Source organism: Aeromonas sp. YN13HZO-058, from assembly GCF_001921245.1.
GTDB classification, from domain to species: domain Bacteria; phylum Pseudomonadota; class Gammaproteobacteria; order Enterobacterales; family Aeromonadaceae; genus Aeromonas; species Aeromonas allosaccharophila.
This window is the reverse complement of sequence record NZ_MQSY01000045.1, coordinates 112,122-166,438: the sequence shown is the minus strand read 5'-3', so window position 1 is coordinate 166,438 and position 54,317 is coordinate 112,122. Positions and strand designations below refer to the sequence as shown.

Sequence of the window (54,317 nt, the reverse complement as noted above, 5' to 3'; positions counted from 1 at the left end):
TTAAGTCTTGGTTTTATCATCTTGGGCCAAAAAGCCCTCACTCCTTGCTGTTTTGTCTATAAATCCCGCCCTTTTCTGGTCACTCCTCAACCAGTTTGAACTGGTTTACTTTTGGCCAAACTCGGCTGATGGAGCGTGATTAGGGTTGTATCTCGCTTATAACTCGGTAGAGTAAGGGCATCTTGAGTTTGCCTGTCCCGCGCCGCGTTTGCCCGGTTCCAGGTGTAACTTGGCCAGTTTTTATCAACCTTAAGTCAGTGGTATCGATATGGAACAAGTAAACAAGTCCACCTTCAGCGATGTACTGGAATATGTGCGTATGTCCCGTCGCCAGAACAAACTCAAGCGTGAAATTGCGGATAACGAGAAGAAGATCCGTGACAACCAGAAGCGCGTACTGCTGCTCGACAACCTGAGCGACTACATCAAGCCGGGCATGAGCATTGATGATGTACAGGCGATCATTGCCAACATGCGTACCGACTATGAAGAGCGCGTGGATGATCACATCATCAAGAACGCCGAGCTCTCCAAAGAGCGTAAAGAGCTGAGCACCAAACTGAAGGGCATGAGCTCTCACAAGTAAGCGTTCCGCTTTCGCTCAAGAGACACCGGCCACTGGCCGGTGTTTTGTTATCAGCTCGGATCTCTGCCACTCCTGCAACAATCGGCTCCCCTTTTTAGAATTGCCCTGTTACCATCACTACAAAGCGGTCAATAGTTTCAAGCCATTGACTTGAAAAGACTAAGCTTGAGTGAAACACAATAAATTGCGCAACCATGGTGGGGCTGATATGGGCGCATCAGAACAGACGGATTTGACACAAGTGGCATCTCAAGATTCATCTGTCCAGACCACGGACGGGAACCCAAAGCGCAAGCGTCGTCCCTGGTGGCGTTGGCTGTTCTGTTTTCTCTTTTTATTGTGCCTGGGGGCAGTGATCGCTCTGGTTGGCTATGAGATGAAAACCTCGAAGCTGCAGTCTCAGGAGATCTCCCGCTATGCCGCCAAGCTCACCTATCAGGTAGAGCCTGGCCAGAGCAAGCAGATTGCCTTCCCTGAGGATGGCCCGTTCGACAAGCGGCTTGGTTATGTGCAACTGCCGATGATGCAGGAGCGTCTGCTGCAACGGGGTTATGAAGTCAGCAAGCAGGTGCATTTCTCCGACGCACTCTATGACTACGCCAGTCGTGGCTTCTTCGTGCCCTACACCGAGAAGGTGCAGGCCGGACTGACGCTGCACGACTGCCGCGCCGAGCCCTTCTATCAGTTCAAGTATCCGACTCATCACTATCCGGATTTTGATTCCATTCCGCCGCTCGTCATCCAGTCGCTGCTCTTTATCGAGAACCGCGACCTGCTGAGTAACGAAGAGCCGCTGGCCAACCCGGCGGTCGACTGGCCCCGTTTTGCCAAGGCTGCACTCTCTCAGGTGGGCAAGGCGCTCGATATGCAGGATCAATCTGCCGGTGGCAGTACCCTGGCGACCCAGGTGGAGAAGTATCGCCACTCGCCGGATGGTCTGACCCTGTCGCCGACCGAGAAGATCCGCCAGATGGCCTCTGCCAGTGTGCGGGCCTATCGTCTCGGGCCGGAAACCCTCGAAGCGCGCAAGCTGGTCGCTTGGGCTTACCTCAACTCGGTGCCGCTCTCGGCTGCGCCGGGATATGGTGAGGTGCATGGTCTGGGGGATGGTCTCTGGGTCTGGTTTGGTGCCAACGTCGATGACGTGAACCGTCTGCTGGATCCCGCCCGCAACCAGAATGCACCGCTGGCCGAGCAGGGGCTCGCCCTGCGTCAGGTGGTCTCGCTGATGATTGCGCACCGCCGTCCCTCCTACTATCTGGCTCAGGGTCGTGAGTCGCTCGCAGATCTGACCGACAGCTACCTGCGCCTGTTTGTGCAGGAGGGGATGATCACGCCACCGCTGATGGAGGCGGCGCTCAAGGCCAAGATCTCGTTCCGTGACTTCCTGCAGTCCCCGGCCATCACTCGGGTGAACAATAACAAGGGGTTGCAGGTTGCCCGTACTCGCCTGAGCCGTCAGCTCGGGGTGCAGCTCTATGACCTCGACCGGATGGATCTGACGGCCGATACCAGCCTCAACATGCCGCTGCAGAACGAAATCTCCCGTTATCTGCAACAGCTGGCCGACCCGACGTTTGCCGCTCAGGTCGGGCTGTTTGGTGAACGCCTGCTCTCGCCGGAGAAGACGGGCGATGTGCGCTACAGCTTCACCCTGTTCGAGAAGTCGCCGGAAGGGTTCAAGGTGCGGGTGCAGACTGACAACACCGATCAACCGTTCGATATCAACGAAGGCTCCAAGCTGGAGTTGGGCTCAACCGCCAAGTTGCGGGTGCTGACCACCTATCTGGAGATCGTCTCGGAGCTGCACGACAACTATGCCGGAATGCCGGTCGAGAATCTGCGCAAGCTGGCGGCCGTCTCTCAGGACAATCTCAGCCGCTGGGCCATCTCCTATCTGATGACGGCTCAGGACAAGAGCCTGCCGGTGATGCTGGAAGCTGCGCTGGATCGCAAATACTCCGCCAGCCCCAACGAGGGGTTCTTTACCGGTGGCGGCATGCACACTTTCAACAACTTCCGTAGAGAGGATAACGGGCGTATTCCCCCCATCCGCGACGCGCTGCGCGAGTCCATCAACCTGCCGTTTGTGCGGCTGATGCGCGATATCGTGCGCTACAGCCTCTACAAGGAGGGGAATCGTGCCCAGTTGCTCAAGGATGACAAGGATCCCCGTCGTCAGGAGTATCTGGCCAAATTTGCCGACAAAGAGGGGCAGACCTATCTGCTGCGCTTCTGGCGCAAATATCGCGGCAAGACCCCCGAGGAGCAGCTCGATACCTTCCTCGACGGCCTCAAGCCAAGCGCGGTGCGTCTGGCTGCGGTTCACCGCTACCTGATGCCGGAAGCAGATGAGGCGACCTTTGCCGCCTTCCTGGCGGAACGGTTGCCACGGGAGAAGCTGAGCGCGAAGCGGATCAATCAGCTCTATGTCAGCTATGGCCCAGGCAAGTATTCACTGCCGGATCAGGGCTATATCGCCCGGGTGCACCCCTTGGAGCTGTGGCTGTTGGCCTATCTCAAGGAGTTTGACAAGGCGACCTTTGCCGATGCGGTGGCGGCCAGCCGTGACGAGCGGCAGGAGGTCTACAGCTGGCTGTTCAAGACCCGTCATCGCAGCGCCCGCGACAGCCGGATCCGCACCATGCTGGAGGTTGAGGCATTCCTCGATATCCATCAGCGCTGGGCCAAGCTCGGTTATCCGTTCGACCATCTGGTGCCCTCGCTGGCGACGGCTCTGGGCAGCTCAGGCGATCGCCCGGCTGCGCTGGCCGAGCTGATGGGGATTATCCAGAATGGCGGAGTCCGTTCGCCGACCCTGCGTATCGAGCACCTCTCGTTCGCCAAGGGGACGCCCTTCGAGACCGAGTTCGAACCGACCCATGCCGAAGGCACCAGGGTTCTGCCTGTTGAGGTCGCGACCGCCCTGCGTAATGCGCTCTCCAAGGTGGTGGAAGGGGGGACGGCAAGACGTATCGCCGGGGCATTTACCCTGCCTGATGGCACTGTGCTGCAAATGGGTGGCAAGACCGGGACCGGGGATAACCGGATTGAGACCGTGGGCCGTTATGGCAACGTGACCAGCTCGCTGGCGCGCAACCGTACCGCGACCTTCGTCTTCTATCTGGGTGAGGATCACTTCGGTACCCTGACCGCCTATGTGCCGGGCAGCCAGTCCGACAAGTTCCGCTTCACCTCGGCGCTGCCGGTGCAGGTGCTCAAGGGGATGGCTCCGCTGCTGATACCTTATCTGCAGCCGGGATCCCATACCCAGTGCTTGGCGAACCAGTGATACGGGTTGATTGCAGCTAATCACATCGATAACTAACCAGATAAAAAACGGGGAGGCTGACAGCCTCCCCGTTTTCTTTTCCTCAGCGGGCGCAGCAGCGGCGCCCAAGCGATCAGACGTTCAGCACGAACTGCTCGATCACCCGGGCCACGCCATCTTCATCGTTGCGTGCTGTGGTGTGCTGGGCGAGAGCTTTGATCTCGTCGGTGGCATTGCCCATCGCAACCCCAAGGCCTGCGTACTCGATCATGTGGTGGTCGTTGCCGGCATCTCCGACGCAGATCACCTGCCCGGCGGTCAGGCCAAGGTGCTCGGCCAGCGCGGCAACGCCGGTTCCCTTGTTGCTGTGCTTGTGCATGAACTCGAGAAAGAAGGGAGCACTCTGTACCACGGTATAGCGCTCATAGAGCTCCGCCGGCAGCTGCTCGATGGCGCGGGAGAGCTGGGGCGGCTCGTCGATCATCATCACCTTCATGATCTGCTCATCGGCAGGCAGGGTAGCGAAGTCGATCAGATTGATCGGCATGCCGATCAGGCGGGATTCGTGCTCGGTGTAGGTGCTGACACGGGGACTGATGAGGCCTTTGGTGACCGAGAAACCGTGAACGTTCACCTCCAGCTCGTCAGCCAGTCTGGCGACGGCGCTGGCGTCACTGCCGGTCAGCAGCTGGCTGCGGATGATGCGCTGATCGGCCACCTGTTGCACCAGGGCGCCGTTGTAGCAGATGACGTAATCATCTTCGGTGGTGAGGCCGAGCTCGGCCAGATAGCGGCTCATCCCTTCCAGCGGGCGGCCGGAGGCCAGCACCACGGTAACCCCTTTGGCGCGCGCGGCGCTGATGGCGGCGTGGGTGCGGGGAGTAATCTGGCCCTGCGGGTTGAGCAGGGTGCCATCCATATCCAATGCGATCAGCTTGTACATCTCTCACTACCTGAGTCTGGGTGGCCCGCCCGGTGGGGCCAAGGAAGTGGCGAGTGTAGCGAAAATCGGCGGCGGGATCACGGGCGACGGACTGGTCTTGCTTTAGCTGTGCCCCTCGTACGGGGTCATCTCCAGTGCTTCGTCGTGGATGGCTAGGCGAGTGGGTCCCCGGGTGATGGTGACCCTGCGCTTGAAGCTGGCCATCTCGACCTCGATACCGGAGAAGAGGTGTTGGGTGGCAATAACCTCCATTTGTGCCATCAAGTTTTGCAGCTCTTCAGAATTTGCTGTGAGCTGCTCGTGGATCAGGGTCAGCTCGGCAAGATGGTGATCCCGGATCGGTTTGATTTTGCGCAGGGTTTCCGGATTGCGCTTGTCGCCGGGCAGTTGCAGCAGTTTCATCACCAGCGCTTTGATCTTGTCGAGCTGGGCCTGACACTCCAGCTGGCGCAACTTGAGCTGGTGCTCCTGCTCCTTGTGGGTGAAGTAGCCGCCGAGGATCTGCAGCCGGGTATGGTTGGCGGCCTCGGCACCCAGACTCGGCGCCATGATCAGGCGATTGGCAATGCAGGTACCCCCCAGCAGATTGCCTTTGCGCATGTTGCTATCGCCCACCTTGATATCTTGTCCGCTGCGGCTGTAGCAGTGGCTGAGTTGGCTCTGGATCTGGATATCGCCCCCCGCTTCCAGTTGGGCATACTGGGCGTAGCTGGCGTGGATCTCCCCCTGGGCATTGAGCTGGCAGAGGTACTCCCCCTGTTCGTTGCGGCGGCCAATGATGCCGTGGCGTACCGTGATGCTGCCACCAGCCTCGATCAGGCCCCCTTCGATAAAGCCGCCGATGACGATATCGCCGCTGACCCGCACTTTCATGCCGGGGTTGACGTCACCGCTGACGATTAATCCCCCTTCAAACGCAATGTGACCGTGACGGGCATCCACCTGCTTGACGCTGAGTACCTCGTCCACCTTCATGCCCGCCTTCTCCTGACAGGGCAGTCCCGCGCGACTGGCGATCAGCAGGTCGGGATCGTCGGGAGAGATATAAGTGCCTTCGCCTGCGCTCATCGGGCTGTCCTTGCCATCTTTGGCGGGCAGATCCTGACCGGTCACGGTAAAGCCGGGCACCCCGACGGTGGCCGGATGACGGCGCATCAGCGGGGCGCCGGCCTTGACGGTGACAAGGGAGCCGAGATCCCGCAGGTCGACCTTGCCATGATCCAGCTCCTGCGGTTTGAGGATCCGCTCGGCCGGGGTCTCCACCAGCCGCTCGTAGCGGGTGTCTTGACCATTGACGGCAGGCTGGCCACGGGCAATGACCAGCTTGAGCAGAGTACCGGGGGCTGCCTCCTTGGCCGATTGGGTGGCAGCGGTGAGTAGCTGCTCGCTGACCCCCTGTTTGATCTCGCTGAGGGCGATCGCCTCTTGCAGCTGTTCCAGAGTCACATACTTGCCCCCCCAGTCGGCGGTGATCTGGGCGATTGCACTCATGCGATCCTTCTCTATCATCACGGCGAGTCGGGCATCCTGACGTTTACCTACAGGGATCGGGCTGGCGGGCACGGGGGCGGCAGGGTTGGTGAGCAGGGTATTGAGCAGGCTGATGGCCTGTTTGATCCCCTCATTCAGCGGCTGATAGCGGCGACAGTTGGAAGCGAGCAGCAGAGCTTGCACATCCTGTTCCGTGACCGGTTTGGTGAGACCGGCGGCAATCCGCAGGCAGACCAGTTCCATGTCGTTTGATAGCAGCAGCCACTCTTTACTTAACACCATATCTCCTTGCCAGGTGGGGAGAGGGGCCCTCGGTTTACCCCTCTACTGTCATTAAATCTCTCAATGCCAAAGAAAGCGAATCACCGACCGAGAGAGCGGGCAGTATTCAGATATTTCTTCTGAATGGTCAATGGATTGAGATCAAATCGGTGATGATGGCCGGATAAATTCGGGCGCTGTTCGGCAATGGCGCAGGGTGGCTCGCCGGATCGCGGCAGGTGATCCCTGCTAGCGACATAGGGAGCGCTGGCGGGGGTAGGCTATCAGCTGCGCTGCGCCGTTCTGGCCAGGGTGAGGTAATCGCCGAGCACCGGCTCACCCAACAGATGGCGGCGCAGCATGTCGAGCGCGGCGAAGGCGAGGATCTTGCGGCGGCTCTCCGGGTCGGGGTGGCTGACCTTGAGCGTCTGGCCAATTTGCTGGCCATCGGCGCAGAGCAGCAGTGGCACACCCTCTGCCCCCTCTCGCCCTATGGTCAGTTGCAGGCCCGTATCGGCAGTCGGCAGCCGGGCCAGATCGTCGGCCAGTTGCGTGCTGAAGAGGGCGTCCAGCCGGTGATGGCCGTGACAAAGCGTCAGTAGTGCGCCGCCACTCTCTCCCTCCAGCAGCGTCAGTGGCCGACCTTGCAGCAGCGCGAGGATCTGCTGCGCCGGTTCCGTATCTCCGCTGCCAACCAGCCAGGGGCGAATCCTGTTCAGCAGTCTGCTCTCGGCGCTCTCCATGTCAGCGGCGCTGGCGCCGTGGCCGATCAGCTTCAGCTCGATAAGGGGCATGGAGGAGCGATAACCCAGCTCGATGCCGGTGGGCCAGGGGGCGGCATCCAGCATATCGCTGAGGGCCGATTCCGAGACACCGAAGGTATAGAAGCGGCGCAGCTCGGTATCGGTTTGGGCCCCAGCCAGCTGTTTGAGGCGCGGCAGAATCTGCTCGCGCACCATCTGCTTGAACTCGAACGGCACGCCCGGGGTGAAGAAGAGCTGGCTCTGGCCACTTCGCACCACAAAGCCGCAGGCGGTGCCGACCGGGTTGTCGAGGATCTCGCACCCCTGCGGCAACCAAGCCTGTTTGGCATTGCTTTGTGCCATGGGGCGGCCACGGCTGGCGTAGCGCGCTTCGATGGTGGCGAGCCAGTCGGGGAAGAGGGTGAGCGGCTGGTCGAAGGCCTCGGCGGCGGCCTGAGCGGTCAGGTCGTCGGCAGTGGGCCCGAGCCCGCCGCACACCAGCACCACCTCGGCACGGTTGGCACTCTCTTGCAGCACCGTTTTCAGGTCGGCGAGGTTATCCCCCACCGTCAGGCGACGGCGCACCTGCCACCCCTGTTCCAGCAGCAGGGCGCTGAGCCAGGCTGCGTTGGTATCCACCACCAGACCCGTCACTATCTCGTCTCCGGTACTGATGATCTCGATACGCATGGCGGGCTCCTTGGGTTAAACGGGTGACAACGGTTGGCCTGGGGCCAGGGCAATCAGGCTTTGTTGTGTTCGAAGTAGTAGCTGATCCGGGTGCGCGGATTGAGATACTCGAACACGGCGGGCGGCAGCCGTTTGGGGTGGATCACCTTGGCGATTGACAGTTCGGCCTGCTGCAGGTCGATGATAGCGGCTTCCTGACGGGGAATGCGCGGATCATAGACCAGCACCGAGGGGTAGAGCAGACGCGAGGCGTTGACCGACATCACCAGTCCCACCTGACCGTTGGAAAGTTGCACCACGCTGCCGGGGGGGTAGATCCCCATCAACCGGATCAGCATGCTGAGGTACTCCGGATTGAACTGTGCCTTGCGCTGCTTGTAGAGGCCGCTCAGGGCCGAGTAGGGCACCTTGGCCTGCATGTGGCAGAGGTTATCGTACTCGTTGATCAGCGACACCATCTGGGTCAGCGGATCGAGCTGGCCACCCTTGAGCCCTTCCGGCCCGCTGCCATCGAGATATTCGTGGTGATGGAGCACGATCCCCTTCGCTTCGGCCGGGAAATCCTTGGCCAGATTGAGCAGATCCAGCCCGTAGCGCGGGTGCTGGGCCATCAGGTTCTGCTCCGGCTTGGTCAGCGGCTCGGTCTTGCGCAGGATCTGGCTCGGGATCTTCAGTTTGCCGATATCGTGGAACAGCGCCCCCATGCCGACCTGACGGATCTGGTCGGCTGACATGCAGCACTCCTTGGCCAGCAGCATGCTGAGCACGCTGACGTTGAGGGAGTGGAAGTAGAGGTTGTTGCCATCCTCGCCGTCGGAGACCAGATGGAGCACCATCTCGTCCACCGAGAGCAGCTGCTCGGTCATGGCGTTGACCAGCTCCTGCGCCTCGCCGATGGCATTGAGGGGGCGGGACTGGATCTTGCTCATCACGCTGCGCACCTGCGCCAGCGACTGCTGGAACTGCTTCTCGCACTGCTGCAGATCGCGGCGGTACTGTTGCAACTGCTCGATGCGGCGATCCTTCTCCTGCTGCATCTGGGCCTGGCGCTGGGCGGCGTCTGAGCTTTCTTGTGGTTGAGGCTGTACCTGACTGAGGGGTTTGGGCGGGACGTCGCTCTTGTCGGGAATGATGGTGACCAGTTTCAGGCCGAGTCGGCGGATCAGCTCGATCTCCTCTTCACTTTTGATCTTGAAGCTGGAAAAGAGGAACGGGTGTTCGCGCCACCCCAGTGGCAGGGAGACATAGTTGCCGACTTGCAGTCGATCTACGGAAATCTTGATACCGGTCATTATCTTGGAAGCAGGAGAGACACTGAGCCGTATGCTAGTCAAAGGCGGGGGTGAATACAAAAGGTATCTGATGACAGGGCGGGAGCTTTATTATAGGCTTCTGGATGTCCAGACATATTTACCGATGCAGTACAGGGAGTAAGCATGCCGATCAAGATCCCGGATCAGTTACCCGCCGCCGAAGTGCTGGGGCAGGAGAACATCTTCGTGATGACGGAATCCCGGGCCGTCACCCAGAACATCCGCCCGCTGCGGGTGTTGATCCTCAACCTGATGCCCAAGAAGATTGAGACCGAGATCCAGCTGATGCGGATGCTCTCCAACTCGCCGCTGCAGGTGGATGTGGATCTGCTGCGCATCGATGACAGGGAGTCGAAGAACACGCCGCAGGCCCACCTCGAGAACTTCTATCACGACTTCGAGCAGGTGCGTGGCAACAACTACGACGGCATGATCATCACCGGGGCGCCGCTCGGTCTGGTGGAGTTCGAGGAGGTGGTCTACTGGCCGCGCATCGTCGAGATCATCGAGTGGTCCCATCAGCATGTCACCTCCACCCTGTTCCTCTGCTGGGCGGTACAGGCGGCGCTGAAAGCCTTGTATGGTATGGAGAAACAGACCCACGGCGAGAAGCTCTCCGGGGTTTACCGTCACCATCGCCTCGATGAGCATGAGCCACTGCTGCGCGGTTTCGATGACGAGTTTGTCGCCCCGCACTCCCGCTACGCGGCGTTCGATGGCGATTTGATACGCGCTCATACCGACTTGCAGATTTTTGCCGAATCCCAAGAGGCGGGGGTCTATCTGGCGGCGACCAAGGATTGTCGTCAGGTGTTTGTCACCGGGCACCCGGAGTACGATGCACTGACGTTGGACGGGGAGTATCAGCGGGATCTGGCGGCGGGGCTCGACCCGGCCATTCCGGTCAACTACTACCCGAATAACGATCCGGGCCAGACCCCGCGCGCCAGCTGGCGCAGCCATGGTCATCTGCTGTTTGCCAACTGGCTCAACTACTACGTCTATCAGCTCACCAGCTATCGGGTGGAGGATATCGGCAAGGTCTTCACCTACGACCAGGGTGGCAAGTAGTCAGTCGCCCTGCTCCAACCGCTCGGTCAGCCGGTCGAGCCATTGGCGGTGGCAGGCTAACGCGAATGCCTTGGGTCTGTGGGCCTTGATGGCGGCCATCGCCTCTTGCTGCGGCTGGCCGAGGGTCATCAGCAGCGCGGCGGCAACCAGACCGGTACGACCGCTGCCCCCTTTGCAGTGGATGACCAGATGCTTGCCATCCCCCAGCAGCTCGCGCAGCTGCGGCAGTGCCTGTTGCCAGGCGGCCTCGAAGGCGGCGTCGGGGGCCAGATCATCCTCGATGGGCAGATGGAACCAGCGCATCCCTTCGTGCTCGACCTGCTGGCCGAGCTGCGCCAGTTCGAGTCGGATCAACTCGGCGCTCGTCATCAGGGTCACCACCCCGTAGGCACCGGCCAACCGCAGTTGATCGAGCGCCAGGGTCAATGGCACCTGCTGGGTGCCGGGGCAGGGAGTCAGCAGCAGCTGGCCGTCGACACGGGGAACCTCAAGGCTCCAGAAGGGGTGAAACGGGTGCATGGCGGATCCTCGCGTAGTGGCCGCAGGGCCGCGGCCGGTGAATGGCGCCAAGGATAGGCGGGGCAGGGGGGATGTCAATGGCCGTTGTGTTTGCCCCGGTTTACGGGCAGAGTCTAAAAAATTGAGCGGTTCAAGGAGTTAAGATGAGAAACCTGGATCAACTGGATTTGGATATCCTGGCCCATCTGTTTCGGGATGCGGGCATGACCAACAAGGATCTGGCCGCGCTGGTGGGCGTTGCCCCCTCCACCTGTCTGGAGCGGGTGCGCAAGTTGCAGCAGGATGGCGTGCTCAAGGGCGCACACTGCGAAGTGGATTATCAGGCCCTGGGTGGTCACATTCAGGCCATGGTCTCCCTGCAGCTGGCCCGTCACAGCCGTCAGATCATCGATGCCTTCCGCGATGCCATTCTGGCGCTGCCCGAAGTGATCAGTCTGTTCCACATGGGCGGCAAGGATGATTTTCTGGTGCACCTGTGTGTCTCCGACACCGAGCACCTGCGCAACTTCGTCTTTGACCACTTCACCTCCCGCGAAGAGGTGGTGCACCTCGAAACTTCGCTGGTGTTCGAGCACAAGTTCAGCCGCTCCCTGCCCTGCTTTCCCCAGCCATAATGGCCAGTGGGCCGACAGTATGGTTAGATGGAAAAAACCGCCAGCTGGCGGTTTTTTATATTTTGCTATTGGTTGAATCAGCAAGAGTGGCTTAATTGGCGGCGGTGCGTTCATCCTTGGCCGTCTGATAGAGACTCTTTTGATAAGCCATGCTGCCCCACAGGGCAAGACCCAGTGCATCCTCCTTCAAGGCGTCCGGTTGCGCTGCCGGGGTCAGCTTCTCGCTGGCATCATCGTAGACATAGCCTTCCGCCGCGCGTTCCGGTTGCAGGATCACTACATCCTTGCCGCGCATCAGGGCGAAGTTCTTGTCGTATTGCATTATGGCGCGCCCCGGCCAGTCGGCAGGCATGCGGGTCAGATCCTTGCCCAGCATGGGGTAGTCGGCACTGATCCCCATCAGGGAGAGCAGGGTCGGCGCCATGTCGATCTGGCTGACGATGCGGGGATCCTTCTTCGGTGCAATGCCGTCACCCACAATGACGCCGGGAATATGGAAGCGGGGGATGGGCACCAGACTGGCGCCACCGACCCGGCTGTCGTGGTCGGCGATGACCAGGAACAGGGTGTCCTTCCAGTATTCGGACTGTTTCGCCTTCTTGAAGAACTCACCGATGGCGTAATCCGCATACTTGGCCGCGTTGTTGCGGGTCTGCTTGGGCTGCTCGAACAGTTCGATGCGGTTGTCCGGGAATTCGAATGGATCGTGGTTGCTGGAGCTGAATACCAGACTGAAGAAGGGTTTGCCCTCCTTGTGCAGCGCCTTGAAGGTCTCGTCGGCCTTGGCCATCAGATCCTCATCTGAGGCGCCCCAGGAGCCCTTGAACACCGGATTGTCGAAATCCTTCTGCTCGACGATGGTGGTGAAGCCGTTGCCGAGGAAGAAGCTGCGCATGTTGTCGAAGTGGCTCTCGCCGCCATAAATAAAGCTGGTGTCGTAACCCCGCTGTTTGAGCAGATCCGCGATGGTGAAGAAGTTGGTCTGGCTCTTGCCGAGTTTGACCACCGCCTGTGCCGGGGTCGGCGTGAAGCCGGTCAGTACCGCCTCGATACCGCGTACCGAGCGGGTGCCGGTGGCGTAGAGCTGCTCGAACGCCCAGCCCTGCTGCGACAGCGCATCAATGTTGGGGGTGAGCGGCAGGCCACCGAGGGAGCCGACAAACTGGGCGCCCAGGCTCTCCTGCAGCAGGATCACCAGATTCTTCGGTTTGCCCTGGACGCTCGCCTCGTTGAAGGTCTGGCTGGGCAGCAGATCGGAGTTGAAATCACTGGCCGGACGGCCACTCTCCTTGCGCATGATGTCGAGCACCTTCTGCTCGGACATCTCGCCGTAAAACTGGCCTGCATCCTCCTCGGCGCCCATCTGCTTGATGGCAAAGAAGAGGGAGTAGGCGGAGTTGACGGTGAGCGAGTTGACCAACGGGTCCTCGGCAAAGGCGACCATGGCCGGGTTCAGGGCGCGGTGGCCGAGACTGGAGCGGGCACCGAGAAAACCGATGGCCAGGATCAGCAGGGCGAAGGCCGGACGCAGATACCAGCGCGGGAAGCTGAGGCCACGCACCAGACGGCCGCTCAGCCACCAGCCACCGGCCAGCACGGCGCCACTGAAGAGCACCGCCAGCAGCAGCTCGGCTTTGCGGCCCGCCCACAACATGGAGAGCACCTCTTTCGGATAGATGAGGTACTCCACATAGAGGCGGTTGGGGCGCACGCCATATTCTGTGACGAAAGAGGGGGTAGAGATCTCGAGGAACAGCATCAGCCAGAGTCCGACGGTCAGCCACACGCGCATCAGTTGCAGCCAGCCCCGGCCGATGGCGTGGGGGCCTGCCAGCAGCAGGGTGAGCATGGCGGGGACGCCCCAGACCCAGCAGAGGGTGGCAAAATCGACCCGGATCCCTTGCAGCAGCATCTCCTGCCAACCGGCCACGGCATCCACCCGTTCCAGTTGCCAGAAACCGAGGGCAATTCGACTGAAAGAGAGAGAGAAGAGCGCGAGCGCGCAGAAGATGGCGAAGGGCCAAAACGGGCCGAGTCGCTGTTTGAGAGTTGTCATGTTTGTTCCTGATTGAGCCTGTAAACGTCTGTCCACAGACGCTTTTTTATTTGTTGTGCTTTTATGACAGGCAGATGCGGATAAGGTTGCACTCTCTCTTGCCAAAAGAGGCAATTAACATATCGCTTATCTAAAAGTGTGAACTCGACCGGTTACTGAGTGCAGAATAAGCTGCTGGGTAAAATGTGAGCCGCAGCGCGAATGGAAGGGGGGACTCCATTTATAATTGCCGCGAATTATCTCAATCGGAGCCGAAGGGATGCCGGTCTTTATCGATGTCGAGTATGTGCAGGAATGGCGCCTGTTTGTGGTGTTATCGGATGGCACCACGGGCGTGCTGGATCTGACCCCTTGGCGAGGTCAGCCGCTGTTTGCAAAGCTGGAGAGCGAACGCCACTGCGCTCGGGTCTTTATCAATCGCCACCACCAGCTGGAGTGGCCTGTCGGATGCACCTTGTCTGCCCACGAGGTTTATCACCTGATCTCCCCCATCGATGAACGGGAAGCCTTCAGCTAATCCACGCTTTTTGTGAGCCACCGCCAGATTCCTGTTACTGGAATGTTTGTCCGTTTGCCTTTATGAATGAACTTGGGTAAAACCTGCGCAACATTTTGCCAACCTGCCTTCGCTTTCCACGACAGAGGCTTGCCGCTTTCACGCCGCAGGCCTTTTTTGCAGCCTGATGGCAAACCTTTCCCTTAGTGAAAGGTTTGGTAGGTTTAATGAAAAAAACAAAATAAACAAATACATAAGGAAAATGTATGGCTTGTCATATGCGCACTCCTCTTGCCCTGCTGGTGGGTGGGCTCGCCTGCCACGGCGCCGCCGGTCAGGAACCGGTTCAACAGCTGGATCCCATGGTGGTGGTGGCAACCCGCCCGGCCAGCACACTTGAAGTGACGCTGGATCCCAAGAAGCCCGGTTCCCCCATGCCCGCAGCCGACGGCGCCGGTTATCTGAAGAATGTCACCGGCATGAGCATGGTGCGCAAAGGGGGGCTGGGCGGCGATCCCGTGCTACGGGGAATGGGGATGTCCCGCCTCAACGTGCAGATGGATGGCGGCATGCTGGCCGGTGGCTGTGGCGGCCGGATGGACCCGCCCACGGCCTATGTGTTCCCCCAATCCTTTGACCGGATCCGGGTGCTGAAGGGGCCGCAATCCCTCGAGCAGGGGGCCACCCTGGCGGGAACTGTGCTGTTCGAGCGGGACAGGCCCGAGTTCACCGCGCCGGGTCTCAAGGCCGATGCCTCGGCCCTCTTTGGCAGCTTCGGCCGCGATGACCAGATGGTGGATATGACGGCGGGGTCGACCGATGGCTATCTGCGCGGTCAGTTCACCCACTCCGATAGCGACGATTACCGCGATGGTCACGGTAACAAGGTGCGATCTTTCTATCGCCGCGAGAACGGCACCGCCCAGTTGGGCTGGACACCGGGGGAGCACACCTGGCTGGAACTCACCGCCGAGCGTAGCAATGCCCGCGCCGCTTATGCGGACCGCACCATGGATGGCCCCATGTTTGACCGCGAATCCTTCGGACTGAAGCTCAAGCAGGAGCAGATCACCACTTACTGGCAGCGCAGCGAGTTGACTCTGTGGGACAACTACATCGACCACATCATGGACAACTTCAGCCTGCGGCAAAACAGCGGCATGAAGATGCTCTCCAACCCGGATCGCCGCAACAGCGGCGGTCGCTGGGCCAACGACATCGCCCTGCCTGCCGACTGGTTGCTGACCGCCGGGTTCGACAGCAACCGGGATCAGCACCGCAGCCGGGGTGGCGTCGATTATGCGACGCAAGATCGCCAGCGTACACTGCGTTTCGAGCAGCAGGGCGGTTTTGCCGAGCTGGGCCGTCAGCAGGGAGCGCACAGCTACAAGGGCGGTTACCGGCAGGATCGGGTAGAGACGACCCGCTATGGCGCCGGTGAACAGACCCTCTACAGCGATACTCTGAGTCTGAACAGCGGGTTTGGCCGCTACGAGTACCAGTGGTCGCCCCGCTGGTCCAGCTATCTGGCCTGGGGGCAGGCAGAGCGGGCGCCGGACTACTGGGAGCGCAGCAAGGACAGCACCCCGTTTACCCTCAACCCGGAGCGCAGCCGCCAGTGGGATGCGGGGCTGGCTTTGCGCAGCCGCGAGCTGGATCTGACCCTCTCCCTCTTTAGTGCCGATATCAAGGACTACCTGCTCTACAACAGCAAGTCGAACAAGGTGCGCAATATCGACGCCCAGACCCGTGGCGGTGAGCTGGAGGGGCGCTGGCAGTTTGCCGAGCAGTGGCGTCTCGATGGTGGTCTGGCTGTGGTCTACGGCGAAAACCGCAGCGACAACAAGCCACTGGCCCAGATGCCGCCGCTCGATGGCAAGCTGGCCCTAGGCTGGCAGCCGGATGAAACTCTGAACTTCACCCTGCTGGGGCGTGCGGTGGCGGCGCAGGATCGGGTGGATCTCTGGTCCGGCACGGTCGCCGGTCAGGATCAGGGGGAGACCCCGGGCTTCTTCACCCTGAACCTGAGCGGCGCCTGGCAGTTTGCCAAGGGGTGGCAGCTCTCGGCCGGGGTAGACAACCTGTTCGACACCTTCTATTACGAGCACCTCTCCAAGTCGGTGCACGCCAGTCAGGCGGGGCTTGGCTACGAGCAGAGCGGCCGTATCCCCGAGCCGGGTCGCTCGTACTGGCTCTCGCTCAACTACCGTTTTGCCTCGGCAGGCGTGCTCTAACCAGTTGAGTCAGATAACGTTTTCAGTCACAGACAGCGTTGTGTGAGCATCGCTATCATGGTGAAAAACAGGCGTATCAGACGCCTGTTCTCACAGCGGGAACATAACAATGAAACAAGGAACGTTGCGCTATGGCGGCCTGCTCGGGGCCGCTCTGTTACTGGCGGCCTGTGGTGGTAGCGGTAGCAGCAGCTCTTCCGGTGGCGAGATCATCCCACCGGTACCCAACCGTACCGATCTGGTCAACAACCGCGCCTGTTATGGCGATGATCAACCTGCCTGTAACCTGCGCATCTATCAGGTGATGGTGGAGTCGTTTGCCGATGGTGACGGCAGTGCCAACTACGGCGTCGGTTATGGCCCCTCCCAGCACAACGGCGATCTGCAGGGGATCATCGACAGCCTCGATCACATCAAGAGTCTCAACGTCAACGCCATCTGGCTCACTCCGGTATTCGACTCCTGCGCAGGGCAAGGCGGCGACAACAAGCTCGATGCCACCGGCTACTTCGCCTGCGACTTTTTCACCGTGGATCCCAACTTTGGCAGCAACGCCAAGCTCAAACAGCTGGTGGATGCGGCGCACCAGCGCGGTCTCTATGTATTCCTCGACGGGGTGTTTGGCCACGTCAACAAGGTAGGGGTGAGCAAGCCATCGCCAGAGGGGCGTCTGCCCGCTCTCACCGGCGGTGGTGCCGGTTATCCTGGTCAGCTGGTGGATTACAGCAAGCCGGAGAGCCTCGCCTACTTCAAGGAGGTGGCCCGTTACTGGGTCGAGCAGTACGGCATCGACGGCTGGCGCCTCGATCAGGCTTATCAGCTCAATCTGAATGAGTGGCGTGCCATTCGCAGCGAAGTGGAGCAGGCCAGCGCGACACGCAAGGCCGCCGGTCAGCAGTGGGGCACCCTCGGCTACATGGTGGGCGAGGTGTGGAAGAGTGCCGACGAGATCCGTGCCGAGGCTTACGGCAGCAGCGACAATCCGGCGCTCGCCTCGGCGTTCGACTTCCCGTTGCGCTACGGCATCGTGCAGGCGCTGGCGGTGGAGGAGTCCGGCAAGGGCGGCCAGGGCGCCAGTGTGCTCGATGCCAGCTGGAACAAGGTGGAGAACTACCCCGGCCATGCCATGCCGAACCTGATGCTGGGTAACCACGATCTGGTGCGTTTCGGCGATCTGCTGGAGCGCGGCAACTTCAATCCGGCCGAGTACTGGCAGCGCCACAAGGCAGCATTCAGCTTTATGGCGGCCCGCTCCGGCCCCATCACCTTCTATTACGGCGAGGAGTTTGGCGACGAGGTGCCGGGCTTTGCCAAGCAGGTGAGCGGTGATTGTGCGGCGCAGGGTTTGTGCGATGACCATGTGGCCCGCAGCGACGGCAAGGTGCCCGGTGTCACCGGCTTTGTGCCGGACAGCGAGCAGGCCGAACTGAAAGGGTGGCTCGCCCAGCTGCTGGCGATGCGCGCCGCTCATCCCGCCCTCTATCAGGGGGAGCGAGTCAAGCTGGTGGCCGACGGCAGCCTCTATGGCGACATCAAGCAGACGGCGAGCGAGCAAGTCGTCTATCTGCTCAACCTCTCTACCTCGGCGCTCAGCTACAACCTGCCGACCAACAAGCTGCGCAGCGGCAGTGCGCTGGTGGATCTGCAAAGTGGCGAGAGTCTGGCCCTGGGTAGTGACAGTGTGACGGTGGCGCTTCCCCCTTTGAGCGGGCGTTTCCTCCGCCTGCAATAAGTCAGCGGCAGTCCGCTGTGATATGAGAGAGGGCCCCATCGCGGGGCCCTCTCTGTCATTTAGTGGGTGATAAGGTTAGGGCGGGTTATGTGGTGGTCTGGCCCCGGTTTTCCAGCCGCTGGCGGAAGGCGCGGGCCAGTCGCTCGTAGAGATCCTGCGCCTCCTTGTCTTCGATATCGCCGCGGATCCAGGGGTTGTCGACGATCTCCAGCAGCACACAGTCGCGCCCCTGCTGGCGCAAGTCGAGCCCGTAGAGGCCATTGCCGAGCTGATGGACGGCGCGGCGGGCGGTCTGCAGCACCCGCTCCGGCACCTCATTGAGTGGCAGCGCCTCGATGCGGCTCATGTCGAGCGGGTGCTTGCGGCGGCGAATGCGGTTGCCGGGCTCGGGTCGGTAGCGGCGACAGGCAAACAGCGGCGAGCCATCGAGAAAGCCGATGCGCCAGTCGAACTCGGCGGGGATCCGGCTCTGCACCAACAGCAGGGCGGAGCGGCTCAGCCCCTCGTCCAGCAGCCGGGCCAGCTGTTGCTCATCGCTGGCCATGGCGAGGTCGCGCCCCTGCGCGCCATCGGGCACCTTCACCATCAACGGCAGGCCGAGCCGCTGTACCAGCTCCTCCACGTGGTGGCGGCCGCGACGGGTCACCACCATGGTGGGCGGCATGGGCACGCCGCTGCGTACCATCAGCTCGTAGAGATAGAGCTTGTTGCTGCAGGCGAGGATGGCGCGAGAGCTGTCGATCACCGGCATTTTCAGCTGCTCGGCGCGGCGGGCAAATTCGAAGGTGTAGTGGCCGACCGCGGTTTCGGCGCGCAGCCAGAGGGTGTCGAACTCCGGCAGCCGCTCGATGGCCGACGGTGGCAGGATCTCGGCCCGGATCCCCTGGGCAGCCGCTGCCCGGATAAAGCGCTCCAGCGCCAGCCCATCACTGCTGGCGCGGCCATCATCGGGATCCACCAGAATGGCGAGCTGGTAGAGCGGCGCTGCCTGCTCCTCGTCACCGGTGCCCACCAGCGCCTGAGCGTGGTGCAGCATCAGTGCCTTTTCGCTTGGGCTCAGCTCCAGCGGTGACAGGCTCTGCTGCTGGCGTACCGACCAGCCATGACGGCCGCGCTTGAGGGTCAGCTCCTGCAGCGGCAACTGGCTCAGGCCGTAGTAGTAGCGGGCCAGCCCCGCCAGCTCGCTCTGTTCACACTGGCCGAAGATGGCGCGCACCCGGATCCTGTCCTCGCTCTGCTGGGCCAGCCACCCTTGTGCCTTGCGCCACAGCTTGGCCGGTGGCTGCTGGGGTTGCAGTCGGCTGATGGCCTGCAGACCCGGCAGGCAGTGGTGGCCGCGGGCCTGGGCCAGCAGCGAGCAGTAGTAGCCTGCGCTCAGGTGCTCCAGATTGCGGCAGAGGTTGATGATGCGGGGTCGGCCGCCGGTGGTCGGCACGCCATGTTGCAGATAGGTGCGGGCGGTCAGCAGATAATCGGCATGGCAAGGCCAGTCGCCCAGCTCTTCGACGATGACATAGGTACTCATATTTTCGGCTCCACAGATCAGACTGCCTGAAAAAAGGCAGGATCCCCAGTGGGCTTCGATGCACCGACAAGCACGACAATGGCGCGAGGGGAAACAAGAGGTTACAGTGCCTAATATGACGCTTTGGTAACTTGTGATACAAGTCGCATTTTTGGTGCTGAAGATAAATAACCGAACAAGGACTCCCCGTGTTGACCGTACGTGCGGCCCGAACCGATGATCTGGGCGCCATCGTTAATCTGGAACGCTACTGTTTTCCCCCCGAAGTCGCCTTTGGCCGCAGCCGCTGGCACTATCTGTTGGCCCACGCCAAGGGGCGCACCCTGTTGCTGCTGGATGAGAAGCATCAGCTGATGGGCTATCTCTGCCTGCTGGAGCACAGAGGCTGGGATCGGCTGGTCATTCAGGCGCTCGCCATCCGCTGGACGGTGCGCCGTCTGGGCTGGGCCCGCCGTCTGCTGGAGCAGGTGATCCGCGAGGGCAAAGCCGCTGGCTGGGGGGCGATTCGCCTCGAAGTGGGGGACGCCAACGAAGAAGCGTTGGCGCTCTATCAGGGGTTGGGATTTCGTCCCCAGCAGCGGCTGGCGGACTACTATGGCCGCGACCAGCACGCCCACCGGCTGGTGCTGCCGCTGGTGAGCGACGAGGAGCGTGAGCGGCGCAGGCTGGCCCGCACTCTGGCGCGCAAGCCCTCTGCGCAGGCCAACTGACAGTGTTGAACGAGCAACATCGAGGAGCAGGATGAGCTGCGACAACTGCCTTGCCACCGCCATCAAGGCTAGGCTGGGGCGCTGCTCTGTCTGCGCCGGCCAGACCTTCGTCATCGGCCTGATTGGCTGGCTGGTCTGGTGGTGGTGCGGTGCCGATACGTCGGTCAACGCCCTCACCGGCCTGCTGTTTGCGCTGGGGGGCTCGGGCCTGTTGCTGCTCCATCTGGTGGTATTTGTCTGGCGCAAGGCGACCGGACGTGAATTGAGCGATGAATGAATCTGAATAGATTCAGACAGATAAATAACAATATCGGTGTAGATATGGAGGTTCAGATGATTGCAATGGTAACGGGCGCCTCGTCCGGTTTTGGTGAAGCCATCAGCCGCCAGCTGGTGCAGGCGGGCTACAAGGTGATCGGCACCGGTCGCCGTGCCGAGCGGCTGGCCGCGCTGGCTGACGAGCTGGGCGAGCAGTTTCTGCCGCTGGTGTTTGACGTGCAGGACAAGGCGGCCACCCGCGCCGCGATCGCCGGTTTGCCAGCCGCCTGGAGCGAAGTGGATCTGCTGGTCAACAACGCCGGTCTGGCGCTGGGGCTGGAGCCTGCCCACAAGGCGGATCTGGAAGATTGGGAGCAGATGATCGCCACCAACATCAGCGGCCTGACCCTGCTCACCCGCCTGCTGCTGCCGGGCATGGTGGCGCGCAATCGCGGCCACGTCATCAATATCGGCTCCATCGCGGGCACCTACCCCTATCCGGGTGGCAACGTCTACGGCGCCACCAAGGCGTTTGTGAAGCAGTTCAGCCTCAATCTGCGCGCCGATCTGGCGGGTACAGCCATCCGCGTCACCAACGTGGAGCCGGGCCTGTGCGGTGGCACCGAGTTCTCCAACGTGCGCTTCCACGGTGACGATGCCAAGGCGGCCACCGTCTATCAGGGGGTGGAGGCGATCCAGCCGGACGACATCGCCAATACCGTGCTCTGGATCAGCCAGCAGCCCGCCCACGTCAACATCAACAGCATCGAGATAATGCCGGTGGCCCAGACCTTCGGCCCGCTCAATATCAGCCGCCGCTGATCGCTGCATGGGGTGAAACAAAAGAGGCTCCCTCGGGAGCCTCTTTGCGTTGGCGAGCCGATTAGAGGCTCATGATTTTCTTGAACTCCTCCTCCGAGTACTTCTTCTCGCTGCTCTTGGTCAGATCCGTCATCAGCTTGTAGCGCAGCGCTTTGGCCATCTGATAGGTCTGCTCCAGCTGGCCGTAGGAGTAGTCGGCGGCCAGCCCGATGGCGGTGCCCTTGTCGTTGGCGTAGGTCTGCTTGAGGCTCTTGTCGAGGACGGCGACCTCCTTGTAGAGCTTGGTGCTCTCCTTGCTCCAGACGTTTCGCAGCAGCGGCAGGTATTTGTCCGGGTTGGTGTTGGCCAGTGCGGTCAGGCTGCGGAACTGCCAGTAGGCGGAATCGTCGGAGTAGCTGTCGCTGCCGCTGCGATAGGGCAGGGGATAGTTTTCCAGGGTGTTGTAGAGCGGCACCATCACCGATTCGGCCAGCACGCCGTAGCTCTGCCAGATCAGCCCCTGCAGCTCTTTGGGCATCTCCTTGCGCAGCTGGATGACGTGGGATTCGAGCTGGCGATCGACGCGGATCGGCCGCTCTGCCTTGCCCGCCAGCGGCGTGCCGTCATAGGTGGCGCTTAGCACCCTGGTCACGTCCGGCACGGCGATGGGGGCATCCGGCTTCATAAACAGCGGATATTGCGCCTGCCGGGTTGATTGCTGGTGGCTGGCGGTCAGCATTTTCTGGCCGAGCCACTCCCGATCCACGTTGTAGGGGTCGGCAATCACCCCGAACGCCTTGGCGAAGTTGAAATCTTTCGGATCGGCGTTATCCAGCAGTTTGTGTTCGCGTACAAACTCCAGCAGCTTGGGCGAGTGCAGCACATCGGCGCTGTCGAGAGCTACGCCGTGGATGCGCAGGCCGTTGGCCACCATGGCGTAGCTGTCGTCCGGCACCCGCACCGCGATCCAGTGGTGGCCGGAGCCAATCTCCACCAGCCAGGCCTCGTTTACATCCGCCAGATAGAGGCTGTTGCCCTCACCGGCGCCATATTGTTCCACATAGCGGCCAAGCAGCGCGACCCCCTCTTTGGCCGTCTTGGCCTGCGGCAGGATCAGGGTCGGGATGATGGCCTCGATGACCCCCTTCTCGATCAGCGGATCCGCTTTCTGGGCCTTGTCGTTGACCTCGGCACTGGTGGTAGCCGAGATGGCGACGTTGAACTCGTTGATGCCGCGCTCCTCATAATATTTGCCTGCCGGGTCGCTGGTGGTGGCATCCCAGTCATGGATGGCGGAGTAGGCGAAGAATGCCTTGGGCATCGGCACTTCCAACCCGTTGCCCAGTTTCCAGCTCTTGCCCTCGTTCTGTTGTGCCGGATGGAAGGCGAGGTATTTGTTCCAGTTGTTGACGCCAAAATCCTCGTTTCTGGCGATCATCACGCTGCCATCGGCACTGGCTCCCTTGCCGACGATAAGGCCGGTACAGGCATCGGCACTGGTGCCAAGCAGGGTGAGCAGGGTGGCGGAGAGCAGACTCAAGGTGTGTTTTTTCATAGGTGTACCCGAAGGGTTGCGGTGAGTGAGAGTCAGACGAGAGGATGAGGTGTGGGGAGGCTGCAACTCCGAACTGGCAGCGGAGCGAGCACGGCAGATTGGTCTGCCTGTTATTGGTTGTACGAACAGATCATCCATGACACGGCTGGCTGGTTGTGATGTGCGCCAAAATTGTATTCCTGCGTGGTTGTTTGTTTTGTGATCGAACTGCTGTTCCTGACTTTTCTCTGGCGCCGTGGCGCGCGGACGGCGAAATGTGCCAAAGCAGTGTGAATCGGCAGCAGATGAGTCATGATTCTGACGCCAGCTTGCGTGGGGGGGGCGTGGTGAGCGCCGTCATAGCGCGGGATCTCGCACCATCTGACAAGTTGGCCTGTAACTTGCTGGTTTAATTGATAATGGTGGGGCCTGACGCCCCATGTGACCGGATCAGCCTGTGCCCATTGCCGCAGATGCGCACTGAATTGGAGCCCCCATGGATATCAAACCTTACAGCCAGCAGCTTGCCCAGAGCGCATCCAACAACCGTGCCCTCGCCACCCTCAACAGTGCTGGCAGTGGCGGTCAGGGCGGTGGCTGGGAGGAGATGGTCAGCCTCTCCACCCAGCGCATGACCGGTCAGGCCCAGCAGGTGCTGACCTACGAACATCTGGCCAAGAACAACAAGCTGCCGCCGGCGCTGGATATGAGCTCCGACAAGGGGGGCGTGGTGCAGCAGCTGGTGGACAAGGCGCTCGGCTTCGATCGCAAGAAGTTCAACGAGATAGAGGAGAAGCTCAAGACGATCGCCGACAACAAGAAGCTGACGCCGGAAGAGCGGGCGGAGCAGAGCAAGCCGCTCAACGAGCAGCGAGAGGCAATGCTCAAGGAGGCGATGGATCGCCTGACCGGCCAGAAGTAGGGGCGGCGATGTGCCGGATTGGCCGGTAAACCGGGGCGAAGAGGCAAGATCTTGCCCTGAATGGATACTCGGGGAGTGAACGGTCTCGGTAAGGAAGGCGGGAGGCAAGATTGCCTCCCGCTTGATATGGCGCCCGCGCAAATGGCCGCGAGTCGGGCGTCATTACGCTGGCATGGCAGCCTGAGCAGCCCGGTCGGGACTATTCGCTAGCGACGATGCCGATCCCGATGGCTTTGGTCTGAACCGCCTTGAGCTGGTCGCCCTCTGCAATCAGGTTAAACTGCTCCGGGTTGTTGATCTTGATGGTCAGGGTCTCATCCACCCCTCTGACGGTGACGGTCTGCTGTTGTTTGTCCAGCCCGATGACATCGGCATAGATGGTCACTTTCATGCCGACACCGCCACCCGGTTTCTCATCAGCCCCGGCCCGTTCGCCATCCACTTCCACGATCCGTTTTCTGATGCCAGCGGTGCCCTTCAGCAGCTCTACATCGAGTATCTGCAGATACTTGAGCGTGACCTTGTCCCCGACCTTGACGTTCGGCAGGTTGGCAACCTGCTCGCCAGCGACGATATCGAAGGTTTCACCCTCTGCGTTTTTCAGACTGACCTGGCGGGTCTCCAGGTCGATGGCGGTCACGGTGGCACTCGCCGTGAGTTCTTGCGCTAGACTGGCTTGCCCGGGAGCGACGTCGACTCCTGCGTTGACCTCGGCGGCTTGTACCAGAGTAGTCGAGAGGGTAAACAGACCTGCAATCCATGCATGCTTCAGTTTCATATTTCAGACCTTCCTGTATGACGAGGGATTGGATGAAAACTGACGGGGGCAGCAGGATGGGAAAGTGATGGGGAGCCTGATCTCCAGGGTGCTACCCGCCCTCCTGACTGACCATAGCAGAGCCATACCTGAAAATGCCGCTGCAACGACCGGCAATCTCCATTCTGATAACCAGCTCCCGTTTTTGACCTGATGGGGCGGCAGGCGCACAATGTCCCCGTGCTGTTCAAGTCGAGGATCCCGCCGTGTACAACTTCCAATATGCCAATCCGACCCGCATCTGTTTTGGTGAGGGCCAGATCGCCAGCCTGCCAACGCTCATCCCGCCCGGCAGTCGCCTGCTGGTGCTCTATGGCGGCGGCAGCATCAAGCAGAACGGTGTCTATGAGCAGCTGACCCGGGCGCTGGAAGGGGTGACGTGGCAGGAGTTCTCCGGCATCGGCGCCAACCCCAGATACGAGCTGTTGATGGAGGCGGTGGCACTGGTGAAGCGCGAGCGCATCGACTTCCTGCTGGCGGTCGGTGGTGGCTCGGTAGTGGATGGCACCAAGTTTGTCGCGGCGGCGGCCTGTTATGAGGGGAGCGATCCCTGGGATATCTGCGGCAAACAGGCGAGTGTGCACCAGGCGTTGCCGATGGGCTGTGTGCTGACCCTGCCCGCCACCGGATCCGAGAACAATCCCACCTCGGTGGTGAGCCGCGGGGATGTGAAGATCTCATTTAGAAGCCCGCTGGTGCAGCCGCAATTTGCGGTGCTCGATCCGGTGACCACCTACAGCTTGCCTGCCCGCCAGACCGGCAACGGGGTGGTGGATGCCTTCATCCATATCACCGAGCAGTACCTCACCTTCCCGGTCGGGGGCGACGTGCAGGATCGGCTGGCGGAAGGCTTGCTGCAGGTGCTGGTGGAGAACGGCCCCAGAGCGCTGGCGGAGCCGACCAACTATCAGGTGCGGGCCAATCTGATGTGGGCCGCCAGTCTGGCGCTCAACGGTCTTATCGGTTGCGGGGTGCCGCAGGATTGGGCCTCTCACGCCATCGGCCATCAGCTGACGGCGCTCTACGGGCTGGATCACGGCCAGAGTCTGGCGGTGGTGCTCCCCTCACTGCTCCGTGAGCGGGTGAGTCAGAAGCAGGACAAGCTGGCCCAGTTTGCCGAGCGGGTGTGGCATTCGACCCGCGAGGACAAGGCCCTGCGTATCGAGGAGGCGATCATCCGCACCGAGCAATTCTTCCAGAAGATGGGATTGGGCACCCGACTGGCCGACTATGGCCTCAGCGAAAGCTGCATTCCGGCGGTTTGCTCCAACCTCAAGCGGGTGGGGCGCACCGCGCTCGGTGAACATCAGGATATCGATCCGGATCGGGTGGCACGCATTCTCGCTCGGGCGCTATAAGCCGGCATCGGTTTGTTTCTCAATAAAGAGGGCCGCATATTGCGGCCCTCTTGCATGACGGGTTAGCCGATCACTCTGTGCGCGCCTTGAGATAACCGACGTAATCCGGGATCTGCACGCTGAATGCTTGCTGCATGTGGGGGCTGTCCATGATGAAGTCGGCGGTCGCTTCATTGGTGGCGACCGGGATGTTCCACACCGCTGCGAGGCGCAGCAGCGCCTTCACATCCGGATCGTGCGGTACCGCATTGAGGGGATCCCAGAAGAAGAGCAGCACGTCGATCTTCCCTTCGGCGATCAGGGCGCCGAGCTGCTGGTCGCCCCCCATGGGGCCGGAGAAGAGGCAGGTGATAGGCAGCTGCGCCTTCTTGCCGAGCATGGTGCCGGTGGTGCCGGTGGCATAGAGATGGTGGAGCTTGAGCTCCTCCTTGCGGCGCATCACCCAGTTCAGCAGAGGGGTCTTCATGTTGTCGTGAGCCACCAGTGCCACCCGTTTGTGGGGCGCCATCTCGCGTGCAATCTGTTCCATGGAAATCGTCCGTAGCATTGTTATTGGCAGAGAGCCGTATCCTAATCGAAAGCGGCGCCCGTTGCCTTGCCGGGCGCCGTAACTGTGATCACTTCGACTGTTCAATCCACTGCTTGTTCTTCTGCTCCAGTACCGAGATGGGCAACATGCCGTATTCCAGCACATGGTGGTGGAACGCCTTGAGGTCAAAGCCTCCGCCCAGTGCCTGCTCGGCCGACTCCCGCATCCGGATCAGCGCCAGCTGGCCCGCCTTGTAGGAGGTCGCCTGACCGGTGTAGGCCATGTAGCGCGGCACCTCGGAGCTGATGTCCCCGGCACCTAGCGCCGAGTTCTCCTTCATGTAGTTGACAGCCTGATCGTGGCTCCAGCCATACCAGTGGATACCGGTATCCACGACCAGCCGCATCGCCCTGAGCATCTCCTCGTTGAGACGGCCAAAGTATTGCAACTGGTTGTTGAAGGCGGATGAGCCCTCGACCTTCACGTCTCCCACCGCCGGATCATAGAGTCCCCGTCCCTGATAGAGCCCCATGTCGTGATCCGCCAGGTATTCGGTGTAGAGCGCCCAGCCCTCCGCATAGGCGGTGTAGGAGGCGTTCGCCACATACTGCGGGAAGTCGGGATCCTTGGCGGCCAGCTCCTGAGCGATGGTGATCTGGAAGTGGTGGCCCGGCGCCGCCTCATGGGCCAGCAGGGTGCTGATGTTCCAGCTCTGCAGACCATAGGGGTAGTAGGTGTTGAGGAAGAACTGCCCCTTGCGGCCGGTCTGCGGGTTGCCATCCTGATACCAGGCCACCCCGCCGTATGGCGCATCTTCATAGGAGACGGGCACCACCTCGTAATCGAGCTTGGGAATGGTGCGCTCGGCATCGAAGAAGTCCGGCAGCACCAGCGCCGCCTTGCTCTTGAAGACGTTGTACTCCTGCAATGCCCGCTCGTGTTCGGCCAGTGCCTGCTGCTGCGGCCCGCTCAGGGTCGCACCGGCCGCGTTGTCCGGGTTGAGGCCGGTCGACCAGAGTGCCAGCGGGTTCTGATAGAAGAAGGCCGGTTCGTTCAGATAGCGGAAGAAGGCGTAGATCTGGCCGCTCTGCTTGCTTTGGGCCACGTCTTCGTTGTCGCACTTGCCAACGGTGTGGCACACCTTGACCATGGCACCGAAGATCCGGTCTACCTCGCTCAATCCCAGCTCATGTACCTGCTCCGGTGTCATATTGGTGGTGGTGTGCTTCTTCAGCAGCCAGCGATACCAGTCGCGCCCGTTGGTCATGCCACAGAAACCGTCATCACACTCGCCACTACCCAGGCGCACTGCATAGGCGCCGCCATGCTGGTAATCCAGATAGTCGCGCAGCGCCAGATAACGGCTGTTGATGCTGTCCAACACTGCTTTGTAGTCTGCTCGCAGTGTGGCATCGGCATCCCCCGGCAACTGCTGCCAGCCGAGGTAGGCGCCAGCGAGCATGTCGCCATCCAGCTTGCTGTTGAGCTGGGCCAGCAGCCGGTCTACCAGCTCATCAGGCAAGGTATTGCCCTGAACACTGGCCTGCTCGAACTGGTGTTTCACCTCGGCCAGATAGGCATCATATGCCTTGAGCCAGGTGAGGTGTTCCTGGTACCAGGCCAGCGGGGTCATTGTTGTCTTTGCTCGGGTTGCCATTGCAAGTGCCGGAGCTGTGTCTGTGCGGTCGAGATCCCGTCGCCATGCGCCATCACCCGGTTCCACCCGGTCGGCCGAGCTGTGTTCGAAATAGTCGAAGTCACCGCTGACGGTGCGAGCTGCTTTGCCGCTGGCAGGGGCAGCGCCAACGTCATCTGCCAGATCCACCACGCGGTTGCGGAAGTGATGGATCGGGATCTGGGATTGGGGTAAATCGTACCCTTCAAGATTAATCTGCAAGTCCCAGCGGATCATGTCGTAGAACAGCCGATCCCGCTCACTTAACACCGTGGGATCCAGTGCATTCAGTCGTTGGAGCAGTGAACTGTCGAGTGCCTTGCGCTTGGCGATGCTGGCGGCATCGATGGCAAAACCGTAGGGGTCGAGCGTCTGGCTCTCGCGCAGGGCCTCATCCATGGTCTGCATCAGGGATGCTTTGGTGGCTACGGGATCTGCAGGTGCGTTCGAGCTGTTGTCATTGCAGGCGGCAAGAGACAGGGCAATGGCGCAGGCTAGCGCAAGCTTGTTGGGTAGGAAGTGCATGATGTAGTCCTTTCACATGTTGTTATTGTGTGTCCCTGTGAGGGGCCCCAATAGTGCAACTACCCGGCGTCTGTTTTTGCGACCTGAATAGCAAAAATACGCTTATTTTTCATGCTGATAAGTGGTGTGAAAAGCTATGCAGCCAGACATTAAAAAACCCGCCTGAGCGGGTTTTTTAACCGTTTTTTCATGCCATAACTATTCAGGATGAACCGTGGTGCAGTTGCGACTGTTGATAGTTCTCCAGCCCGATGCGATCGATAAGGTCGAGCTGGGTCTCCAGCCAGTCCACATGTTCCTCCTCGTCTTCCAGGATCTCCTGGAACAGGTCGCGACTGATGTAGTCCTGCACCGACTCGGCATAGGCGATGGCGACCCTGAGGTCGGGGATGGCATCCATCTCCAGCGACAGGTCGCAGCGCAGCATCTCTTCAACGGTCTCGCCGATGCGCAGCTTGCCGAGATCCTGCAGGTTGGGCAGCCCTTCCAGAAACAGCACCCGCTTGACCAGCTCGTCGGCGTGTTTCATCTCATCTATAGACTCGTGATACTCCTTGTGCCCGAGCGCCTTGAGGCCCCAGTCATCGTAGATGCGGGCGTGCAGGAAGTATTGGTTGATGGCAATCAGCTCATTGGCCAGCACCTTGTTGAGGTGGACAATGATCTTGGGATCTCCTTTCATCGACAGTGCTCCTTGGTTCGTGCCTGAGGCTTCGATCGTTAGAGCTTAGTCCAGAAAAGTGACAACAAGAGGTCTGGCGAGTCAGCTCGCCCGAGAGGAAGGGTGACCCTGCTGGCGGGTCAAATCAGAAGAGGGTGGGGCCGGGTCAGGCCACCTCGTAGTAGAGCACGGGTTGCTCCTGCTCCATTTTGTCGAGCTCGGCGGCGATGATCTCCATGGTCATGCGTACGCATTTGCCACACTGGGCGCCCACCTCTAGCGACTGCTTGAGCTGGCGGAATTCGCTGTTACCTGACTGCACCGCTTTGCGGATCTGGGTATCTGTGATGCCGCGGCACAAACAGACGTACATGATGATCACCTCTTGTGGAATGGAGTGAAATCTAAATGAGAATGGTTCGTCATGCAAATAACCATTGGTAATAAGATCCCCTGCTTGCCACTGTGCAACCCCTTGGGGACAATGCTGGCAACCAGAGGAGATCACCATGCTCAAGAAACTGTTCAGCGCCCTGTTCGGGGGCGAGCCGACCAAGGCGCCTGAAGTCACTCCCACCGAATATGCCGGCTATCTCATCTATCCGGAGCCCATGGCCGAAGGGGGCCAGTACCGGTTGGCGGGCCGTATCACCAAAGAGCTGGATGGGGTGCTGCAAACCCACCGCTTTATCCGCTCAGATCTGTTTGCCAATCCGGCCGATGCCGAGCGTTTCATGGTGCAGAAGGCCCACACCTTTATCGATCAGATGGGGGATCGCATGTTCGAACCCCGCAAACCGGCTGACAGCGCGGCTTCATGACGCCACAAGAGGTCAATCGGCAGCGCGAGGCGCTGGCCCGCGCCGGTGAGCGGCGCCTGATCTGGCTGGAGGGAGAGGAGGCCGACTGCATTGCCCGCGCCGAAACCCTGCTCGGCGAGCGCATCTTCTGGCTGGGTGCCGGGCCCGAGTGTTATGCCCCGCAACCCGCAGCCAAGGCGCTGCAGCGGCTCGGTCAGGAGTGCGACACGCTGGTGTTCAATGCCTTCAGCGGTTTTCACCCCGACGCCTTCGGGGCGCTGGCAGGCACCCTGCGCGCCGGTGGCTTGCTGTTGCTGCTGACTCCGCCCAGAGAGATCTGGCCCGCATGGCCGGATCCCGACCGGGTTAGGCTGGTGGCCCAGCCGGAGGAGGCAAGCCGGGCCGGTCACGGCTTTATCGCCCGGCTGGTACGGCTGCTGGCGGGGGATCCGGCTCTCTCTTTGGAGCCTCCGGTTTGTTCGCTGCCGTGGCAACCCATCGGGCCCGAGCGGCCATTGAGCGACGATCAGGCCCGAGCGCTGCCCGCCATCCACAAGGTGTTGCACGGCCATCGCCGCCGTCCGCTGGTGCTGAGTGCCGACCGCGGCCGTGGCAAGAGTGCGCTGCTTGGGCTGGCTGCTGCCGAGCTACTGCGTCAGCAGCCCGGGCTGAACATAGTGGTGACGGCCCCCTCGCAGGCAACGGTGGCGACCCTGTTTGCCCATGCCGCCCGCAGGCTTGATTGCACGCCAGAACAGCTGACCGGGCTGAGCTACTGCTCGCCTGATCGGCTGGTGCACGAGGCGATGAATCCCGATCTGCTGCTGGTGGATGAAGCGGCTGCCATTCCAACCCCGTTGCTTGAGGCCATGCTGGCCCGCCACAGCCGCATCGTGTTTGCCACTACCGAGCACGGTTACGAGGGGACGGGGCGCGGTTTTCACCTGCGCTTCAAACGTGTGCTCGATAGCCAGACCCCGGAGTGGCAGGAGATCCACCTATCTGAGCCCATTCGCTGGAGTGAGCACGATCCGCTGGAGCCGCTGATTTTCCGCCTGCTCGGCCTCAATGCCGAAGTCGCCACTCCCATGCCACCGACCAACCCGAGCTGGCGTCTTATCAGTCAAGAGGCGCTGGCGAGCGACGAGGCGCAGCTCAACCAGCTGTTCGGCTTGCTGGTGCTTGCTCATTACCAGACCACGCCGAGCGATCTCAGATCCCTGCTGGAGAGCCCGGATCTCGACATCCATCTGCTGGAGCAGGACGAGAGCCTGCTGGGAGTGGCGTTGGTGGCGCGGGAAGGGGAGATAGATCCCGAGCTGGCCGAGGCGATCTGGGCAGGGCGCCGCCGCCCGCGTGGCCATCTGCTGCCCCAGTCGCTGCTGGCCCACGCCGGTTTCAAGACGGCGGGGGGGCGCAGTTACGCCCGGGTGATGCGTATCGCCATCCACCCCGAGCTGCATCGCCATGGGCTGGGTTCGCTGCTGCTTGGCAAGCTTGAGGAGCACTATCGCCAGATTGGTATCGACTACCTGGGCTCGGCTTTTTCGGCCAGCGCCGACCTGCTCCCCTTCTGGCGCAAGGCAGGACTGACGGTGCTGCGTATCGGTTTGCAGCGGGATGCCGCCAGCGGTTGCCATGCTGCCCTGCTGCTTAAGGCGCTTAAATACGAGCATGAGCCCGAACTGGCTCGGTGGCAGCAGCGTTTCGTACGCCAGCTGCCGACCCTGCTGGCGGGCGAGTTGAACGCATTGGATCCCGAGTTGGTATGGCAATCTCTGCAAGTGCAAGGCAGTACCGTCAACGCGCCGGAGCTTGGCGAGTTCGAGCGCGATGAGATTAAGTGCTTTGCCCTGCATCACAAGCCGTTCGAGCTAAGCCAAGCCAGCCTGCAGCTATGGCTGGCGCGACATCTGGATGTGTTGGCCTCGCTCACCCCTGCCGAGCGCCATCTGCTGATCGCCACCATCTGGCAATATGCCGACTGGGGAGTCTTGGCCGCGAGGTTGCAACTGGCGGGCAAGCCCGCCGTGATCAAGGGATTGCGGGCGCTGCTGGCACGTCTGCTGGCGCGCCCTACCACTCGATAGGGTTGCCCTGCCAGTCGAGAAAGCTCAGCTCGCCATCCGGTTGCAGCCGGTTCATCAGCTGCACCAGATGGCCGGCTACCTGCTCGGGGCTCTGCACGTTTCCCGCTGGCACATTGGCGTGAAACGGGCGGGAGAGTGGGGTATCCACTGTGCCGGGATGGAAGGCCAGCAGTTTGACGCCGGGGGCCCGCCTGGCCAGCTCGATGGCGGCACACTTGAGCAGCATGTTGAGGGCGGCCTTGGATGCGCGATAGCCATACCAGCCGCCTGCTCGGTTGTCGCCAATGCTGCCGACCCGCGCGCTGAGAACGGCCAGAGTGCAGGGCTCGCGGCCAAACAGCGGTAATAACTGGCTGATCCAGCGCAGCGGCAGCAAGGCGTTGGTCTGGTAGAGGCGGGTCATGCCATCGAGATTGAGTGCTTCGAGCCGCTTCTCCGGCTGGATCTCCCCCTGATGCAGGATGCCGTTGCAGATCACCACCCGGTGCGGTCTCGGCGCCCATTCTGCGATGCGGGCTACCGCAGCTGCCATCTGCTCATCGCTGTAATCGCAACATATCCATTTCAGAGCAGGCGAAGAGGCACCAGCTGGTGCGGGCTGACGACTGACGGCGATGACCCGGGTTGTGCCGGTTGCCAGCCAGTGTGCGACCAGTGCCGCCCCGATCCCGCCGCCAGCCCCTATCACGACCACGCTCTCATTCATGAGTCCTCTCCTTGTGACGCTGTGATGGCCTTCTCCATCGCACCGCAATTTTCCTGATAGGCTGGTACGAGCCCTCCGGCCTAGCGGATCAAGTGGTTATAGCTGCAATCTTGACCGGATCAGCGCAGCAGAGTGCATTCCATTCCTATACTGAGAGAAAACCGCAGCGGTCTGCTGCCCGCGCAACCAGAATGAGAGTCACCATGATGTCCAAAGATGGGGAAGAGCGTAAATCTATCCTGACCGAAAGCGGCACCAACGAGCTTGAGATCATCGAGTTTCACCTCAAGAAGCAGTTGCCGGACGGGCGAGAGAAGATCGCCTACTACGGGATCAACGTCGCCAAGGTGCGCGAGGTGATCCGGGTGCCGGAAACCACCGATTACCCCAATGCCCAGCGCCATATGGTGGGGGTCTTTTCCCTGAGGGAGCGCCTGATCCCGCTGGTGGATCTGGCCGGTTGGCTCGGTATCAAGACCAATCCGGATCCCAGCCACAAGGTGGTGATCGTCACCGACTTCAACAAGATGGCCAACGGCTTTCTGATCGACAGCGTCAGCCGGATTCACCGGGTCTCCTGGGAGGATGTGGAGTCCCCCAGCCAGTTTCTGGAAGCGGGAGAGAACGACTGCGTGGTGGCGGTGGTCAGGCGCGATGGCAACCTCATCATGATCCTCGATTTCGAGAAGATCATCGCCGACATCAACCCCGAGCTCAGCATGGAGAAGTACGATGTCACCCAAGATCGCAAGGTGCTCATCGACGATCGCATGATGGCGCTGCGTCAGGGCAACACCATTCTGGTGGTGGACGACTCGGCCTTTATCCGCAAGATGATCGAGACCACCCTGCGTACCGCCGGCTACAACGTGATAACGGCCAAGGACGGGGGGGAAGGGCTGGAGATGCTGACGGATTTCGATCGTCTGGCGCAGGAGGAGAAGATGCCGGTGACCGGCTTCGTCAACGCGGTGATCACCGATGTGGAGATGCCGCGCATGGATGGCATGCACCTGCTCAAGCGACTGCGGGATACCCCCTCCTATAAGGAGATGCCCATCGTGATGTTCTCCTCCCTGATGAGCGATGACAACCGTCAGAAAGCCCTGCAACTGGGGGCGAACGATACCATCACCAAACCCGAGATAGGGCGGATGGTGGGGATGATGGATCATATGCTGCTAGGGATTGCCCCGCCCTCGCCAGCCAACAACATCTGACCGGCCATTAACGTGTCATTGACCGGCCGAATCTTCTGACCGGTTGCCTCAAGCGGCCACTCCTTGCCAAGGAGTGGCCGCGCTGTTTTGGTTGTTTGCTGCGCCCCACACACCCCTTGTCTCCCGGATATGATCCATGTAATGATAATTATTATCATTTGTTGGTGTGAAGCGTATGACAGCAACCTGGGTGAAAGGGTGGGTCGAGTCGACCGAAGGTGGCAGCAGTATGACCCACTGGAAGCAGCAGACCAGAGAGGGAAACCGGCTGTTTGATTGCGGCGAGTACCATCAGGCGCTGGCTCATTATCAGCAGGCGCTCTGGCTGGCTCGCCAGCAATTGGTGCAGTGGCACGATGCCGACGAGGCGGTGGCGGCACTGGTGGTGGCCCACCACAATCTGGCGGATCTGCTGGTGGCCATGACCCTGCCCGATCGCGCCGCCGACCTGCTCTGCTATGTGCACGACTGCCTGCTGGCGACCTGTCACTCCCCCGCTTGTTCATCCCGCCTGCGAGAGGCCGCTTTGCGCCATACCCGCACCACCCGTGCCGAGTTGCTGACGTTCGTACAGCGCCACGGCAGCCACGCCGCGATCATGCGCTCGCTCGGTCACTGCCTGTGCCAGAGCGAGCCCTCATCCCGACTCCATTAATCCGAACAGAGGTCATCATGAGCCATACCTTGCCAGCCCTTAACTATGCCTACGACGCACTGGAACCCCATATCGATGCCCTGACCATGGAGATCCACCATAGCCGTCATCATCAGACCTATATCAACAACCTCAACGCCGCACTGGAAGGAGCGCCCGAGCTGGCCGCATTGCCGGTTGAGGAGCTGCTGCGCCGCTTCGATACTCTGCCAGTCAACCTGCAGGGGGCGGTACGCAACCATGGCGGCGGCCATGCCAACCACTCTCTGTTCTGGCTGGTGATGAGCCCGCAGGGGGGCGGTGAGCCGGGTGGTGAGCTGGCTCTGGCCATCGAGCGGGAATTGGGGGGATTCGATGCCTTCAAGCAGGCCTTCACTCAGGCTGCCCTGAGTCGCTTTGGTAGCGGCTGGGCCTGGCTGGTGGTGAACGAGGCGGGCAGATTGCAGGTGGAGAGCAGTGCCAATCAGGATAGCCCCCTGATGCATGGCCATACCCCGATCCTGGGGCTGGATGTGTGGGAGCACGCTTATTACCTCAAGTACCAGAACAAGCGTCCTGACTATATCGCTGCCTTCTATCAGGTGGTGGATTGGGCCGAAGTGGCCCGCCGCTATCAGGAAGCGCGCGGCTGACTTGGCCGCAGGGGGGCCGAGATAAGCGGTTCAAATTGGCCGCCACAACCCGTGCTGCAATAACAGGACCCGCCAGTTGGCGGGTCCTCTGTTTATGGTGTGGTAGTGCTGGCGCTGGCGGCTGAAGGGGCCGCCGGCAATATGGGCAAGGCCGCGCTGGGCGTCTCGGCGGTGGTTTCTGCCGCGGGTTTGGCGGGGGTGACAGGTTCAGTGGTTGCCGCTGCGGATACAGCTGCAGTGACTTGTTCAATCGCAGCCGAGACAGCCGGAGTGGCCGACTCGGTGGCAGCCGCGGCAGATACCGCCGCTGGCTTGGCCTTATCCACCGCCGGTTTGGGCTGTTTGAGGCAGGGTTGCAGGCTGCCGATGGTGCTCAGCGAGTGGCAAGGCACAGGCAGACCGATGGGCACCGGTGCCCCGAGGAACTTGGGCCCCTTGTCCAGCACATAGAGATCGAGCAGCCCCATCAGGCGGGCAAAGACTTCCCGCACCCGGGTGCGGATCCCCTGATAGGCGCTGGGATCCTCGGCATTGAAGCCGACCGCGTCGATACCGAAATGGCGGGCGATGAAAATGGCCCGCTCGTTATGAAAGCCCTGGGAGACCACGGTAAAGCGATCCTGACCGAACACCTCCCTGGCCCGGACTACCGAGTCGAGGGTGCGGAATCCGGCGAAATCCATATAGATGGCGGAGGCGGGGATGCCCGCCTTGATCAGGGCGCGGCGCATCTGGCGTGGCTCGTTGTACTGCACGGTGGCGTTATCACCGGAGACGATGATGAAGTCCACCTTGGCATTGTTGTATAGCTCGGCCGCCGCCTTGATGCGGTATTTGAAGTAGTGGTTGGGGCCGCCACCGGAGAGATATTTGGAGGTACCCAGCACCACCGCAACCCGGTTGTAGGGCACCTCGTCCACCTTGTCGTGGGTATAGTGGCGGGCATCCGAGACGATCCACTCGCTGTAGCCCAGCAGCATGGCAATCAGGGCCAGCAGCAAAACGAGGCAGGCGAGGAGGATCTTGGCAAACTTCTTCATGCGCGGTGCGGTCAGGGTCTGAAGTTGGGAATGGCTTTCGGCATTCTATTACAACTCGGCCGCTGGCGTCAGGCTTGATAACGGGCGGGCCGCTCATTCGGGCAGAGGTTGTCGCAGGCAAGGTGGGAGATCGGGAGCGTAAAGCGAGGGGCTGCGGTGGCAGCCCCTCTGGTAGGTGAAGGTCTATCAGTGGGCGGAGTCGTTGCCCTTGCAGGCGTCTGACTCCTTGTTGGCTTGCCACCAGGGCAGCAGATCCCGGCCGAGCCACGCCTGATAGGCGTCGCTGTCGTTGGCGATCAGCCGGTCCAGCTCCCCTTCGAAGTCGCTCATCGCCTGCTGCCGATCCGGATTGCGCAGCGCTTGTGCCAGCGCCAACCAGCTGGCGCCGCGACCGGTCTCGTTGAGGAAGCGGTGCACGGTATAGGACCAGGAGTAGACCATCTCGCCCCCCTGCTCGTAATCGAGGTGGAGGATCGCCGCCAGGGTCGGGCGCTGGTTGGCGGGGCGGTTTGCCACGTTATCCAGACCTCGGGCAAAGCACTGGCCGTGGGCGATGTACTCTGCAATCCCCTCGGCCCACCAGGTGGTGCGGTTGAGCGGATAGTGGCCAAAGCTGCCGTACTGGTTGAAGCGGCCATCCAGATAGTGAACGTACTCGTGGCGCAGGTTCCACACCTGGAAGGCGGGGCGTTTCCACTCCGCCTCATAGGCGAAGAAGCGGGCCTGATTGCCGGGGCGAGCCGGATCCCCCTCGATATAGATGCCGCCATTGTCGGTGGAGACACCAAACAGCGCGCTGCCGTAGCGGCCCCAGTCGGCGGAGGAGTTGAAGATCACCAGCTCCAGCGCCTCGTTGTGATCGTCGGCCACCGGTTGCTCGCCCGTTTCCATCTGCTGGTGGAAGCGCTGCTCCTCGTCACCCAGCTCGCGGCAGATCCCCTCGGCCTGAGCCTGAGTCAGATCCTGGGCGCGCAGACGCAGGGTGGGTGAGCAGGTGTGCTCGAAGGGCAGAATATCTTCCATGCGGATCGGAGTGCAGAGCCCGGCGAACTCGCCGCTGACGCAGGCCTCGCTGGTGCGATCCGTGTAGGTGAAGTAGTAGCTGGAGAGGGTCAGGGAAACCTCTTCCAGCATGGCGGCCGGATGCTGGCCGCCCGGGACCAGCCCCTGCTGGCGGATGATGGCGATGACATCGCGATCCAGCTGCTGGCGATAGGCGACCGTCTCATCCGGGCTGGTGTGATGGAGGTAGCGCATCATCTGGTAGAGGCGGCTGTGGGCATCGAGGATGTTGTTGAAGATAAACAGATCCCGTGAGCCATCGCGCTGTTTCCAGAGGGCCAGCTCGCTCAGGCCCAGTTGCAGCAGGCTCTGGCGCAATGCCGCCTCCTGTTGCAGCACAGCTGCGCTGAAGTCTGCCTGCTGACCGTAAGAGGCGCTCTGATCGATCAGATTGAGCAGCTCGAACAGGCCATCGGCCCAGGGTTTGTGGCCATTGATTTGCGCCGCATGTTGCACCGCATAGCCAAGCGCCTGGTTGATCTGGGCCAGCATGGGGGCGGCACTCTGGCGGAAGGCGGCTTGGCCAAGTTGTCCCTGCGCCGCCACGCTCCAGGCTTCCAGCACTGTGCCTGCCTGATCTTGCGGCTCGGCGCCCAGCAGCAGGGGGTGGTTGAGCAGATCAATCATCACCCCGGCCAGTGCCCGGGCGACCTGATCACTCTCTTTGCCAATGCCGCCGTGGTAGTTATGGGCGCGCACATAGTAGAGCAGCTTGTCCATTGCCGGATGGGTCGGCTGGTTGGCCGCCAGCAGGGCACGCATGCCGCGCACCACCGCCATCAGCTTGGCGTCATCGTGGCCGTAATCCGCCTGCCAGGCTGGGCTGTTCTGGCCGCTCACGTCGGCCACCAGTTTGGCGGCATCGCTATCGAGCAGATCCACATCGGGCTGCTCGGGCTCGGAGCAGAGACGACCGTTAGCGCGGCGGCACTCCAGCTGCTCCTCCTTGCTGGCCAGCACGATGGGGCGATTGAGCACCCGGCTCTCCTGCCACGCTTTGCTCTCTGGCAGGGGTTGCCACTCGCCGCCTGCGACCGGGTATTGGTAGCCGTTATCTTGCAGGGTTACCTGCACCTCGCTGCCTGCAGGGATCACCTGACGGCAGATACGATAGCGGATGGTGTTGCTCCCCTCCTTGCGTTCCTGTGGCTCATCACACTCCTGCTGAGGCGTGAGCTGATCCAGCTGCCACTGATAACGGCGCCAGACGTGGATCTCGCTGACCTGAGCGGCAGCCTGACTGTCTGCCACCGGCTGCAGGCGGAAGAAGATCTGCTCCAGTCGGCCATCCCGCTCGCTGGGTGTCTCTTCAAGTACCTGCAACTGCTGCCAATCCTGCGGCTGATAGTGCCACTCGGGCTCGGCGCAGCGGCCTTGCGCATTGAGTTCACAGCGATCCAGCTCCCTCTCGCTCTGACCCAGGATGATGGCTTGCGGCAGCGGCAGATGATCCTGCCGTTGGGCGGTCGGCGTGCCCGCCAGCTGCTCCCAGCGACCCAGTTTCAGGCCATAACCGAAGTCATGACTGCTGGCGGGGATGAGCTTGCCCGCCGGAATCCGATCTTCACAGCGCACGAAGCGGATCTGCCAGCCGGATTCCACCCTGAGCTGGGGCTCGCCACACTGCTGCTCGGCGAGGGCCGCGAGGTCGCTCCCCTGCCAGTCAAAGCGGCGATAGACCCTGAGCTGCTGATAGGGCGCGCTGGTGCTGCGAGCCTTGAGCTCGTAGGTGATCTCGGTGATGCGCGCGGCGAGTTGCCGGCTCGACTCCCCGGTCAGTTGATACTGCTGCCAGTCGCTGGGGGAGTAGTTGGCTTGCGCCGAGGATGTCGCCAAAAGCAGGGGGCCTGCCAGCAGCAGCCACCCGGTACCCGAACGGTTCATTTTTATCCCTTTGTTGTTGTTTGTGTATTGCCTTGCGAGTAATCGCAAGGCAATTTAACCAGCTCCAAAGGGATATCAATTGCCAATTAAAAATCAGATAAATCAATAAGATGATGATTTTTTGAGTCTGATCGGATTATCGTGGGCTGGCGCCGCAGTAAGGACTCACATGTTTCTTTTTCTGTTTTCAGAGCAGATCGGGAAATTGTGAGTCCGATCTCATTCAGCTTGTTGTGACAAGGTGGTCAGCTGTCGGGCAATCTTGCCCAACTGTTGGCGTGAGGGTTTGAGATTGCCGCCAAGATCGGGCCAGGGAAGCCAGTGGTCGGGCACCATAAAGCCGGGCAGGGCGTTGCGGATCCAGGCCGCTAGCTCGGGGTAGGGGACCGGCTCGCCGTGCCAGTCGATAAAGGCGGCGGGGCGTTGTCCCCACTCGTCGCTAGGCACCGGCACCACCAGCGCCTGGGCGACGGCGGGATGATCCACCAGTCGCTGCTCGATGGTCTCGGGTTGGATATTCTCTCCGCCCGAGATAAAGAGGTTGTCGAGTCGCCCCTCCACCAGCAGTTCCCCTGCCGCAGTGAAGCGCCCCTTGTCGCGGGTATGAAACCAGCCCTCGTCATCGAGCGGCAGTTCCAGCTCGCCAGCCCGGTAGTAACCGGCAAACAGGGTGGCGCCACGCACACAGATCTCCTGCTCCCGAATGCACACCTCCCGCCCCGGCAGTGGATGGCCGGCCACACCGGCATCGCCGGGGATCGCGGTGCAGACCTGGCTGCCCATCTCGGAGAGGCCATAACTCACCTTGGGTTCGAGCCCCATGGCACAGAGGCGACTCACCAGCGGCTGCGGGATGGCGGCGCCACCGAGCAGCAATTCGCGCAATCGGGTGCGGGCCGGGTCAAAGCCCTCTGCCAGCAGGCGCCAGAGCTGGGTCGGCACCAGGGACAAGTGAGTGATGGGCTGGCACTCCAGCCGCTCCTTGAGGGGCCGTTCACGCTGATCCAGCACCAGAGTTGCGCCCGCCAGAAAGACCCGAAACAGGATGGCGTAGCCGCCGACATGGAACAGCGGCAGGGAGAGCAGCCAGCCGGATTCCTCATCGAGGGGAATGAGGGTGGCAGAGCCGCGCGCCGAGGCAAGGTGGTTGCAGAGTCGATGCACCACCGCTTTCGGCGTGCCGCTGGAGCCCGAGGTGAGGATCATGTTGTTGAGCTGGGCCGATGCCAGCGGCCACGCTTCCTCGCTTGTCGGCAGTTCGTGCATGAAGTCGAGCTGCAAGGGTTGCCAGTTGCCTGCCGGGATCTCCCCTGCCGACCAGAAGGCGCTGGCATCGAGTTGCACCGCCAGCTCGCGCTGCTTTTCAAGAGGGAAGGCGGGGTTGAGCGGGCAGAACACCACGCCGCTGCGCACGCAGGCCCAGGCCAGCAGCACATCTTCCAGCGCACCGCGCACCACCGCCGCCAGATGATCGCCACGGCGCACCCCAGCCTGTTCCAGTTGTTGGCACAGGCTGTTGAGGCGGGCATCGAGCTGGCGATAACTGAGAGGCGAGGCGGTGTGGATGGCAATGCGGTTCGGGGCTGTGATTGCCCGGTGGCGTACCGGGCAAGGCGTCTGTTCGGGTGAGCGGGAGGGGTCAATCACGGTAATACAGTTTCTCCAGTTGGCGGAGATCCGGTTTGCCATCGTCCCCCAGCAAATTGCCCGCCATCCAGCGGCGGGTATCGAGGCCCGGGGCCTGTTCCGGTGCCCATTCACCCGCCAGATGAAACAGCTGGTTCAGGCCCAGATCCGATTCGAAGCAGGAGGAGATGATCACCTTGAGCCGCAGTTCGCGGGCGCGAGCGATCAGCGCTTCGCAGTTGGCCAGTGAACCGAGCAGGGTGGGTTTGAGCACCAGCGCGCGCAGTTGCGGGATCGGCTCCCACGGCTTGCCTTGCGCCAGCAGCTCGTCCAGCGCCACCGGCATGCCGGTGCGGTTGGCGACAAAGGCGATGTCGGCAAAGTCGGCGCAGGGGTCTTCCAGATACTCGATGCGATTCGGGTCGAGGTGGCCGCAGAAGGTCCACGCCTCCTCACGAGTCCAGCCCTGGTTGGCATCCAGCACCAGCTTGAGGGAGGGCACCCGATCGCACAGCAGGCGGATCAGCGCCAGCTCGTCACGCATCGGGTAGCGCGCCACCTTCAGCTTGGCCTTGCTGGGTGTGCGGTGCAGCCACTCTTTCCAGTTGCGCAGCAGCTCCTGGGGGGAGCCTTGAATGAGGGGATAGGGCTCAGGCAGCGGGTTGCTCTGCTCGGGCCATGTCCGGCGCGCGCAGTCGAGGCCAAATTGCACCGACGGCAGCACGGGGTTCGGGGTGTCGCCAGCGGCCAGGGCCGCCAGCGCGGCAAGGGCTTCCGCCTCTGCCTGTTGCAGGTTCTCTTTCGAGAAGCCGGGCAGGGGGGCAATCTCCCCCCAGCCATCGTTGATGCGCACCAACAGCCCCTCTCGCGCCACCTCCACCTTGCCGTGAAAGGTCAGTGGCTGGGTAAAAGGCAGTTGATAGCGATACAGGGCTAGTGTCATCAGGGATTCCGCTTGTATTTGGAGAAGTCGGGGCGACGCTTTTCGTTGAAGGCGTTGCGGCCTTCCTGACCCTCTTCGGTCATGTAGAACAGCATGGTGGCATTGCCAGCCAGCTCCTGCAAGCCCGCCTGACCATCACAGTCGGCGTTGAGGGCGGCTTTCAGGCAGCGCAGCGCCATCGGGCTGTTTTGCAGCATTTCGCGGCACCAGCGCACGGTTTCGCGCTCCAGATCCGCCAACGGCACGACGGTGTTGACCAGACCCATGTCGAGGGCTTGCTGGGCATCGTACATGCGGCAGAGGAACCAGATCTCGCGGGCCTTCTTCTGGCCGACGATGCGAGCCATGTAGGAAGCCCCCCAACCGCCGTCGAAGGAGCCCACTTTCGGCCCGGTCTGGCCAAACTGGGCGTTGTCGGCGGCGATGGTCAGGTCACACATCATGTGCAGCACGTGACCGCCACCGACCGCGTAGCCCGCCACCATGGCAACCACCGGTTTCGGGCAGGTGCGGATGTCGCGCTGGAAGTCGAGTACGTTGAGGTGATGAGTCCCCTCGTCATCGCGATATCCACCGTAGTCGCCACGGATCTTCTGGTCGCCGCCGGCGCAGAAGGCTTTCTCGCCAAAACCGGTCAGGATGATGGTGCCGATATGATCGTCATAACGGGCATCGGCCAGCGCTTGCCGCATCTCTTTGACGGTGCGGGGACGGAAGGCGTTGCGTACCTGGGGACGGTTGATGGTGATCTTGGCAATGCCATCGCCGGACTTGTGATAGAGGATGTCCTCGTAACCGGCGGAGCAATCCTGCCACTCAACAGGAGCGTACAGTTCCGCTTCGGTCATTGCTTCAATCATGGTTTTTTCCTTCTGATCTGGTCGAGCGCAGTTGAGCACCGAGTTGAGCAAAGAGTTGAGCACAGCGTTGAGCAATCCCGGCATGTTGAACAGGTGCGTACAGTTCAGCTTCCGTCATTGCTTCAATCATGACTCGTCTCTTCTTGTTGGTTGACCCACTCCGCGAGGAGTCGGGCAAAGGTTTCTGGCTGATGGGCGTGCAGGTTGTGGCCGCCCTCCAGCACCAAGTGGTTGATTTTGCGATGTTGACTCGCCAGCTGGCAAGCCAGCTGATGGAATTTGTGATCCCGCTTGCCACTCACCCAGGTGACCGGCAGCGGGCACTGCATGAGCCAGGGGGCGAGATCCGGCTGCTTGCCGAGCGAGGTGGCGCGCAGCATGGTGGCGATGGCCTTGCCATCATTGCCAAGACGGCGGGCGATCTGGCGGGCGCGGGCCGCGTCGTCGAGATCGGCAAAAACACCCTGCCGATACCAGTCTGCCAGCACGTCAGCCAGGGGCTCCTGCTCGAAACGCTGCGCCCACTGTTCATCGTGCTGGATGCGGGCGGCCCGTTCACTGGCCGGTAGCCCCGGGTGGCAGTTCTCCAGCAGCAGCCCCTGCAGCCCGGCGGGTTCGCGGCTGGCGTGATAGAGCGCCAGTCGCCCCCCCAGCGAGTAACCCGCCAGCAGATAGCGTTCAATGTTGCGGCTGGCCAGCTCGGCAACCAGCCACTGGTGGCTCTGCTCAAAACCATCGACGGTCAGCGTGCTATGGCTGCCATGACCCGGCAGATCGAGGGCGATGCAGTGGTGGCCGGGCAGCCGGTCGATCACCGGTTGCCAGTCGCCGCTATCCCCCAGCAGGCCGTGCAGCAGCACCAGCGGCACATTGGCATCTTTATTTGCCACGGATGGCGGCCCCCAGCGCCTTGAGATCATCGGCCACCTGCTCGCTCGGTACCCGGATCTCGATCAAGGTAACGCCATCTTTGAGGGCTGCGCGGTAATCGCGTTCGAACTCGGCCAGGGTGGTCGGCGCGCGATAGGCGAGGCCAAACATGGCGGCGGCATGTTCAAAACCGAGGCCGTGGGGCAGCCGGTAGTAGCTCTCCAGCAGCGCCCCTTCGGTGGGCACTGGCAACATGCGGAAGATGCTGCCGCCATCGTTGTTGAGCAGGATCACCACCAGCGGTCGGCTCGCCTTACCGAGCAGGGCCAGACTGTTGAGATCGTGCAGGGCGCTCAGATCGCCGAGCAGCAGGGTGGTGGGCTCATCACTGCCCGGCTCGAGCGATTGGGCAAAGCCATAGGCGGTGGCGATCAGGCCATCGATGCCGGAGGCACCGCGGTTGGTCATCACCCGGCTTGGCCCCTTGCCCGTGTCACCGAGCATATCCATCAGTCGGGCGGGCATGCTGTTGCCGACAAACAGTTGCCCCTCGATAAGACTATTTATGCGATGGCAGACCCCGAGCTCCGAGAAACCCTCGCAGGCGGCGGCGATCTGCTGGCTGGCGTTGTGTTGCAATTCGGCCAGCCGGTGCCAGGGGGCCTGAGCGGTGGTGACCGGATGGGCCGCAGCAAAGGCGCTGGCACTGCAGAGCAGCCGGTTGCGCAGCCGGTAGTCGGGATCGAGCCGCGCCGGTTGCGGATCCACCAGCCAGTAATCCTGCCATGGATGGTGCTTGATGAACTGGCCGAGCCGCTTGGAGACAAGCCGCGCGCCAAATTGCAGCAACACTTCGGCGCGGCTCAACTCGGCGACGAATTCTGGGTCGTTGAGCGCCAGATCCATGTGGATGAGGTTGCGGCTATCGAAGCGGATCTGGCTCTGCAGATCCGCCAGCAGCGGCCAGCCGAGTTGCTCCGCCAGCGCGGCGACCGCCTGTGCCTGTACGGGATCCGTGATCCGTCCGGCCACAATCACCCCACGCTTGTGCTGCCATTCGTTCCACTCGGGTTGCAGCGGGCAGGTCGGCTCGCTTTGCTGCCACGGGCTCCATGGCCTGTGGGAGCCGAGCCAGTCGCCGAGGGGGGCCAAATAGTCGGAGAAATCCTGATAGTGCTCGCCCGGGTAGAGGGGCTCGGGGTACATGCAGTTGAAGTGCACCACCCCGGGGGTGAGCGCCTGCTTGGCCAAGGCTTGATCCACCGAGCTCAGCACAAACGCCGCCGGAATGGTCGGGGTGGGGCTTGGCAGGTTCTGCTGATAGACGGGGTAGCGGCCGAAGATCCCCTGCTGGTCGATCGCCTGATTGGCGCCGTTGTCGATAAGCTCAGGAGGGCGATCAGCGGAGAGAATAATCAGCGGCACGCCGGTGAGCTGGGCCTCTGCCACGGCGGGCCAGAGGTTGGCTACCGCAGTGCCCGAAGTCATGATCACCGCAACCGGCCGGTTGCTGCCCTTGGCCAGCCCCAGCGCCATAAAGCCGAGACCGCGCTCGTCAAAGTGCAGGTGATGGCGAAAGCCCTGATGGGCCGCGGCCGCCATGGTCAGTGGCGCAGAGCGGGAGCCGGGGGCCAGCGCGATGTCGCGCACCCCGAGGCGAAAGAGCTCCTCCAGCAAGAGTGAGGACCAGACGTGGTTGAAGGTGGCGTGCTGGTTCGAAAACGGGGGGCAGGCAAACTCTTCGCTGGCAGGCTCTTTACGGGTGGGCATAGGGGCTCTCGCGGGTTGAAAAGGGGTCATGGCTATCCCAGCAGGGAGAGCACATTGGCGATCTTGTTGTCGAGTTCGGCCCACTCGGCGACCGGCTCGGAACCGGCGACAATGCCGGCACCGGCAAACAGGGTGACGCTGCCCGGCTGAATGCGGGCGCTGCGAATGGCGACCGAGAACTCCGAGGTTTCCCGGCTCAGCATGCCGCAGGCGCCAGCGTACCAGCCCCGATCGTAGGGCTCGAACTGACGGATGAAGGCCAGCGCAGCCTCGCGCGGAGCACCTCCCACCGCAGGAGTCGGGTGGAGGGCGTCGAGCAACTGCCAGTCGCAGACCCCGGGCTTGAGTTCGGCCTCGATATCGCACTTGAGGTGTTGCAGCAGCCGCAGCTTGAGAATGCGCGGCTCGGTCAGGGTGGCATCGTGAGCCAGCGGTGCCAGTCGGCTGAGGATGTCAGCGTGTACCAGCCGGTTCTCCAGCCGGTTTTTGCTGTCTGCCAGCAGTTCGGCGGCCAGTTGGGCATCCACCTCTTCATCGCCGGAGCGGCGGATGGTGCCCGCCAGCGCCTCGGTAAAGAGGTGGCTCCCTTCCCGGCGGTAGAGCCGCTCGGGGGAGCAGGCGATAAAGGCCTGCTCGGGGGAGAATTGAAAACCGAAGTGGAAGCAGTCCTGGGCGTGGCGGGCCCACTGGCCGAGCATGGCCCAGGGATTGATATCCGCATCATGGTTCGGACTGGTCAGCAGGCTCTCCCGCGACAGCACCACCTTGGGAGTGTGGGCCTGAAAATCGCGGGCGGTGACGCGCTCAACCAGCGTCTGCCACTGGGCGGGACCGGGGCAATCCTGTCGCTGCCAGGGCTGCTTTTGCAGCGCGGGCAGCGGGGCTTCCGGGCGCAGGGCATCGAGGGCAGCTTCGGCCGCCTGCAGTTCGGCCTCGAGATTGTCGTCATCCAGCCAGAGGTTGAGGCAGAGGCTGACGCACTCGCCACGGCGCACCAGCTCGATGCGGGGCAGCACGAAACGGCAGGGACCAAACCCTTGCCAGCCGGATTGGGCCGGATCGAACGCCAGTCCGCCATAGTAGCGGGGGCTGTCGTCGTGATGCTGGCTGGCGTTGGCACAAACCTGCTTGATGGCGTGCGGCTCGGTCAGTTCATGGATGGCGCCCAGCGCGACATACTCGGGACGATCCTCTCCACGGGCCTGCCAGTAGATGCGGGGATAGAGGGTTTGCGCCGCGAGCCAGCCCAGAAAGGAGCGGATCTCGATTGCCACTCTCAACCGCACGAAGCCGCTGACGTTGCTGTGACGCAGGGCGTCCAGTTGTTGCTTGATATGGGTCTGAGCCAACATGGATTCTTTTCTGAGCCGGGTAGTAACGAGCGATCCGGTAGCAGGATGCCGTAGGTTTATGCCAAAGGGCGATGATTTCCTATATATTATCTGCCCATTCGTCCATGTAAATCGCCCGAGGGAGCTTCACTCTCCGGGGCCAAGTATACCCAAATCCGGTTCGATAACCCTTAACACGATCAATATCCGATTGTTTGGCCATCACAATATGACAAATACCTTCTCTGTTTGGTTGCTGGCGGCGCGTTTGCGAACACTGCCGCTCGCCTGCTCTTCCATCCTGCTGGGCTCGGGGCTGGCTGCCAGTCGTGGTGCCTTCGATGGCACCATTATGGCGCTCTCGCTGCTGACCGCCATCCTGCTGCAGATCCTCTCCAATCTGGCCAACGATTACGGCGATGCGGTCTCCGGCGCCGACAACGGCGAGCGGATCGGCCCGCAGCGGGCGGTGGTCTCCGGCCTTATCACCAAAAAGCAGATGTGCGTGGCGATGGCGCTGACCGCGCTGGCGGCGGTGGCCAGCGGCCTGCTGTTGCTCGGCTGCGCCTTCGGTGGCCAGTGGCTGCAGATCCTGGCATTTGTGGTGCTGGGTGGCGCGGCCATCGTCGCGGCGGTGACCTACACAGTCGGCAAGACCCCTTATGGCTATCGCGGGTTTGGCGATATCTCGGTGTTCCTGTTCTTCGGTCTGCTGGGGGTGCTCGGCTCCTACTACCTCTTCACCAAGAGTCTGGAGTGGGATCTGCTGCTGCCCGCCACAGCCTGTGGTTTGCTGGCGACCGCCGTGCTCAATATCAACAATGTGCGCGATATCGAGACCGACGCCGCCAGCGGCAAGATCACCCTGGCGGTACGTCTTGGCCGCAACCGCGCCATCGCCTATCACTGGGTATTGCTGGGGGCGGCGCTGCTGGCGACCATCGCCTTTATCCTGACCCAGCCCGCCAGTTTCTGGCCGTGGATCTTCCTGCCTGCCATGAAGCCGCTCAGCGATGCGGCCCGCACCTTGCGCGAGAGCTACGATGGCGAGGTGCTGACCGGCGCGCTCAAAAAGACCGCCATCAGCGCGTTTCTGTTCAGCCTGCTGCTCTCCATCGGGTTGGCGCTCTCCTGACGGGGGGCGCAAACGCCAAGGCGAACAATGAACAGGGCTCCCGAGATGGGAGCCCTTTTTCTTTTCAGCTGTGCCGTCGGGTTTAGCTGGCGCGCGCCACCTTGAGGGGGCGACGAGAGAAAATCAGGGTATCCAGCAGCCAGATGACAACCATGGAGGCGCCCACCAGCGGGAAGGCGATCCCCAGCAGGATCAGCAGGGTGATGGCACCGCGCATCGGCGGGAGTTTGGCGGGCAGCGGCGGCGCGGCGAGACGGCCCTGCGGGCGGCGGCACCACCAGATCCACAAGCCGCTTACGGCGCTGGCCAGCACCATCAAACAGATGATCAGCATGGCGAATTGATGGGGCCAGCCGTAGAGCTTGCCCATGTGCAGCATGACGCCGCTCTCTACCGTCTTGGCGACCGGGCCGTAATCCTGCCAGCGCACATCGGCCAGCACCTTGCCGCTGTATTGATCGATATGCAGGGTGGCGTCGTTGCGTGGATCGTCGGCAAACAGGGCGATGGTGTAGACCCCGGTGTCGCCGACTGGCGGGGTGATGCTATAACCCGGTTTGACGCCCCGTTCATTTGCGATCTCGACCACCTGTTGCAGCGCAATGTGCTGGCTCGCCATCACCATACCCTCATGCTCACCGTGGTTCATGGCACCATGATCGTGCGCCTCATCGACCGGCTGCGAGCTGGGCATGGGGGTGTTCTCCACCGCCCAGGGGACGGTTTGCTCGTGGGCCTGATTCAGGCTGCGAGCCAGCGGTGCCGATTTGGGCACCTCGTTCCACATGGCGGCGGGGAAGCGGTTCCAGACTGCGGCAAACTGATCGCCCCAGAAGCCGGTCCAGGTCATGCCGCTCAGCAGCAGTAGCAGCAGGAAACCAGCGCCCCAGAAGCCGACCACAGCGTGTAGATCCCGCCACCAGAGACGTCCGCGCTGGCTCACTCTGGGCCAGAGGATGCCGCCCACCCCGGGCCCCTTGCGCGGCCACCAGAGATAGAGGCCGCTCAGCAGCAACACCAGTCCCCAGCCTGCGGCCAGCTCGATCAGCCGATCCCCGGTGGTGCCGAGCAGCAGGTCGGCGTGCAGGGAGCGAGCCACCGCTTGCAGATTCCACTTGTTATCCATGGTGCCGAGCAGGGCGCCGCTGGCGGGATTGAGGAACAGGGTCAGCTCCTGTTCGCCCCGATTGACGATGAACTGGGCGCTCTGGTCGGGAGCGGCAGGGGGCAGGTATTTACGCAGGCTGGCATCGGGCATGGTCATCATCGCCTTGGCCAGCAGCTGGTCGGCACTCAGCGTCTGGCTGGCGGGAGCGACCTTCATCAGTTCGGGGTACATCAGGTTATCGAGCTGGGGTTTGAACAGATAGACGATCCCGGTCAGTGACAGCAGGATCAGGAAAGGGGCGACAAAGAGACCGGCGTAGAAGTGCCAGCGCCAGATCCGTTGGTAATGACTCGAGTCCCTGTTTTTCATTGCACATCCTTGTTGGAGCACCAACGTTTCTGCTAGTGGAATGTTTTGCGGAGGCGCGGATAATAGCAGTAACGTTTCGTTAACTGCAATCACACATCTCGAGGTCGGTTCAGTGCGGGATGGCGGTGATATGGCGTGCTGACAGGGCGATGGCGGTTTGCCGGATGGGATGAGCACACTTTGTGTGAAGCGTGTTTGCTGCTGGACTTTTCTTTATAAATCATTACCTTGTGATAACAATCTGCAGGCGGTGGTGGTAACGGAATGGGGGCAGTCATGCAGCCACATGGGCAATTCGACATGGAGCGCAGGGGCCAGATGCTGATCTGTCGCCCGCGTGGCCCCTTCAATCTGGCGGGGACCATGGCCTATGAAGCGCGTTTTCGCCACGAGCTGGTCGGGCTGGTGGATCGCCCCTGGGGGATTGTCGAGGTCGCGACCGAGTTCGAAGCGGCCGGGCCCGAGGTGCTGGCCCGTTTTCGTCGCCAGTTTGGCTGGTGTGCCGAGAGTGGCTGTCAGTTTCTGGCGGTGGTCTTGGTGGGGGGCTTCAAGCGCTATCTGGCGGATAACATCTTCAAGGATCTGCCGTTTCGGACGGTGCGTTACTTCGAGCAGGAGGCAGCCGCTATCCAGTGGCTGGGGGAGCAGCTCACCGCCACTCCCTGCGAACACGCGGGCGCTTGACCACCACGCGCACGGCGTAGCCCGGGTTCATTCCAGCTTGATAAACCATTTGTCCCGCTCGTCAACGCAGTCGGGTTCACCCATTTCGAATTCACGGCAGATCAGCGGTCGTACTTCATAAATGCGGCACATCATGGTGTTGCGGTCGAGCGCCGCACACCAGCCATCTTCCAGTCGGTGCATCACGGGCACCTGTCCCTCTATCTCGTCCACGTAGCGATCCGGTACGCCGGTATCGGTAAACAGCATCACTTCGAGGCGGCAGCAGCAGGCTTCGCAGTTCTGGCAGCTGACTTCGGCTTGGGGTTCTCTGTTCATCTGTGTTGTCCATGCCATCGGAATGGCACATTTTCGATAAAAAACAGGCGCCTGCAAAGGCGCCCGTGCTGTGGTTCATGACAGGTCGGGCAGAGATGCTGCCCGCCATCGCCCTTAGCCCAGTTTGCGGGCGCGGTAGCTGCGCCCCTTGATCTTGCCTTCCTGCAACCGCTTGAGGGCGGCGCTCGCCACGCTGCGCTTCACGGCGACGTAGGAGTACTGCTCGGAGATCTGGATCTTGCCGACGTCGGCGCCGGCAATGCCGCCTTCGCCAGTCAGGGCACCCAGAATGTCACCGGCCCGCACCTTGGTCTTGCGACCGGCATCGATGGAGAGGGTCACCATCTGCGGCGCGATCGGCTTGATGTCGCGGCCGATGCTGTCGAGATCACCCAGCGGCATCGGGGCCTGCTGGTACTCTTCGATGAAATTGACGCGCTGGGCCTCGTTCGGCTGATAGAGGCTCAGAGCCAGACCCTGCTGGCCGGCACGACCGGTACGGCCGATGCGGTGAACGTGCACTTCCGGATCATAGGTCAGCTCGTAGTTGATGACGGCGCCCAGCTCCTTGATGTCGAGACCACGGGCCGCCACGTCGGTGGCCACCAGAATGGTGGCGCTGCCGTTGGCAAAGCGCACCAGCACCTGATCCCGCTCGCGCTGTTCCAGATCTCCGTTCAATGCCAGCGCCGAGAAGCCCTTGGCAGCCAGATGGTCGGCCACGTCGTTACAGGCGCGCTTGGTGTTGCAGAACACCACGCAGGAGCTCGGCTGGTAGTGGCTCAGCAGCCAGGTGAGGGCATCGAGGCGCTGACCAAAGGGGACTTCATAGAGCTTCTGTTCGATGGCGCTCCCCTCGTGCAGGGACTCGACGCTCACCTCGACCGGATTGCGCTGCACGCCACGGCTCATCTGGGCGATCCCTTCCGGATAGGTGGCGGAGAACAGCAGGGTCTGGCGGCGCTCGGGGGCATAGCTGATGACCCGGTTGATGTCTTCGCCAAAGCCCATGTCCAGCATGCGATCCGCTTCGTCCAGCACCAGCGTTTCCAGGCTCGAGAGCTCCAGCGTACCCTGCTCCAGATGCTTGAGAATGCGGCCCGGGGTGCCGACGGCGATGTGGGCGCCAAAGCTCAGGGTGGCGGATTGCGGTGCGGTCGGGGTGCCACCGCACAGGGTGACCAGCTTGACGTTGGGCAGGGCACGCGCCAGACGACGGATCTCCTGAGCCACTTGATCCGCCAGTTCGCGAGTCGGACAGAGTACCAGCGCCTGTACGTCGACACGGTTGACGTTGAGGCGGGAGAGCAGGCCGAGGGCGAAAGCAGCGGTCTTGCCGCTACCGGTTTTTGCCTTGGCGATCAGGTCTTTGCCTTCGAGTACCAGGGGCAGGCTCTGGGCCTGGATCGGGGTCATCTGCAGGTAACCCAGGCTGGTGAGGTTTTCTTGCAGGGCGGGGGAGAGATTGAGGCTGCTAAATTCGCTGTTGTTCACAAAAGGACTCTATTTCGGAGAAAACGGGGATGCGCGAGCGCTAAGGCCGCGCATCATACCAGAATGTGGCACCGGATGTGGCGGATTTTTGAACGGTTGGCCACGAGGGTGCATGCCGGGTTCATTTGTTGCCAAACCGATCGCGGGCAATCACTGACAATCCAATAAGGACTATTTTTCAAACACTCATCTAATTATTTATCGCGGATAAACGTTTTCCAATTTCGGTATTTCAATATAATGGCTGAAAAATATTCCACGAGCAGCGACTACGCCACAATGGATGTTGCGAAAATGCTGCTCGAATATTTTCAAAAAACATGAAAACGGCACCTGCATTGCTCAACATGATGTTTTAAAAGGATTTATGTTATCTATGTTGTGCGATTAATATCAGTTCATTGCGTAATTAATTTAAAAACGTTTGTATTATCCTGCATGCATATTATTGGGCGGGATTGTGATGGCTATCTGATTTTTAAATGTGCAAATGTCTATGATGGCGCCGGTCAAAAATTACAATTCACTCAGGTGCTACAGGTATGGAATACGTTCACTTTGTGCTCGGACTGGTGATGGTCCTCGCTCTTGCTTTGCTGGCTAACCGCCACAACTGGAAACAGATCAAACTGCGTTATATCGGCCAACTGCTGGTGGTCGAACTGGCGCTGGCCTGGTTCATGCTGAACTCCGAAGTGGGTCTGGCGGTGGTGGGGGGCTTCGCGGCCGGCTTCACCAAGTTGATGGAGTTTGCCAAACAGGGTACCGACTTCGTGTTCGGTGGCCTGGTTAACGAAGGGGCCTTCTCCTTCTTCCTGATGGTGCTGATGCCCATCGTATTCATCTCTGTACTGATCGGTATTCTGCAGTACATTCGCTTGCTGCCGCTGGTGATCCGCGGTATCGGTACCGTGCTGGCCAAGATCAACGGCATGGGCAAACTGGAGTCTTTCAACGCCATCAGCTCGATGATCGTCGGTCAATCCGAGAACTTCATCGCCCTCAAGAACATCCTGCCGCACCTGAACGAGAAGCAGATGTACACCCTGGCGGCGACGGCGATGTCTACCGTCTCCATGTCCATTGTCGGTGCCTACATGCAGCTGATCGAGCCGCGCTACGTGGTTGCCGCGCTGGTGCTCAACATGTTCAGCACCTTCATCGTGCTCTCTCTGATCAACCCGTACGAGCCGGATAACTCCGTGACCGACATCAAGGCCATTGCCGAAGGTGACGAGCACCATACGCCGAAGAAAGAGAACTTCTTCGAGATGCTGGGCGAGTACATCATGGCCGGTTTCACCGTTGCCGTTATCGTGGGTGCCATGCTGGTCGGTTTCATCGCCCTGATTGCCCTGGTCAACTACCTGTTCGAGATGGCATTTGGCGTGAACTTCCAGTTCGTCATGGGCTACCTGTTCTACCCGATCGCCTGGATCCTGGGTATCCCGAGTGGTGAAGCGCTGCAAGCGGGCTCCATCATGGCGACCAAGCTGGTGACCAACGAGTTTGTGGCGATGATGGATCTGGGCAAAGTGGCTGCCGAGCTCTCTCCGCGTACCGTCGGCATCCTCTCCATCTTCATGGTCTCTTTCGCCAACTTCAGCTCTATCGGCATCATCGCCGGTGCGGTAAAAGCGCTGAACGAAGAGAAGGGCAACATGGTTTCCCGCTTCGGTCTGAAGCTGGTCTACGGTTCTACCCTGGTCAGCCTGCTCTCTGCGGTTATCGCAGGCATCATGATCTGATCCTCTAGTGGTTCGCGCCACTGCTTGGGCCCCTGACTTTGTCAGGGGCTTTTTTGTTTCTGGCTCACAGCCGCCAGCCGCACCACCAGCCAGCAACCAGCAGGGTGAGGGTACAAAAGCCGGTTTCGAGGGCGCCACCACTGCGCAGCGGCCAGCCCGGCAGCCGGAAGCGGCGCTTGATGGGCCAGAAGAGCGGAATGCCCGCCGGGGTGAGCCAATCCCCCAGCAGATGGCTGAGGTAGCCGACGATAAGCGCATCCTTGACCCCCATGGGCAGGGTGCCAGGCGGCAGGCTCTGGTTCAGCCCCCAGACGGCGGCGGCGACCGCCAGCAGGCTGTGGGTGAAGCCGCGATGGCCAAACAGCCGCGACAAAGGTTTCGAGATCCACGGCAGTCGCTGCCCCAGCACCGATTTGGGGTGGTCGAGGTCGGGCAGCAGGGCGCTGGCCAGCGCGGCAGGGATGGTCTGCCACAGGCTGGCATCGGCCAGCGCCGGAGTGAGCTGCAGTTTGTGGGCGATCAGGGTGCAGGTAACGGAGAAGAGCAGGTGCCCTTGGGCGGTCATGATGATTACGGCGTGGACAAGATGGCGGCGCATCTTACCAGCCTGATGGTTCTGGTCAGCTGTTATTTTAAA

The 54,317-nt window shown here is 61.5% G+C and carries 47 protein-coding genes; 20 read left to right on the top strand and 27 right to left on the bottom strand.

What is annotated here, in order from left to right; genetic code table 11:
* The first annotated feature begins 268 nt into the window (after window positions 1–268).
* Window positions 269–586: a PTS system regulator TmaR gene (gene tmaR, locus BSP75_RS11670; protein WP_033136060.1), complete on the top strand. Its 318-nt coding sequence runs from the start codon at window positions 269–271 to the stop codon at window positions 584–586.
* Between the two features lie 208 nt (window positions 587–794).
* The gene (locus tag BSP75_RS11665) at window positions 795–3,878 is read left to right on the top strand and encodes a transglycosylase domain-containing protein (protein WP_075113280.1); all 3,084 of its coding nucleotides are present in this window, start codon (window positions 795–797) and stop codon (window positions 3,876–3,878) included.
* Between the two features lie 112 nt (window positions 3,879–3,990).
* Here BSP75_RS11665 and yidA read toward each other — a convergent pair whose 3' ends face one another.
* The 4 genes from yidA to BSP75_RS11645 form a co-directional block, all read right to left on the bottom strand.
* A complete protein-coding gene (gene yidA / locus BSP75_RS11660; RefSeq protein WP_075113279.1) occupies window positions 3,991–4,800 on the bottom strand; it encodes a sugar-phosphatase in 810 nt (269 codons plus the stop codon).
* A gap of 102 nt (window positions 4,801–4,902) precedes the next feature.
* Window positions 4,903–6,570: a FapA family protein gene (locus BSP75_RS11655; protein WP_075113286.1), complete on the bottom strand. Its 1,668-nt coding sequence runs from the start codon at window positions 6,568–6,570 to the stop codon at window positions 4,903–4,905.
* 266 nt (window positions 6,571–6,836) lie between these two features.
* Window positions 6,837–7,985 (bottom strand): CinA family nicotinamide mononucleotide deamidase-related protein, encoded by a 1,149-nt coding sequence (locus BSP75_RS11650; RefSeq protein ID WP_075113278.1) that lies wholly within the window; start codon window positions 7,983–7,985, stop codon window positions 6,837–6,839.
* Window positions 7,986–8,038: 53 nt separating this feature from the next.
* Window positions 8,039–9,277, bottom strand: coding sequence for a DUF3391 domain-containing protein (locus BSP75_RS11645; protein ID WP_075113277.1), 1,239 nt, complete (start codon window positions 9,275–9,277; stop codon window positions 8,039–8,041).
* A gap of 144 nt (window positions 9,278–9,421) precedes the next feature.
* On the opposite strand from BSP75_RS11645, the gene metA reads away from it, so the two are divergent.
* Window positions 9,422–10,369 carry a homoserine O-succinyltransferase gene (gene metA / locus BSP75_RS11640; protein WP_075113276.1) on the top strand — a complete coding sequence of 316 codons (948 nt, stop codon included), beginning with the start codon at window positions 9,422–9,424 and terminating at the stop codon, window positions 10,367–10,369.
* Here the strand turns inward: metA and BSP75_RS11635 are convergent, their stop codons facing one another.
* On the bottom strand, window positions 10,370–10,888 hold the full coding sequence (locus tag BSP75_RS11635; protein ID WP_075113275.1) for a cyclin-dependent kinase inhibitor 3 family protein: 519 nt from the start codon (window positions 10,886–10,888) through the stop codon (window positions 10,370–10,372).
* Window positions 10,889–11,031: 143 nt separating this feature from the next.
* On the opposite strand from BSP75_RS11635, the gene BSP75_RS11630 reads away from it, so the two are divergent.
* On the top strand, window positions 11,032–11,502 hold the full coding sequence (locus tag BSP75_RS11630) for an Lrp/AsnC family transcriptional regulator (RefSeq protein ID WP_005336001.1): 471 nt from the start codon (window positions 11,032–11,034) through the stop codon (window positions 11,500–11,502).
* A gap of 91 nt (window positions 11,503–11,593) precedes the next feature.
* Here BSP75_RS11630 and BSP75_RS11625 read toward each other — a convergent pair whose 3' ends face one another.
* The gene (locus BSP75_RS11625; RefSeq protein ID WP_075113274.1) at window positions 11,594–13,558 is read right to left on the bottom strand and encodes an LTA synthase family protein; all 1,965 of its coding nucleotides are present in this window, start codon (window positions 13,556–13,558) and stop codon (window positions 11,594–11,596) included.
* A gap of 259 nt (window positions 13,559–13,817) precedes the next feature.
* Here BSP75_RS11625 and BSP75_RS11620 point away from each other — a divergent pair, with 259 nt between their 5' ends.
* From BSP75_RS11620 to BSP75_RS11610, 3 genes are all read left to right on the top strand, one after another.
* Window positions 13,818–14,075: a DUF2442 domain-containing protein gene (locus BSP75_RS11620; protein ID WP_075113273.1), complete on the top strand. Its 258-nt coding sequence runs from the start codon at window positions 13,818–13,820 to the stop codon at window positions 14,073–14,075.
* A gap of 245 nt (window positions 14,076–14,320) precedes the next feature.
* Entirely contained in the window at window positions 14,321–16,288 is a 1,968-nt protein-coding gene (locus tag BSP75_RS11615; RefSeq protein WP_075113272.1) for a TonB-dependent copper receptor, read from the top strand.
* A gap of 109 nt (window positions 16,289–16,397) precedes the next feature.
* Window positions 16,398–18,020, top strand: a complete 1,623-nt coding sequence (locus tag BSP75_RS11610; protein ID WP_075113271.1) for an alpha-amylase family protein — start codon at window positions 16,398–16,400, stop codon at window positions 18,018–18,020.
* Window positions 18,021–18,105: 85 nt separating this feature from the next.
* Here the strand turns inward: BSP75_RS11610 and BSP75_RS11605 are convergent, their stop codons facing one another.
* Window positions 18,106–19,545 (bottom strand): RimK family protein, encoded by a 1,440-nt coding sequence (locus BSP75_RS11605; RefSeq protein ID WP_075113270.1) that lies wholly within the window; start codon window positions 19,543–19,545, stop codon window positions 18,106–18,108.
* A gap of 188 nt (window positions 19,546–19,733) precedes the next feature.
* Between BSP75_RS11605 and BSP75_RS11600 the strand changes: the two genes are divergently transcribed.
* From BSP75_RS11600 to BSP75_RS11590, 3 genes are read left to right on the top strand one after another with little or no spacing between them, the layout of a single operon-like run.
* Entirely contained in the window at window positions 19,734–20,255 is a 522-nt protein-coding gene (locus tag BSP75_RS11600) for an N-acetyltransferase (protein ID WP_042057596.1), read from the top strand.
* A gap of 31 nt (window positions 20,256–20,286) precedes the next feature.
* Entirely contained in the window at window positions 20,287–20,532 is a 246-nt protein-coding gene (locus BSP75_RS11595) for a DUF3624 family protein (RefSeq protein ID WP_075113269.1), read from the top strand.
* A gap of 56 nt (window positions 20,533–20,588) precedes the next feature.
* Window positions 20,589–21,335, top strand: a complete 747-nt coding sequence (locus BSP75_RS11590) for an SDR family oxidoreductase (protein WP_075113268.1) — start codon at window positions 20,589–20,591, stop codon at window positions 21,333–21,335.
* A 61-nt stretch (window positions 21,336–21,396) separates the two neighbouring features.
* Here BSP75_RS11590 and BSP75_RS11585 read toward each other — a convergent pair whose 3' ends face one another.
* Window positions 21,397–22,869, bottom strand: coding sequence for a C69 family dipeptidase (locus BSP75_RS11585; protein ID WP_075113267.1), 1,473 nt, complete (start codon window positions 22,867–22,869; stop codon window positions 21,397–21,399).
* Between the two features lie 475 nt (window positions 22,870–23,344).
* Here BSP75_RS11585 and BSP75_RS11580 point away from each other — a divergent pair, with 475 nt between their 5' ends.
* On the top strand, window positions 23,345–23,770 hold the full coding sequence (locus BSP75_RS11580; RefSeq protein WP_075113266.1) for a hypothetical protein: 426 nt from the start codon (window positions 23,345–23,347) through the stop codon (window positions 23,768–23,770).
* A gap of 199 nt (window positions 23,771–23,969) precedes the next feature.
* On the opposite strand, the gene BSP75_RS11575 is transcribed toward BSP75_RS11580, so the two are convergent.
* Window positions 23,970–24,548 carry a hypothetical protein gene (locus BSP75_RS11575; RefSeq protein ID WP_075113265.1) on the bottom strand — a complete coding sequence of 193 codons (579 nt, stop codon included), beginning with the start codon at window positions 24,546–24,548 and terminating at the stop codon, window positions 23,970–23,972.
* A 245-nt stretch (window positions 24,549–24,793) separates the two neighbouring features.
* Between BSP75_RS11575 and BSP75_RS11570 the strand changes: the two genes are divergently transcribed.
* A complete protein-coding gene (locus tag BSP75_RS11570) occupies window positions 24,794–25,945 on the top strand; it encodes an iron-containing alcohol dehydrogenase (RefSeq protein ID WP_075113264.1) in 1,152 nt (383 codons plus the stop codon).
* A gap of 70 nt (window positions 25,946–26,015) precedes the next feature.
* On the opposite strand, the gene BSP75_RS11565 is transcribed toward BSP75_RS11570, so the two are convergent.
* The 4 genes from BSP75_RS11565 to BSP75_RS11550 all read right to left on the bottom strand — a co-directional run bounded on the left by BSP75_RS11565 (window position 26,016) and on the right by BSP75_RS11550 (window position 29,708).
* Window positions 26,016–26,474, bottom strand: a complete 459-nt coding sequence (locus BSP75_RS11565; protein WP_075113263.1) for a methylglyoxal synthase — start codon at window positions 26,472–26,474, stop codon at window positions 26,016–26,018.
* 88 nt (window positions 26,475–26,562) lie between these two features.
* Entirely contained in the window at window positions 26,563–28,674 is a 2,112-nt protein-coding gene (locus BSP75_RS11560) for a DUF885 domain-containing protein (RefSeq protein WP_075113262.1), read from the bottom strand.
* Between the two features lie 202 nt (window positions 28,675–28,876).
* A complete protein-coding gene (gene bfr / locus BSP75_RS11555) occupies window positions 28,877–29,356 on the bottom strand; it encodes a bacterioferritin (protein ID WP_042057581.1) in 480 nt (159 codons plus the stop codon).
* A gap of 145 nt (window positions 29,357–29,501) precedes the next feature.
* Entirely contained in the window at window positions 29,502–29,708 is a 207-nt protein-coding gene (locus tag BSP75_RS11550; RefSeq protein WP_075113261.1) for a bacterioferritin-associated ferredoxin, read from the bottom strand.
* 136 nt (window positions 29,709–29,844) lie between these two features.
* On the opposite strand from BSP75_RS11550, the gene BSP75_RS11545 reads away from it, so the two are divergent.
* Window positions 29,845–30,156 carry an HlyU family transcriptional regulator gene (locus BSP75_RS11545; RefSeq protein WP_075113260.1) on the top strand — a complete coding sequence of 104 codons (312 nt, stop codon included), beginning with the start codon at window positions 29,845–29,847 and terminating at the stop codon, window positions 30,154–30,156.
* A complete protein-coding gene (locus BSP75_RS11540) occupies window positions 30,153–32,225 on the top strand; it encodes a GNAT family N-acetyltransferase (protein WP_075113259.1) in 2,073 nt (690 codons plus the stop codon). The genes BSP75_RS11545 and BSP75_RS11540 overlap by 4 nt, the downstream gene beginning before the upstream one ends.
* Here the strand turns inward: BSP75_RS11540 and BSP75_RS11535 are convergent.
* Complete coding sequence (locus BSP75_RS11535; protein WP_075113258.1) at window positions 32,212–32,931, bottom strand: SDR family NAD(P)-dependent oxidoreductase; 720 nt, start codon at window positions 32,929–32,931, stop codon at window positions 32,212–32,214. The genes BSP75_RS11540 and BSP75_RS11535 overlap by 14 nt on opposite strands.
* 203 nt (window positions 32,932–33,134) lie before the next feature.
* Here BSP75_RS11535 and BSP75_RS11530 point away from each other — a divergent pair, with 203 nt between their 5' ends.
* From BSP75_RS11530 to BSP75_RS11520, 3 genes are all read left to right on the top strand, one after another.
* The gene (locus tag BSP75_RS11530) at window positions 33,135–34,151 is read left to right on the top strand and encodes a chemotaxis protein (RefSeq protein ID WP_075113257.1); all 1,017 of its coding nucleotides are present in this window, start codon (window positions 33,135–33,137) and stop codon (window positions 34,149–34,151) included.
* Window positions 34,152–34,326: 175 nt separating this feature from the next.
* Complete coding sequence (locus BSP75_RS11525; protein WP_082034809.1) at window positions 34,327–34,806, top strand: hypothetical protein; 480 nt, start codon at window positions 34,327–34,329, stop codon at window positions 34,804–34,806.
* A 17-nt stretch (window positions 34,807–34,823) separates the two neighbouring features.
* Window positions 34,824–35,438: a superoxide dismutase gene (locus tag BSP75_RS11520; protein ID WP_075113256.1), complete on the top strand. Its 615-nt coding sequence runs from the start codon at window positions 34,824–34,826 to the stop codon at window positions 35,436–35,438.
* A 92-nt stretch (window positions 35,439–35,530) separates the two neighbouring features.
* Here the strand turns inward: BSP75_RS11520 and BSP75_RS11515 are convergent, their stop codons facing one another.
* The 9 genes from BSP75_RS11515 to BSP75_RS11480 all read right to left on the bottom strand — a co-directional run bounded on the left by BSP75_RS11515 (window position 35,531) and on the right by BSP75_RS11480 (window position 46,845).
* Entirely contained in the window at window positions 35,531–36,478 is a 948-nt protein-coding gene (locus tag BSP75_RS11515; protein WP_075113255.1) for an ElyC/SanA/YdcF family protein, read from the bottom strand.
* 186 nt (window positions 36,479–36,664) lie between these two features.
* On the bottom strand, window positions 36,665–39,424 hold the full coding sequence (locus BSP75_RS11510) for a collagenase (protein WP_075113254.1): 2,760 nt from the start codon (window positions 39,422–39,424) through the stop codon (window positions 36,665–36,667).
* A 219-nt stretch (window positions 39,425–39,643) separates the two neighbouring features.
* Window positions 39,644–41,071 (bottom strand): o-succinylbenzoate--CoA ligase, encoded by a 1,428-nt coding sequence (gene menE / locus BSP75_RS11505; protein WP_075113253.1) that lies wholly within the window; start codon window positions 41,069–41,071, stop codon window positions 39,644–39,646.
* A complete protein-coding gene (gene menC / locus BSP75_RS11500) occupies window positions 41,064–41,993 on the bottom strand; it encodes an o-succinylbenzoate synthase (RefSeq protein WP_075113252.1) in 930 nt (309 codons plus the stop codon). Before menC ends, menE begins: the two co-directional genes overlap by 8 nt.
* On the bottom strand, window positions 41,993–42,841 hold the full coding sequence (menB, locus tag BSP75_RS11495) for a 1,4-dihydroxy-2-naphthoyl-CoA synthase (protein ID WP_290439300.1): 849 nt from the start codon (window positions 42,839–42,841) through the stop codon (window positions 41,993–41,995). Before menB ends, menC begins: the two co-directional genes overlap by 1 nt.
* Window positions 42,842–42,845: 4 nt before the next feature.
* Entirely contained in the window at window positions 42,846–42,983 is a 138-nt protein-coding gene (locus BSP75_RS21810; RefSeq protein WP_156135269.1) for a hypothetical protein, read from the bottom strand.
* Window positions 42,976–43,773 (bottom strand): 2-succinyl-6-hydroxy-2,4-cyclohexadiene-1-carboxylate synthase, encoded by a 798-nt coding sequence (menH, locus tag BSP75_RS11490; RefSeq protein WP_075113251.1) that lies wholly within the window; start codon window positions 43,771–43,773, stop codon window positions 42,976–42,978. Before menH ends, BSP75_RS21810 begins: the two co-directional genes overlap by 8 nt.
* Window positions 43,733–45,493, bottom strand: coding sequence for a 2-succinyl-5-enolpyruvyl-6-hydroxy-3-cyclohexene-1-carboxylic-acid synthase (menD, locus tag BSP75_RS11485; RefSeq protein ID WP_075113250.1), 1,761 nt, complete (start codon window positions 45,491–45,493; stop codon window positions 43,733–43,735). The genes menH and menD overlap by 41 nt, the downstream gene beginning before the upstream one ends.
* Window positions 45,494–45,525: 32 nt before the next feature.
* The gene (locus tag BSP75_RS11480) at window positions 45,526–46,845 is read right to left on the bottom strand and encodes an isochorismate synthase (protein WP_075113249.1); all 1,320 of its coding nucleotides are present in this window, start codon (window positions 46,843–46,845) and stop codon (window positions 45,526–45,528) included.
* A gap of 208 nt (window positions 46,846–47,053) precedes the next feature.
* Here BSP75_RS11480 and BSP75_RS11475 point away from each other — a divergent pair, with 208 nt between their 5' ends.
* The gene (locus tag BSP75_RS11475; RefSeq protein ID WP_058053172.1) at window positions 47,054–47,959 is read left to right on the top strand and encodes a 1,4-dihydroxy-2-naphthoate polyprenyltransferase; all 906 of its coding nucleotides are present in this window, start codon (window positions 47,054–47,056) and stop codon (window positions 47,957–47,959) included.
* Window positions 47,960–48,041: 82 nt separating this feature from the next.
* Here BSP75_RS11475 and BSP75_RS11470 read toward each other — a convergent pair whose 3' ends face one another.
* The gene (locus BSP75_RS11470; RefSeq protein ID WP_075113248.1) at window positions 48,042–49,436 is read right to left on the bottom strand and encodes a PepSY domain-containing protein; all 1,395 of its coding nucleotides are present in this window, start codon (window positions 49,434–49,436) and stop codon (window positions 48,042–48,044) included.
* Between the two features lie 276 nt (window positions 49,437–49,712).
* On the opposite strand from BSP75_RS11470, the gene BSP75_RS11465 reads away from it, so the two are divergent.
* A complete protein-coding gene (locus BSP75_RS11465; RefSeq protein ID WP_075113247.1) occupies window positions 49,713–50,120 on the top strand; it encodes a hypothetical protein in 408 nt (135 codons plus the stop codon).
* 27 nt (window positions 50,121–50,147) lie between these two features.
* Here BSP75_RS11465 and BSP75_RS11460 read toward each other — a convergent pair whose 3' ends face one another.
* A complete protein-coding gene (locus tag BSP75_RS11460) occupies window positions 50,148–50,438 on the bottom strand; it encodes a YkgJ family cysteine cluster protein (protein WP_042057550.1) in 291 nt (96 codons plus the stop codon).
* A gap of 114 nt (window positions 50,439–50,552) precedes the next feature.
* Entirely contained in the window at window positions 50,553–51,932 is a 1,380-nt protein-coding gene (gene dbpA / locus BSP75_RS11455; protein WP_042057548.1) for an ATP-dependent RNA helicase DbpA, read from the bottom strand.
* A gap of 542 nt (window positions 51,933–52,474) precedes the next feature.
* Here dbpA and BSP75_RS11450 point away from each other — a divergent pair.
* Window positions 52,475–53,680, top strand: a complete 1,206-nt coding sequence (locus BSP75_RS11450) for a nucleoside transporter C-terminal domain-containing protein (protein WP_058053158.1) — start codon at window positions 52,475–52,477, stop codon at window positions 53,678–53,680.
* A gap of 64 nt (window positions 53,681–53,744) precedes the next feature.
* Here the strand turns inward: BSP75_RS11450 and BSP75_RS11445 are convergent, their stop codons facing one another.
* Entirely contained in the window at window positions 53,745–54,245 is a 501-nt protein-coding gene (locus BSP75_RS11445) for a metal-dependent hydrolase (protein WP_075113284.1), read from the bottom strand.
* Window positions 54,246–54,317 lie beyond the last annotated feature (72 nt).

Excerpts from the sequence above, each read along its gene's own strand:
- tmaR (WP_033136060.1), top strand. The coding sequence starts at position 269 with ATGGAACAAGTAAACAAGTCCACCTTCAGCGATGTACTGGAATATGTG.
- BSP75_RS11665 (WP_075113280.1), top strand. The coding sequence starts at position 795 with ATGGGCGCATCAGAACAGACGGATTTGACACAAGTGGCATCTCAAGAT.
- yidA (WP_075113279.1), bottom strand. The coding sequence starts at position 4,800 with ATGTACAAGCTGATCGCATTGGATATGGATGGCACCCTGCTCAACCCG.
- BSP75_RS11650 (WP_075113278.1), bottom strand. The coding sequence starts at position 7,985 with ATGCGTATCGAGATCATCAGTACCGGAGACGAGATAGTGACGGGTCTG.
- BSP75_RS11645 (WP_075113277.1), bottom strand. The coding sequence starts at position 9,277 with ATGACCGGTATCAAGATTTCCGTAGATCGACTGCAAGTCGGCAACTAT.
- metA (WP_075113276.1), top strand. The coding sequence starts at position 9,422 with ATGCCGATCAAGATCCCGGATCAGTTACCCGCCGCCGAAGTGCTGGGG.
- BSP75_RS11635 (WP_075113275.1), bottom strand. The coding sequence starts at position 10,888 with ATGCACCCGTTTCACCCCTTCTGGAGCCTTGAGGTTCCCCGTGTCGAC.
- BSP75_RS11630 (WP_005336001.1), top strand. The coding sequence starts at position 11,032 with ATGAGAAACCTGGATCAACTGGATTTGGATATCCTGGCCCATCTGTTT.
- BSP75_RS11625 (WP_075113274.1), bottom strand. The coding sequence starts at position 13,558 with ATGACAACTCTCAAACAGCGACTCGGCCCGTTTTGGCCCTTCGCCATC.
- BSP75_RS11620 (WP_075113273.1), top strand. The coding sequence starts at position 13,818 with ATGCCGGTCTTTATCGATGTCGAGTATGTGCAGGAATGGCGCCTGTTT.
- BSP75_RS11615 (WP_075113272.1), top strand. The coding sequence starts at position 14,321 with ATGGCTTGTCATATGCGCACTCCTCTTGCCCTGCTGGTGGGTGGGCTC.
- BSP75_RS11610 (WP_075113271.1), top strand. The coding sequence starts at position 16,398 with ATGAAACAAGGAACGTTGCGCTATGGCGGCCTGCTCGGGGCCGCTCTG.
- BSP75_RS11605 (WP_075113270.1), bottom strand. The coding sequence starts at position 19,545 with ATGAGTACCTATGTCATCGTCGAAGAGCTGGGCGACTGGCCTTGCCAT.
- BSP75_RS11595 (WP_075113269.1), top strand. The coding sequence starts at position 20,287 with ATGAGCTGCGACAACTGCCTTGCCACCGCCATCAAGGCTAGGCTGGGG.
- BSP75_RS11590 (WP_075113268.1), top strand. The coding sequence starts at position 20,589 with ATGATTGCAATGGTAACGGGCGCCTCGTCCGGTTTTGGTGAAGCCATC.
- BSP75_RS11585 (WP_075113267.1), bottom strand. The coding sequence starts at position 22,869 with ATGAAAAAACACACCTTGAGTCTGCTCTCCGCCACCCTGCTCACCCTG.
- BSP75_RS11580 (WP_075113266.1), top strand. The coding sequence starts at position 23,345 with ATGGATATCAAACCTTACAGCCAGCAGCTTGCCCAGAGCGCATCCAAC.
- BSP75_RS11575 (WP_075113265.1), bottom strand. The coding sequence starts at position 24,548 with ATGAAACTGAAGCATGCATGGATTGCAGGTCTGTTTACCCTCTCGACT.
- BSP75_RS11565 (WP_075113263.1), bottom strand. The coding sequence starts at position 26,474 with ATGGAACAGATTGCACGCGAGATGGCGCCCCACAAACGGGTGGCACTG.
- BSP75_RS11560 (WP_075113262.1), bottom strand. The coding sequence starts at position 28,674 with ATGCACTTCCTACCCAACAAGCTTGCGCTAGCCTGCGCCATTGCCCTG.
- bfr (WP_042057581.1), bottom strand. The coding sequence starts at position 29,356 with ATGAAAGGAGATCCCAAGATCATTGTCCACCTCAACAAGGTGCTGGCC.
- BSP75_RS11550 (WP_075113261.1), bottom strand. The coding sequence starts at position 29,708 with ATGTACGTCTGTTTGTGCCGCGGCATCACAGATACCCAGATCCGCAAA.
- BSP75_RS11545 (WP_075113260.1), top strand. The coding sequence starts at position 29,845 with ATGCTCAAGAAACTGTTCAGCGCCCTGTTCGGGGGCGAGCCGACCAAG.
- BSP75_RS11540 (WP_075113259.1), top strand. The coding sequence starts at position 30,153 with ATGACGCCACAAGAGGTCAATCGGCAGCGCGAGGCGCTGGCCCGCGCC.
- BSP75_RS11535 (WP_075113258.1), bottom strand. The coding sequence starts at position 32,931 with ATGAATGAGAGCGTGGTCGTGATAGGGGCTGGCGGCGGGATCGGGGCG.
- BSP75_RS11530 (WP_075113257.1), top strand. The coding sequence starts at position 33,135 with ATGATGTCCAAAGATGGGGAAGAGCGTAAATCTATCCTGACCGAAAGC.
- BSP75_RS11525 (WP_082034809.1), top strand. The coding sequence starts at position 34,327 with ATGACAGCAACCTGGGTGAAAGGGTGGGTCGAGTCGACCGAAGGTGGC.
- BSP75_RS11520 (WP_075113256.1), top strand. The coding sequence starts at position 34,824 with ATGAGCCATACCTTGCCAGCCCTTAACTATGCCTACGACGCACTGGAA.
- BSP75_RS11515 (WP_075113255.1), bottom strand. The coding sequence starts at position 36,478 with ATGAAGAAGTTTGCCAAGATCCTCCTCGCCTGCCTCGTTTTGCTGCTG.
- BSP75_RS11510 (WP_075113254.1), bottom strand. The coding sequence starts at position 39,424 with ATGAACCGTTCGGGTACCGGGTGGCTGCTGCTGGCAGGCCCCCTGCTT.
- menC (WP_075113252.1), bottom strand. The coding sequence starts at position 41,993 with ATGACACTAGCCCTGTATCGCTATCAACTGCCTTTTACCCAGCCACTG.
- menB (WP_290439300.1), bottom strand. The coding sequence starts at position 42,841 with ATGACCGAAGCGGAACTGTACGCTCCTGTTGAGTGGCAGGATTGCTCC.
- BSP75_RS21810 (WP_156135269.1), bottom strand. The coding sequence starts at position 42,983 with ATGATTGAAGCAATGACGGAAGCTGAACTGTACGCACCTGTTCAACAT.
- menH (WP_075113251.1), bottom strand. The coding sequence starts at position 43,773 with ATGATCTCAAGGCGCTGGGGGCCGCCATCCGTGGCAAATAAAGATGCC.
- menD (WP_075113250.1), bottom strand. The coding sequence starts at position 45,493 with ATGCCCACCCGTAAAGAGCCTGCCAGCGAAGAGTTTGCCTGCCCCCCG.
- BSP75_RS11480 (WP_075113249.1), bottom strand. The coding sequence starts at position 46,845 with ATGTTGGCTCAGACCCATATCAAGCAACAACTGGACGCCCTGCGTCAC.
- BSP75_RS11475 (WP_058053172.1), top strand. The coding sequence starts at position 47,054 with ATGACAAATACCTTCTCTGTTTGGTTGCTGGCGGCGCGTTTGCGAACA.
- BSP75_RS11470 (WP_075113248.1), bottom strand. The coding sequence starts at position 49,436 with ATGAAAAACAGGGACTCGAGTCATTACCAACGGATCTGGCGCTGGCAC.
- BSP75_RS11465 (WP_075113247.1), top strand. The coding sequence starts at position 49,713 with ATGCAGCCACATGGGCAATTCGACATGGAGCGCAGGGGCCAGATGCTG.
- BSP75_RS11460 (WP_042057550.1), bottom strand. The coding sequence starts at position 50,438 with ATGAACAGAGAACCCCAAGCCGAAGTCAGCTGCCAGAACTGCGAAGCC.
- BSP75_RS11450 (WP_058053158.1), top strand. The coding sequence starts at position 52,475 with ATGGAATACGTTCACTTTGTGCTCGGACTGGTGATGGTCCTCGCTCTT.
- BSP75_RS11445 (WP_075113284.1), bottom strand. The coding sequence starts at position 54,245 with ATGACCGCCCAAGGGCACCTGCTCTTCTCCGTTACCTGCACCCTGATC.